This is a genomic window from Methanosarcinales archaeon Met12 (genome assembly GCA_002813105.2).
GTDB lineage: Archaea > Halobacteriota > UBA148 > UBA148 > JAJOKI01 > JAJOKI01.
In genome coordinates this window covers 1-55,167 of the sequence record CP017966.2, presented here as the reverse complement: position 1 = coordinate 55,167, position 55,167 = coordinate 1, and the positions used below count along the sequence as shown (strand labels likewise).

Sequence of the window (55,167 nt, the reverse complement as noted above, 5' to 3'; positions counted from 1 at the left end):
ATTAGCACGCCCTTGTCCGGCGTATCTGGAAAAGGCTCTCCTGGCTGGAGCTTTATGCCGACAAGAACCTTGGTGTCTCCAATTTTGACGTATGCAGACCCTTCAGCTGTATTCACAACTCCGTTTTCAATCGATATGTCCCTGTATTGGTCAGGGGCACGTCCATCTTCGCGCTCTCCTTTTTCCGATAGGGCGTAAATGTAATCTTTTTTTATTTCTGAAATGATATCTTCATCCATCGTTTTCACCTTTTATGTCATACCGTATATTTCGCGATCAACGCTTGTCGCTGCATCTCGTAGATCTCTTTGCAACCCTTCTTGGCCAGCTCAAGTGCTTGCTTAAATTCGTCTTGTGTTAAACGTCCATCCATCTGTAATAACGTGATTTTGTCGTTTTGAACGTCCATCGCGATCGGAATGTCTGCCTCTCCATGGTTATCTTCTTCTTTCTTCAAATCGAGGACGATATGTCCTCCAACTTTCCCAGCGGCGCAAGCCGACACCAACCCCCTCATTGGAATTCCTGCATCTGCCAGTGCGACCGATGCAGCGTTGATGCCAGCAGTTCTCGTTCCAGCATCTGCCTGCAATATCTCTATAAAGATGTCTATCACGGACCTTGAAAAATGTTCTTTGATGATAATTGGTTCGATTGCTTCTCTGCTTACTTTTGATATCTCGACCGATCTGCGGTCTGGCCCAGGTCTTTTTCGATCCTCTACCGAGAATGATGCCATATTATACCTGACTCTGATGATGGCCTTTGTAGCATCCTCGAGGCGGCGCGGATGAACTTCTCGCGGCCCATATACTGCGGCCATCACTTTGTTTCCACCAGCCTCCATATAACACGAGCCATCTGCCCTTTTCAAAACGCCTACTTCTATTTTAATAGGCCTGAGCTCGTCTAATTTTCTTCCATCGAGTCGCTGCCCCCCATTTTTTATAAATTCTATCGTTTTATCGCTCATTTTACTCCCTCTCTACTTTGTAGTTGGTTCTCTATCACTGATAAATTCATTAATCCGATCCGTCAATCCAGATGTGTGCGATTCGCACTCAATTTTCAACAGCGCCTTAATGGTATAGTCCACATCCTCTTCTCTACCTTCAATCCAGATTCGTCCGTTTTGACCAACGAATATATCACAATTCAGCTTGCTTTTCAACAGACTTATCATCGACCCTTTTCGTCCGATTACTCTTGGAATCTTGGCATGTGATATCTCAATCACCCTTCCACTATCAAGTTTTCTGAACGACTCTCCCACCATGGTCAATTCCACTTTCATGGTTACATCCACGTCTTTTACCCCCACAACGACCAAATCTCCAATCCCTAAGTATTGGCTCATCTGGTCGGCGTCTATTCGCTCAGGGTACTCTGAAACGTGTAAAAGCGCTTTATATGGTGAGCTAATATTCACCAACCAATTTGAAAAACGGATATCTACTATTTTACCGATGACGATATCGCCACTATGCGGCATGTATTTACCTGTGAGTGGAATTACCTGGATTCGATCTTTTTTATTCACAAAACCAAATATGGCAGCGAAGACATGTCCGTCTTTAACATAAGTGCCCTCTCCTGCCTGTTTAACGTCACTTGAGAGCAAATCTCCTGGAATCGCCAAATTTTTATTCATGTAATCATGACCTCTAATGTTCAATCAAGTATGCCTATATCTATCTTAATAGTTTGGTTTCAGCCTCTCCTTTTGTAAGGCGGTTCACAAGGTTATAGAAATTGTCTTGCATTCCTGCCGGAATCTTGACAACGGTGATCCACGACCCGTCGTCTTGCCATTCCTGCTTTTGTAACGATCCAAAACTCGCAATTTCACCGTATGATTTGGCAGCGTATTGTGAGGGAATCTTGACCGCGATGTTCACTTCCTCAAAGCGGATGGGGATTATAGGCCTAATCTTTTTCATGACCTCCTTTACCATTTCATCCACGCTCTTAAACGGATCGATGTGCACACCAGCCTCTTCCATCGCCTTTTCGATTCTAGCAGGTGGATGAGGTGCACCCGTCTGGGGATTGATGGCATTTTGAGCAATCACATCGATCACCCGTTTGCGCTTATCCTCCTGCATGCGCTTTCGCTGCTCGGACGTCAGCTGAAGGTCCCCATGGAGGATTATCTCCTTTGTGATGGCACGTATGTCGGTGGTGCCGAAGGCTTTTATCAGGTCTTCCTCAGAAGCTCGATCTCCTCTGCTCGCATCCTCGAATACGTCTTCTGCAGCCAGCATCATATTGATACTTATATCTCCCTCTTCTCCTCGTTTAAGGGCGATCGCCATCTCTGGATCGACTAAAATCTCAAAAGACACTCCATGTTTTTTATATCTGGCAGTTACGGCTTTATCGATGGCAACCATGGAGATCGCCTACTCTTTGGATTCTTTAACATCAGAACCATGTTGTTCAAGGACCTGCTGAACCTTGGCGTAAACATATTCGGGGGGCATCCTTTCAAACGTTCTTGTTTTCAGTTTGATAACACATACGTCTATGGTCTGAGCACTAAATTCTCTCTCTACCACCTTATGGAGCGCCTCAAGACCGAGCAGGACCGCTTCATCTATGCCCATGTCCTCCTTATACTTAGCCTCGAAAACTTCCATAACAGCGTTTCGTCCAGCGCCAATCCCAGTCGCCTTGTATTCGAGCAACGTTCCGCTTGGATCCATCTCAAAAAGGTAAATAGAATCGCCATTTACACCCGCGATTAGCAGCGCAGTCCCGTATGGACGGGCCCCGCCATATTGAGTATAACTCTGCATGTGGTCGCAGATCTTTTTGGACAGTTCCTCCACATGGATATCCTCGTTATATGTCATCCTGGCTATCTGTGCTTCTATTCGTGCCCGATCAATTAGCGCTCTGGCATCGGCGACCAGTCCAGAGGTAGCAGCGCCAATATGCTCATCTATTTTGAATATCTTCTCCACGGATTGAACCTCAAGCAAACGACTTGTAACTCGTTTGTCCACCAAGAGTACGACTCCATCCGTCGCCTTGATACCAATCGCGGTAGTTCCTCTTTTAACCGCCTCTCTAGCGTATTCTACTTGGAACAATCGCCCGTCTGGGCTGAAAACGGTTATAGTTCTGTCATATGCCATCTGGGATATCATTTGCACGTTGCTTCACCAACTCCTCTAAATCAAAAACCGTAACTCCGACTAAATTGACATTTGAACGCTTTACGATATTATCGTCGTCAGGTATTAAATCGATTTCGTTACCGTGTATCCTCTTGATAGTTCCAGATATACCACCCATAATCTGGACCCGATCGATTTTTACAGTATCTTTGGGTATGCTTCCTCGTTGTATAAACTTTTCCGTTGCACTCTTTATCGTCCCCGAAGTTCCGAGAACGGCGATTCCCACTCTAATCTTTCCAACTCTGTCGATGATTGCCAGTACTGCTCGTGCTGTAGCAGTTTTATCGCGAGCACATCTGAGAATACCGAATCTACCATCGAAATCGAGCAGCCACAGGTCGCATTGGCTTGTGCCGACATCCCCTATAAGTGACCTAGCAGCAGCCCACAGTTCATCTATCAGTTCTCTTCGATTCACTTCACCTGTGGATGTGACCTCGAATGCGAGATATCTCTTTCGCTCACGTAATGAGGAGGGTAGAATCTTCATCTAACCACCTCCACCCCATCGCATATATAACCTTGTCTCTTTTTCCTATTTTGCTCTATGATTCTGGCAGGGGTCGTACTGATGGCCCGAATCGCCTCCTCTTCGGTCATACCGAACAAACCAGCCAGCGCTATCATCTCCCTGGGTGCTCTCATGTCATAATGGGATTTGGCGTTGCTCGTGAGAACTACCGGTACGTCGAATTTCATAGCCAGTTTTAGATTGCGGCGAAAATCTGAAAGAGCGTGCACCCTTGTGCCGCCTCTCAGGCATATGAGTGCATCGAGATTGAACTCAATGGCGACATCGTTGTCGGCGGCAGATTTGGCGAGCACATGGTTAAATCCGTCATCCTTTCCAATCTCAGGATGTGCCAGTATATCGACGCATGCATTCTCGACCGCTGCCCGATTGATTTTGGGGTCGCCACCATGAACGAGAAGGACGTCTACTCTGGGTCGGAACTTTTCGATCTTTTTTCTTAACTCAGCAGGGTTGCTGGCTACGATTTCAATGCCGTTGATGATGCCATCACCGGTTACTTCATTCCAATAGTCAGAATGATTAGTGATCGCTATTTCTGCGTATCCATATTTCTTTGCCACCAGCTCCAACCTGCTGGGCGAATCAGCACATTCTGGAAGGGAATGCACATGAAGGTCATAATACATGGGCATCGCTTAACAAACTCCTCACAATTTTGATCGCGTTTTCGCGTTTTGCTGGATATGTCTTTATTTTTATTCGTATCAAAATCGCATCTTCTCTTTGAGCTAATCTGACAGCGCCGTCATATGCAGACTGTTTGTCGAGCTTGATATAAAAATTGTAACTATCGTCAACACGTTGATTTGCTTGATTTATCAACATCGTTAATTCAGATGCAGGTAGGCCGCTTTTTAAAGCGCCCATGAACGTCCTGCACTGCCGTTCTCCCTTCAATTTCACCGTGAAAATTGTAATGGGATTCCCAAAATGCCCCTCTGTCCTACATATCTCGATTGCATGGTCTTCTGGGATGAATAACCGCAATGCTTTTTCTACCCTGGACGGGTCTTCAGTCGCATGTACAAATGCCCTGATAGTGATTTGATGTATCACTTGCCCCTGCCCATCTTGGCTCGTATGCTCGGTCTCGTTTTTTCGGTGCCCTTTCCACGTTTGCGCATACCCCTGCCTTTCATGCCTGCACTTGTCTTGCCCCTGAAAACGCGCCCCTTCTGGGATGGTGCACACAACCAGTTGAGATTGGAATCCTTCTTGATTACGGGGTGCTCCGGGTCGACGAGTATGACTTCATACCATTTTTTCTTGCCATCTTCGCCAACCCAGTAGGAGTTTAAGACCTCCAGATTTGGATACCTGCGCGCAGCCCTTTCCTCGGCGATGCGCTGGATGCTTTTGCCTGCGGTAATCTTAGCCATGCCCATATGCGCAGTTCTGCGTCCGCGCACATATCTTGACTTTCTTCTGCCACCTCTCCGTACCCCGACTCTGACTACGATTATGCCCTGTTTGCCTTTGTATCCAAGCGCTCTCGCCCTGTCGAGGCGCGTTGGGCGCTCAATTCTGTTTACCACTGGCTCTCTGCGCCATTCCTGAAGGCGCTGCCACATCAATTCATCTACGTAGGTCTCATCTGGTTTTTTGTAAGCATCGCGTATATATCCATATAGTGATTTTGCCATTGATATCCCTCAAAGTTTTACGGTTCAGCTGTTGTCAGCCACATCCCAGCGGGATTTTCTCCCGCAACTGCGATATTTTTATCACTCTGCTTCTGCAGGTTGCTCAAGATTAATAAAGGTTTCTTGATTTAACTTCACCTTTCATTTGCCACCCTTCATATAAATGGTCCTGATTGGAAACGGTATCTCGATGTTCTCCTCTTCAAACCGTTCATTGATTCTGCAGTTTAGATAGTCCGTGGCCACAAGCTTCTTTTTTACATCGCCTATCCACGCAACCAAAAGCAGGTTTATCGAAAACTCTCCAAACTCCATGAAAAATGCTGCAGGAGGTGGGTCATTCAATACATCTGGCGACCCTTTTGCTATCTCCATTAAGATGCCCTTCACCTTGTTTATGTCCGACCCATACGCAACTCTTATCGGAATCCTCACTTTTAATCTAATATCTGGTTCAGAAATGTTGACTATCTTCATCTTCGAAAGCTCTGCGGTTGGTATGGTGATCAACGTATGGTCTATCTCGTTATATAATCTCGTACTTCTCAAACCGATATCCATGACCTCACAGACCTCTCCAGTGTCCAATGAGAGCCTATCCCCCATCTTGAATGGCTTGTCGACCATCAGGTAAAATCCAGAGAGCATGTTTGATAAAGTGTCTCTAAATGCCAGTGCGACGGCGAGACCTGCGATGCCCATGCCTGTCAGTATCAGCATTATGTCCACCCCCAACATGTCCAGAATTATCATGATACCCACAACCACGATAAGTATTCTCACCACTTTCAATGTGACAAGAATCATTGCTTCATCGACCCTGGACTTGGTTTTCTTCGCAAGGCGATGACTATACTCCTTTATCAGAGCAGGAATGATGCTATACGCAATCAGAGTGCCCATTATAGCGCCAATTACCATACTGCCTACTTGGAACTGATCTAACCACGGAAATTCCACATACCAGAGTGCCAGATAAAGGCCAAAAAGAAATGATATAGTGTATGTGGGGACCTTTATCGCTCCGATAATCAGGATGTATATGTTCGTCTTCTTCTTCGCTGCAAACGGCTCCAGATATCTTTCGAAGACGTAGAGAATCATCTTGGCTACGACCGGAGTTAGGAGGACTATTGTTACCGCTATTATGTAGTTGAAGTATTCCCATCCAGTTACCTGAGCTACATCGACCATATTACCTCATCTCGTCAGAATAATCTTAATACTACCCCTCTTCATTGGCATTACTTGGTTGAAACTATTTTGATGATATCTCCATCTTCAAGCACATGCTTTTCAGCCACTCTGCGCTTCGCCCTGGCATCCACTGCATATAGGAACCCCGCTCCTAAATCGGTGTGAATCATGTATGCCAGGTCATGTGCAGTATTCCCCTTCCGCACCAAAAACGCGTCTGGCAGCACATTACCGTTCTTATCCGTAAACTTGTTCTCGTCTTCCACAGGATATACGACGATATTGTCCAGCAATCCCAGGACTGCGCAGTTTATGCACTGCTGGACGCCTGTGCCACCATACTTCTTCAATAGCGCCCTTATGCGCTCCAGCCCTTCTCTCTGTGCATCTGTCAATTCTTCTGGCATTATGCTCTGAAAATCGGCATCTCCTGGCAGATATGATATCAGTCCTTTTTTCTCTGCCAGTCTGAGTGCAAGTTCACCCCCCGCACTCGTCTGCACTATGGTGCGTCCTTCCTTCTCCAGTGAACGAAGTTGTTGGATACATTCGTCAGGTGCTATATCGATCTTATTTGCCGCGATTATCATCGGTTTGCTGAGCTTTCTGATTTCATCAGCAAACTTCATCAGGTCTTCGTCTGACCAGTTTGTGGGCGTAAGCATCGTATTATGGAGTGCGACCTTTATCTGCGTTTCATCTGTGCCGACTCCTGCCAGCAACTCCGCAAGGACATGCTCCATTGGCCCTCGACTACTTTGTAGTTTTCGCGACAACCGTGCCCAGTGGCGCTTGATGATGCCATACAACCACATTGTAATTTCCTTCTCAAAGAACCGTACGTCATCAACGGGAGCGTGCGTCCCCACTTCTACTGGATTGCCCTCCGCATCCGTGCCACCGGAAGCATCTATTACATGTATGATGGCTTTGGCCTGACGCAGGTTATCCAGGAATTCGTTTCCAAGCCCTCTTCCTTTATGTGCGTCAGGGACTAGGCCAGCCACGTCTATCAACTCGATCGGGACGAATCTGTCCCCTTCTATGCAGTTTTTACAATCGACCTTGAGCTCTTTACAGGGACATTTCGTGCGCACGTGTGATATGCCATGGTTGGCATCTATGGTCGTAAAGGGGTAACTGGCGATTTCGACATCTATCATCGTCGCAGCTTTGAAAAACGATGATTTGCCGACATTCGGCTTACCTGCAAGTGCAATGGATATCATCATGCTCCAAATTTTTTCGTCCGATTGACCAAATCCATCAAAATGGGCATCAGATATATGGCACGGATGCGGTTTAACCCTCCTGTTGCGGCATTAATTTCATCATAAACACGAACGGCATCCACTCGTACACCAGGACCCATAATCGTTACTGGGACTGGGTCGGCGGAATGGTCTCTAACGGATACAGGCGTCGAATGGTCTGCCGTCACGACCACCAGCGTATCTTTGAGCTCGAGTATGGGCTTCAACGCTTTATCGACCCTGGTGATGAATTTTATCTTCTTCTCAACGTTTCCATCGTGAGAAGCTTCATCCGCACCTTTGACATTCAACAGCACAAACTCATGGTCTTTCAGCGCATCGATTGCACTCCTGACCTTTGCATCGATATCAGAATCGACGCCACCGACTTCACCGTGCTTCAGACCACATATCCGTCCAATGCCGATGACCACTCCCGTCTCAGCGATTATTGCGCCCTTTAATCCATATCTTTCTGAAAACGTCCTTATATTTGGCATCATGCCTGCGCCTCTGACCAATATGGTGTTCGCAGGGGCTTTGCCCACTTTTATACGTTCTGCATTAACGGGATGTTTTTTCAGTAAGTTGTCCGATTGTATGACAAACTCTTTCAGGATATCTGCGGTTTTTTGCGCTTCTGATTTTAGCGCCTCGATGGTTTTGGATGGCATACCCTCGTGTTTTGGATCCGAATCCGAGACGTATGGGCTCAAACCAGCCCCCCTCAAAACCAGCACCGCCCGATGCCCTGTTGACCTCTCGAAGATGAACTCTCCATCTAATTGAACTCCATCCTGAACAGCCCTTGTTAATTCCATCGTGTCCCGTATTCGTCCAGCGCGCCGGTCCACGATTATGCCGTCTTTCATCGTCGCAAAATTACATCTGAAGGCAATATCCCCCTCTTTCAGATGAATACCCACGCCTGCTGCCTCGAGGGGTCCCCTGCCTGTATAAACTTCGTATGGGTCATATCCCAACAATGCCAAATGCGCAACATCTGAGCCTGGTCGGATCCCAGGCGCGATGGGGTCCATGATTCCGTTGATGCCAAGACTCGCTATTCTGTCGAGATTGGGTGCATCGGCACTCTGTAATGGGGTTTTTCCTTCTGTTGGCCTATCTGAAATGCCATCTAAAACGACCAATAATATCTTCCTGGCGATGCTCATATGAATAGATGTTATCTCTGCTTTGTACTTAAAACTTCCAGAACTATGATTCGTCACATGGCTGTTTGCCATCTTATCATAAGGTTATCATTCTGCTGCAACCGCTTCTTCTTGTGGCTGGGCATCAATCGTCTTTGCAGTCATATCGGGCTCGAAGATCACTTCAGTTTTGCCGACTTCCGCCTTGCGTATGGGATAGATGTCCTTTGCTCCCTTATATATATCCGATGCCACCTTGCCGAGTACGATTTCGTGGACGAATTGACCAAAATCGAGTTTTTCTGCCCTGGATGTTACGACGTCGTGCATTCTCTGCCGAATTGTCCTGATTTGCGGATGAAGCACTCGTTTAATCGTGAAGCATGACGGCTTGACCTTTAACTTGTATCCATCCGTCGTGGTTGCGGTGATGTTAGCGTCGATCTTGGACGTCCCCCTCTTGATCAACGAGCGCATGTAATCTCGTGCCATCTCGTGCCTGATGAATTTTGTGTGCGCATTATCGGCGCCAACATCGCTTATTTTAAATATGATTTTTGTGTTTTGCTTGGACCAGTCATTGGTCAAATCGCTCAGCGACGTCTCGATAACCCGTCCGATGAGTTTTTCCGGCTCATCTGCAGGCGTTTTTCCAATGTTTGCCCTGTTGAACATATCTGGAGCGAGCACGTTATACCATCTCTTCGCTTTCCAGCCGTCTTTCCCTGATGATTTTTTTGCCATGGTATCTCAACTTCGATATGCGTGTGGATATATAAAGATAACTCTGCCCCTAATGAATCTGCCAACTTAAGGAAAAGGGGACAAAATGCGAATTTCGTATATAAGTAATTATATGAAATTCCGTCCAAAATTATAAGATACCTCTATAGTATAGTTAATGATGTAGAATGTCAAGGACTGGAAATTAGGGTTGACTAATCACTAGTTGATAGGTCTTATGATATTAAAAGATAATATCTTGAGGATAGAAGGGTGGTTTGATGAAGAAGTTTGGTCTTAAGGCATCGAAGCGGAAGATTGTTGAGTTTTGTAAGCGGAATCATATCCGAAGTTTGTCTTTGTTTGGCTCTATTTTGCGTAATGATTTTTCGCGGAATAGTGATATTGATGTGCTTGTTGAATTTGAAATTGGCTGTGTGCCGGGTTTTTTTGATTTGATTGAGATGGAAGAAGAACTTTCTTCTATGTTCGGTGGACGGAAGGTCGATTTGAGAACTCCCAATGACTTGAGTAGGTACTTTCGTGATGATGTGTTAGCGGAGGCGGAGGCGGTGTACATTGAAAGCTGATTTGGTTCATGTTCATCATATGCTGGATGCAACCCGTGAAGTATTGGTGTTTTCTGCTGATAAAACACGGCTTGATCTGGATATTGATAGGATGTTGTGCCTCTCGCTTGTCCATCTATTGGAGATTATTGGTGAGGCTACAGTCGGTGTATCTTCAGAGTTCAGAGAGACATATCCTCAAATTCCCTGGAGTGGCATTGTCGGGATGCGTAACCGGCTTATCCACGGCTACTATGACATAAACTTAGATATTGTCTGGAAGACCGTTAAAGAAGATATTCCTTCTCTAAACGCTGAACTCGAAAAGGTCATTGAGCACGAGGGATGTCTGTGAAGATGTTCTCTCATGAAACGATGAGCACAAAGTCCTTGACATTCAAGAGGGGCGTAACAGCAGATAACACAGCGTATCTGGCTCCGCTATAGCCCGAGAACGTTATACACAATTGCTTCACCACTATCTAGGGGTGTTAAGTTGACAGTCTCCCTACTACTTATCCAGTCTTGGCACCAACATGCCTCAATATATTCTTTCTAAAGCTCGCTGGTGACGTTAAAAGTTGGCTGTTTTGGTCTATTTAATCGAAACCGAAGAATATCAACCTTTCGAACCCTTTATGGTATTGAATTTAACCATAGTTTGTTCAGAATTTTCTGAAAGCCTTGCTTCGTCCTCTCCAGTCATTCCTAAAACTGAAAATTTAGAAACTTCAGACTTTTCTGAAAGCCTTGCTTCGATCCCTTCAATCCTTTTTAAAATTTCAGACTTTTCTGAAAGCCTTGCTTCGAGCCTTTCAATCCTTTCAATCCTTTCAAGCCTTTCTGCAATTTCAGACCTTCTTAAAAGCACGTTTTCAATATTTTCAAGCCTTTCGGAAAGTCTTGCATCCATACTTTCAAGCTTTATTGTAAGTATTTTTTCTATCTTTCCGAATTCACTAAGGTCTGATTTTAACATTTTAAGTGGAATTACTTTTCAACTATTTAAACTTTCTTTGTGTATCCCTTCCCCTCGGGTATACCGATTTACTTTTCAACTATTTAAACTTTCTTGCCATCAAAACCCATCTCAGAGAAACTTAAAGACATCTGGCAGCTCGCCCACAATCTTTCTGAACTTATTGGGCCAATCATCAGGGTCAAGCCCTTTTTGGGCGAAAAAAGCAGCGCCCCACCTTTCCAATCCTATCCCTGAGCACCCTGACCAGAATTCTCCTCTGCTTTGCGACTTCACGTTGAATCCCTTTGGATACTTATCACCATTGATGCTGACATTCTGGAATTCGAGCCATCCTTTTTTGTATGGCAGATATGCTTCATAATCCGTTGTCCCCACTCCTTCATTTTCGGCCTTGCCAGCCAGACCTTCATGCGCCATGAACCACGGGGTGACCTCTGCCATTCTCCACTGCAGGTCCAATATGTCATTGAATATCTGTGCATATGCATCGTGCAGTTTATTACCCTCCTCTATAACCTGCTCTGATGAACCCATCCACACAACCTCAATTCTGTGAAATTCGTCTAAGCGCTCGATGCCGTGTGTGCCGCCGCTTTCATACCTATGAGACGTCCCAGATCGATCAAAGAGCCGTATTGGAAACTCATCATCTGCGATGGTACCCCCCTTGAAAAACATCCACGCAGGCGGACACTGCGCATAACACAGCCCACCTATGGGGGCGCCTATCTTTTCCCGTATCATATCAAGTGGAATTTCGTTTGTGACTTTATAATAATCCATGACTTCTTCCCAGTATTCCGGGTCGCGCGTCTTTGGCGGGCAGATATAATACGTCTCCGGGTAAATCGTTTTGGCATGGCCAGATCTCTTCCACACGTCCCACGTCTCCACCTTGGGGAGTATCATCTCCTGATATCCAAGCGGATTCAGAATTTCTCTTTCAATGATATATTCGAATGCGCGGAAGACCTTTGTAATTTGCGGTCCGTAAATCCACTGTCCCTTGGCAAAGTGGCGTATCCATTTGCGATTTATCAGCTCCTGTGTCGGGTCGCCGGTGAACTTTGGAGTTTTCTCCATTGATGACCACAACAGTTTCCAGTGTTCACTTTTTCCGCCGTAACGTTGTGCTGATATCTTTTCCTGGATCAACGTAATAATGCGGTCCGGTATCTTATCTTCTATATGCGATTCCGTCACCTTGAGGGTAATTGAGATTTTTCCATCTTTATACTGCATACGCTCGACAAATGGTATCTTAAATTCCTTGAATGGTCTTTCCGTTGGCACCTGAATGGTAAATTTTTCAATCTCGACGCTCCTGATTCCGATACGGTGCTTGCCCAGCGCGTTTGTCAATGGCTTGCGCAGTCGCAACAGTGCATCGTGGGCTCTCACATGTCGATCGGATTTGATATCAACTGTTAGCGCATCATCATCAATATCCCATTTGACTATCTCGGCACCGCATCCTTTCGGAGCGCCCCTCTTTAAAAGCTCTATGTTTGCTTCTTTGATCACCGATGCAATCTCTTCTTTCATCTCCGTGATGCTACCGCTCGATTTAAAGCGCCCGATTATATGAAAACTGAATTCACTCTCTTTCTGCATCTTTTCCCGCCATCTCCTCTGCAATCTTGAGATTTAACAGGTAATCGTCAACTGTCGCTATCAGGGTTCCTATCTCCTCAAGCATAAACTCAGTGGTTATGCTCTCGTTTCCACACGCAGTGCTCATGTTTCTGGTGTTATCTGGCTTAATGGCATCTGCGATGACATATGGCTTTTTATGTGTCGTTATAATTCTGCCCATGCACCTGTATTTATTCATTTTCACCACGTAATTGCTTCATTATGATGCCGTCTACGATTTCGATAAATTTCGATTCCGCATCGGCAGGAATGGCTCCGCCAGATGCAATGCTGTGTCCTCCTCCATCTCCCCCGACCTGTGCCGCTCCTTCGCGCATCGCTACCGACAAGTCCAATCCCTCCTCGACGAGTTTTTTTGTCCCACGTGCAGAGATTTTTATTCTCTCACCCTCTTTAATGAGTACAAGTATTGGCTTATCTGGCGCCACATATCGAATGATCGTGCTCCCCAGTGCTCCTATGACCTCCTTATCGCCGGAGTGGACATATCGAATGCAGTCCGCATCTTTAATCTCCTGCTCGATCCGTTTTAGTTCTGATATGACTTTTTTCTGATACTCCAGATGGAGCTGTTCTGCTCTGTCGAGTACACTTTTATCTCTCAGGCACAAAGATAATGCCAGGGCCGTCTCCCCCACCTTGCCAGCGGCGTTGACTATATTGCTTAGATGAAGCGCATCCGATACGACCTCATGGTTCAATTTGTACCGTTCGCCGATTAGCGATTCGCTCACTTCAACGGAGTTACAACGCTCGAGACCCTTTTGGGATTTCAGTATATTCAAAATTAATACAGACGATAGACGTCGCAGTTCATCCTCGTTTAGGTCTTCTACCCTTCCATGAATCCCTAATTGATCCAATAGTGTCTTGACATCGCCGCTAATGTCCAGATATGGGTCAGTAGAATGCTCTAACAGCTTCGAGATGTCTCCCTCTCCGATTCTCAAACCGCGGTTAATGGTGATGATGCCGTGCTCGACCGCCTCTTCTAAAATGTCCTTATTTGCTCCGACCATCTCCTGCTGATCGCCCAATGCGCCAGCAATGGCGAGTCCGGCGAGATCGACATTATTTCCAAGATGCATGGCAACAGCGTAAGCAGTTCCTGACGCTGAAATATCAAATGCCCCATCGATGCCGACCAGATGTGGATTTACATGTAGGTATTCGGTATCAGTGACAGTCGGCTTGTGATGGTCTATAACGCAAATCTTCCCATCGATCTGAGATATCAATTCGGGCTGTCCGCTGCCCATATCGCAAAATACGACAGGTCCTTTTATGCCCTTTATAACCTTTTCATCCAGACGACTTAGTATGCTGGCATGAAATGGAATGTCGCACCGATACAATGCGTTGCAGATAATTCCTCCGGAGGTTATTCCATCTGCATCCTGGTGTGATATAACCCTCACGTGGTCACAATCTACAAGCAATTGGGCCGCAGATTCCGCTACTTCATCCAGTTTCTCGATCATACTCATCTCGAAATCAGCATCTCGGCAGTTTGTAGATCGTAAATCCAGTCTTCTGGGAGCACTCTTTCTCCTTTGTAATACTTGACGAGTCGTCTGATCTTGGATTCGGTAATTTGAAGTGCCCTCTTATTGTGCAAATCCTTTGGGTTTTGATCGAGATACTTCTTAAGTCCAACCGCTTTCTGAATCAAGTTTTGAACGTCCTCTGGCATCTTGGAAGCCATCTTGTTTTCATCGAGGGTTTGTGTGATTTTCTTACCGGTCACCAGTTTGGCATTGGGAATTCCATACTTATCTCGCAATATGATTCCAATCTCGCTGGATGACTTATCTTGCTCCCGTAATTTGACGATGACTTTTTCAGTATCTTTAGCACTCATATCCACCCATTCTGGTGCAGATGGTTGTCGTGTTTTCCTCTTTTTATTGGTTTGAACATTGACCATGTGACTCCTCCATATCTTGGGGATATAGCCACTGCCACCGTTAAATATCTTTTGTATTGAACCATTCTATGAACGTCTTCAGCGCCTTACATCTATGCGATACTTCGTTCTTCTCCTCGATGGTAAGTTCACCGAACGTCTTGCCATCGTGGATGAATATTGAATCATACCCAAAGCCACGTTCTCCTTTAATTTCCCGCGCGATCTCGCCCTCGACGACCCCAGTAAACGTGACCGTCTCTCTATTTGGCTCACAATATCCAACGGCGGACTTGAAGCACGCTTTGCGAGCTTTTATGCCCGCCATCAGTTTTAATATTCCTTCATTCCCTAATGTTCTAAACACATACGATGAATAGGGGCCTGGAAATCCATTTAGTGCAGAAATAAATAGCCCGGCATCCTCCACGATAACTCGTTTGCCCAGATGGTTGGCAGCGTCTCGAGCGCCATATCTTGCAATCTCTTCTATATCTTCACATTGAAGTTCTGGATAGGGATATTCGGCCTGCTTGACCTGGATGCCAGCTTCTTCGCACAGCTTCTTCGCCTCTTGCATTTTTCCAGCGTTGCCGGTAACAAAATGTATGGTTTTCACAGTCGTTCAGTCCTATATCTTCCTCTGCTCTCAATCTCTTTTACTCTCTGCAGAACCGCGTCCGCACCACTGAATGCCCTTCGATATCCTCTTGAGAACGCCTTTATCAAATCATCATGCCCTTTATGCGTACCTTCAAATGTCTGAAACAACACATGAACATCTACACCCTGTGCTTCTATACTTCGGTCAAAGTACGCCAGTCCGAAGTCTATCAGATATATGCGACATGTTGAAATAATCATATTTGACGTGGTCAAATCGCCGTGAACGATGCCTGAGGTATGAAGCCTTCCTACAAGCTCGCCAACCTTCTCGCTCAACTCAACATCGAGCACGTGTTTCAGCTGTGGTCCCTCTATATGTTCCATCACAATATCATAATCGGTGACATCATGGATGATGGGCGTGGGCACGCCGCACCTGCGAGCCTCGGAGATCAGTTTAGCCTCGGACTTCGTGCGCTCTCGTCGAAGCCGTTCATCCACTTCTCCGACCCTATAGCGCTTGAGTATTCGCTGTTTTACCACGTACCCGTCACGCAGTTCGATGATTGCCTCGGCGCCGCTCGTCTTTAGATTCATGTGATGCCTCTAAACAATGTCATTAAACACATATACACTAGAGTGGTGCACAATAAAATGTATCTGCGACAGTGCGAAAGTTTTTATAGAGTGTACATCCCTTTTCTCTATAAAAAGGAGATTACAAAATGGGCTGGTTATCAGAAAACGTAGAAGAGCCCAGTCCCGGCGAGCTGATGGTCTTAAAAGCAATAAGAGCGAGCGCTAATACAAAAAATAAAATCTACAAATCCTTTGGCATAGGCGCCACCAGAGAGCAAATCGACGACTTCATCGCAAGCGCCACCACCAGGAACTTCATCACAGAGTCTGGTGAACGTTATGCGCTAACTACGAGTGGACTAGAGACCATCCTGAGCTATGAACTGGAAAAACCAGAGATAACAACGCATCCGTTTGCGACCAAGGAGATCCTATTAGACAAGGGGATAGGTGGAGCCATCATGGCGCTCGGAATCTTCTTCATATATCAGGGATTTCAACTGGTGATGGAAATCTACAACAACCCTCCAAGCCTTTCTACACCCACTGTTGGGTCAGGGGGTGCACTTGGAGGTGCGATTGAGGACGTCGTCGGACAGGTTATAATGTCCACGATGGGTGCCATGCTTGAGCCCTTCATCGTCATGGGTGCGAAAGTCGGTGGAGCCTTCCTCATAATCTGGGGCGGGGGAATCTTACTGGGGAGAGGAATCCAACTCTTCAGAAGATAAAACTCCTTTCTCTCTACAAAAAGGAGATTACAAAATGGGGCTGGTTTGGTGAGAAGTTCGAAAAATTTAAGTCGAACGTGAACTATTTAAAAAGAAAGGAGGCAACAAATCATGGGGAATAACAAAACAGCTCTGGGTATAGATGAAAACATTGAAGGCCTGCTCTGCTATGTTTTGGGTTGGCTAACAGCTTCTGTTGATGTATAAGGCATTCAAGGGTGAAAGATTTAAGTTACCCATAGTAGGCGATTTCGCTGAGAAGCAGATTAATAAATAGAATGGTGGAGTTCGGAACTCTGCGGCGCTTCGTGCCTAGCCCTTCGGGTCGGATAACAGGAGAATATACGGTTCGCTGTGCTCGCCCAAATTGCCTTCGGCTTGATTCATATAACATGCACTATATCCACGTAACCTCAACATCATCCGGCCGGTAGTTCGGGCGCACCGCAGAATCCTCGATCGAGATGGTCGCTCCGTTGTTCAACATTAGCAGTCCGGTATAGGCAATCATGGCACCGTTGTCCTTCATGAATTTCTTGTCTGGGGCAAAGAATCTCGCACCTCTGTCCTGGCACATCGTGTTCAACATCTCGCACAGTCGCTGATTTGCACCCACTCCGCCTGTTAATAATAATTCATCCTTTCCAATGTGCGCCAGCGCCCGCTCGGATACCTCTGCGAGCATCGCAAATGCGGTCTCCTGAAAAGAATAGCACACGTCTTCTAGGGATGCGTGCGCCAAGGCATCCTTCGCCGCCGTAGTCAGCCCGGAAAATGAAAAATCCATTCCCTTGACCACATATGGTAAAGGAATGTACTTCTTCGCATTTTTAGCCATCTGCTCGATCTTCGGACCTCCAGGATGCTGGAGACCTGCGTGCCGCCCGAGCTTGTCAAGTGCATTGCCGATTCCAATATCCAGCGTTTCGCCGAATATCCTGTACCTGCCATCCCTATATGAGAGCACCTGGGAATTGGCACCGCTCACGTACAACACGACAGGACTATCAACACCACAAAGCCACCGACCGATCTCGATATGTGCTATGCAGTGATTCACTCCAATTAAAGGTATGTTGAATGTCAAAGAGAGCGCTCTGGCAGCAGTGGCAACGACTCTCAAACAGGGACCAAATCCAGGACCCTGGGAAAAAGCGACGGCAGATATGTCGGTGCCATGTTTATCCAAAACATAACTTATTACATCTTCAATTTTAGCTGCATGGTGTTGGGCAGCCATTCGGGGGTGTAACCCTCCCTTCAATGGCTGGTAAGATGATTCAGCTTCTGCTATGACACCTGCCTCATTGATGATAGCGGCACTTAGGTTCCAAGCCGTTCCTTCAATTCCTAAAATCGATTTATCCTTCTGAGACTTCATTGGAACTATCTTCAGGTTTTTGAGATTTGAAGAACTGAGTATAACTACACCTGCCACATGAAAGACGATCGCTGTGCTTGGCTAGAAAAACACCGTCGCCGCAACGTGGGCAGGACTGCCTTTTCCGTTTTAATGCATCACCTGTGATGTCGTATAATTTGCTGATCATGTTTTACCTTTCTCCTTGAGTATCCTTTTTTGGTTTTTTGGCAACTTCCTTGACCTTCTTTGGTTTCGCCCCTTCTTTAACTTCCTCAGCTTTGCCTTCGACTTTCTCCTCTTCTGCCTTTATTTCTTCTGGTGCCTTCTTACTCTCTTCTTTAACGGCTTCTTCTACTACTTTGGGGGCGTTCCGCTCGACGATATGAGGGCGCTCTATCCTTTTGAGATGTTCTCCAGATGCGTATATCTTCACATAGCCCAGCGTCTCTCTTTTACCAAATTCGCTTTTCATTCGTTCGATGACAACTAATTCTTGTTTTGCATTCAGCATAGCAGCCAATTTAGTCTTCACATCATTTCTCTTAGGGGTTTCAGTGTCATGATTTATCTTGAATTTTATCTCTCGTCTTTTCAATAACGGATTCTTTTTATCCTCTACAATCGTGATTTCCATGTGTTTCCCTCCATTCGACGAAGCAGTGCTCTCGCCTCTTCTTTCTTGGTACCAGTAACGGATACTGCTACCACTCCCATATCGGGCTGTCCGTATATGACGACAGATGAGATGGGGGACAAGATGACCGCTGGCAAAGTAGCCAGGTCCTCCTCTCCATTCACAAATATTCGTGTCGGTTTGTCATTCTCCAGCGATTCTCGCAGGGCGAGGATGAGTTCTTCGGTAATCTTGCCAGCAGGATTATCGATGGACACATTTCTAAATTCTGGAGCCATTGTGCCCTGGATCACCTCTTCAGGTGCAGGTTTTCGCATGATCATGCCATCGACGACGCCTATGTCGGGGATGGTCCCGGATTTGATCAGATAAAATGTGGCAAGGTCGCCAACGGAAATCATTTTCGTGGTATTTCTGAAATCATGTTTGATTGATTCTATGCACTCCAGCCCTCTCCCTTTATAAAGGGTGCCAAATGGCTTTTTTAGTTCAATTCTTAGTTCATCTGGCAGTCTCAACGTCATGCTATCGCACCTTTATCGCATATTTCCCAGTCAGGTCGATGTTCATTTTCTTCGCAATCTCTGATTTTTTTGGGTCTATTATGATGACGAATCCTGTCCAATCCTTGCTTGTCGAATTCGAGCCACATTTGGGACATGTTTGCCCCTCTATGATATTATGGCACTCTCTACAGGCAATTTCAGTCATTTTTCCTTCTCCTTTTTAGCCTCTTCTTTTTTACGTGCGTCTTCGAGCCACTCGAACTTGCCAAGTGCAGTCTGTCTCATGGTCAGCCCGATCTTGCTCTCCTTCGGCTCCACTTCGTTCAGGCTTACTGCCACGATTCTGGTTCTGACGTCGTCCCCTTCAGCAAGTGTATTGGCACCTTCCTTGCCGACCAGACGTGCATTTTTCTCATCATACGAAAAATAATCATCGGCTATCTGGCTGACATGGAGCAAGCCATCGACAGGACCCATGCTGACAAATGCTCCGAACTCGACGATCTCTACTATTTTTCCCTCGATTATTTCTTGCATCTCGGGTTTGTACACTATTGCATCAAACGTGGTTTTATAATATACTGCTCCATCACCCACTAAGATTCTTCCGTCTCCGACATCGACGACCCTGGTGATAGCAACGATGGCACCAAGCGTTTTGTCTATTCTCCCCTCTAATTTATCTTCCAGTGCTTCTGCTACGGCCCCTTTGACTTCGTCTCCCAGTTTTTCTGGCGGAATGCGTACGACATCGACAAGCCTCATTTTTCTATACATATTTATAAATCCTCCAATTATTGCAATACAGGTATTTATTTTTAACCTACAATTAGTCGTTTCTTTTGCCGTAGATATACAGTGGTTATCTTTTTCTCTTTTAATCGTCTTTTTAACTCGATGTCATTCGTGACGACTGCAGCACCTCGTTCTTCTGCTATTTTAATGATAACATCGTCGGGGTTACCCTCTGCCTCGACGATATCGCATCTATCCAGTAGCGACAGGGCAATCGATGCGGCAGTTTTATCTTTTCCTTTTGCATGGACGTACAGTTTATTCAATTCTTTGACGACCTCTTCTGGCACCAGGAATTTATTATAACCCATCTCCTTCAATTCAGAAAACACATCGACACCAAATTGACATGGAATCATCAGCGCATTGGTATCTATGATTACACTTCTCTGTTTAATATCGCGTGCGACCAAGGATCTCACAGGAGTTGATAACGTCTTTGACGTTATAACACCCCCACACCAATAAGACGCCACCTGGCACCGATCCTCCTGCTGACTGCGACCTTCGATCCAGCATATGCGCAGACAGGGCGCTTCAGTTTGACTTCGACTTCATCTTTCCTGGCACTGGATACAACGCCAACGGTTGTGGCAGTTCCAACACTGAGCATCAGTGGCTCGTTCGCTCTAATCGGCTCGACCTTCAGTTCGTCGGTAGAGCCGACCACCCGTTCCAGTAGCCGTACCTTCATAGTAAAGGAATCCCATACGGGCGGGAGCGAATCTGGATGGCTTGCCACCTGTCCCACCAGCGCATCACTTTTGGTCATCGCCGGGTCCAGAGTAGTCCCAATGCTCAATAACCCTCCTGGCGTACCCTCTTCTAAATTCTGCCCACCCTTTATTATCTTCGTGACCTTGGTGGTGATCGGTATCCACTTCGTCTTGCCCTCGAACTCGACCTTTCTGCCTGGTCGAATCTCAAATTCATCGCCGAGTTTTAATCGCCCCTGGCTCAAGGTTCCACCGACGACGCCGCCGACAATTCGGTCAGGTGAAGTGCCAGGTCTGTTGACATCAAATGAACGGGCGATGAACATTTGCATGCGCTCATCCATATCGCGATCTGGAGTGGGAATCGTTTTCTCGATTGTGTCAATCAATAAATCGATGTTTATATTTTGCTGTGCGGATATCGGTATAATCGGAGCTTTTTCCGCAATTGTGCCTCGCACGAAGTCTTTGATCTGTTGATAATGTTCAATAGCTTCCTCTTTTGAGACGAGGTCTATCTTATTCTGAACAATTACGATATTTTCGATGCCAATTATATCCAGTGCCATCAAATGCTCCTTGGTCTGGGGCTGTGGACAGGGCTCGGTTGCCGCAATTACGAGCATCGCGCCGTCCATGATCGCAGCACCTGAAAGCATCGTGGCCATCAACGTCTCATGCCCTGGAGCATCTACAAATGAAATCGCTCTGCACTCTTCCGTATCCGCTCCACAATGTGGACACTTGTCTTTAACCGAATAACAATCCGGTTCAGGGCATTTCGGACACTTTCGAAAGGTGGCATCCGCGTAACCCAGGCGTATGGAAATTCCCCTTTTAATCTCTTCGCTATGTCGATCGGTCCAGACGCCGGATAGGGCGCTTACCAACGTGGTTTTACCATGGTCCACGTGACCGACCATACCGATGTTGATACAGGGTTGTTTCAAAGTCCTGGCTCCTCCATTTTGTCGTGATGACATATCTTCTCATTCATCACATATAATAACTTGCGTGTGGGCTATAATTCAAAACTCATTCCATCGTATCCCAGCGGCCATTTCTTAGCTGCAATATCGTGTTGTCCAAAGGAGTGGCTCAGATGAGTTAAAACAACGCGACTGGCATTCAGTTCCCTGCCCAGTGCGATCGCCTGAACGGCGTTCATGTGCTTTCTGAGTACGAAGGTGGGGGCGAGTGCATCAGCGATCAATAAATCTGCGTTGGACATAATCTTCAGGCTTTCCTCTGGAATGTTTTTTGATGTATCACCCGTAATCACAAGCGTTTTATCATCATCCCGTACTCTAACCCCTATCGCATTATCCAATGGCGGATGTGACACTTTAAAGAGCATGAACTCCAAACCGATCAATGAAAATGGTTCGTACAATGTTACGTCGTGCCGCTGATAGCACATAAAATTGAAGGTCGTGAGTATCTGGTCCAGTGTTTCTTTTATCCCGTATATATCGACCTTTTTGTGTATTCTGTAGAACTCCCCAAATCCTGCGTAGTGGTCGTAGTGGGAATGCGTCCATATCACGCCATCGATATGAGAGACGCCTGCTTTGAGCAACTGGTGCCTCATATCTATGCTGGTGTCAATCAGCACAGTGCCTTCACCTTCGATCAATATCGAAAAACGGGATCTTTTGCTCCGCCCCCCATTGATGGCATCCATGCATGCCGAACAATCGCATCCGAGTGTCGGGGTGCCCACGGCATCACCAGTTCCTAATAACGTTATCTTCATCTAATCACTCGTAACCCTTTCATCGCTATTCATATAAGATGTGATACCAAATAAATAACATTGTGCTCCCTTTATTACGCTTGGCGCATTATTTGGACACTAATGGACTTAGAGGACTTTGAACCAATCTATCAGGAGATTCTAAGGGACTTTGGCTTTGACCGAAAGGAGGACGAGCGCTCAGCCATGGTTTTATCCAAATTACTGGAGAATCGCGTTCCTATTATTCAGAAGCTGGGCTCTTTGGTCAAAGGGAAGCGCATCATCATCTGCGGAAACGCGCCATCCCTCCGAGAAGAGCTTCAATACATCGACATATCCAACCATCTGATCATGGCGGCAGATGGTGCAACTTCGGTACTTTTGGACCGCGCCATCCTTCCCGATATAGTTGTGACTGATCTGGATGGAGAGATTGATGACATTATCAGCGCGGATCGGCTCGGCGCATTCATCATGGTGCATGCGCACGGCGATAACATTCCTGCCATAAGAGAATACGTACCACGGTTGAACAATGTCATTGGAAGTACACAGTCCAAGCCGATAAAGAATGTCTATAACTTCGGGGGATTCACTGATGGTGACCGATGTGTGTTTTTAGCGCACCATTTTGGCGCCAAAGGCGTCACTCTCATCGGTTTTGACTTTGAGGACGATGATGTCGACAAGGTCAAGAGAAAGAAACTCCAGTGGGCAAAGAGATTGATCAAGATGTGTGAGTTTTAGGGGGCTTTAAGAATCTTTTGACTATCCTTTTCTTACCACCTAAGACGTCTCACCTTTATTCGTTTATTATCTCTGTTATTTTCCTCTGTTTTTGTTTATCCAAGATTTCTTTAATCCGTTTTTCAGCTATCTTTACATACTCTTCTTCTACATCATAACCAACAAATTTACGATTTTCCATTAAAGATGCTACTGCAACTGTTCCGCTACCAATAAATGGGTCAAGCACTACATCATTTTCAAAGGTATAGAGTTTTATGCATCTTAACGGCAATTCAACAGGAAATGGTGCAGGATGCCCTACTTTTTTTGCAGATTCAGCTCCAAAAGTCCAGACGCTTTTTGTTAGTTCCAAAAATTCATCCCTTGTCATAGTTGCTTTTTCATTATTATGATTTTTTCTGGAGAAAGTGTCTTTAGAAAAAACTAAGATATACTCATGGATGTCTCTTAACACGGGATTCTTTGCTGACATCCAACTACCCCATGCTGTTGATGGGCTTGCAGATGACGCCTTGTTCCAGATTATTTCACCCCGCATCAAAAAACCTATTTTTAGCATATCCGCTATTATAAATGTATGGAGAGGAATGTATGGTTTTCTTCCCAAGTTTGCGATATTAATACAAACTCTTCCACCAGAAACAAGAACTCTGTGGACTTCTTTCCATACTCTTGATAAAAAGTTTCTATATTCCTGAAGAGAGAGATTTTCATCGTATTCTTTTCCAACATTGTATGGTGGCGAAGTTATCATTAAATGAACACTGTTGTCGGGTAACTCTTTCATTTTTTCGCTGGATTTACAAAATATTTTATTAATATTTTCTTCAGGTATCTTATTTTCCACTAATTTTACTTGTTTCTCTGTCGGCAATCCTTCGTATAAACGACTTCCATAAAATTTTGATGAATCATGGTTCATTCTACCTGGTGAACCAAAAGCGCTCGTTTTTGTTCCGTTATGTCTGCTTATCATTTTCTCAATCCCTCATTAAACTCAAGAGCTTCTCGGCTTTTCTCTCATAAGTTTCTTCTTTGTTGGCAATTTCAACAAATCTTCCTAACTCATGTTTAGTCCTCATTCCCGCAAAGAACATTTGCTCTTCTTTTAATAAAATCAAAAGATTATTTCTAAATTCAGAAAATGAATCAAATCTCAAAAACCCCTCTATTTTTGTAGATTTTATGTTTTCTCCATTATTATCCAGTGGAGAGGGATTCAATGACCAGAAACCTTGTATTATTCCATAATTTTTTAGGTTATCAACCTTTGTGTAATAGCTTTTTGTTACAGGCGTATTCCCCAAGATTATTATTGGGATTCTTGCAGAATTTAATGATGAAATTCTCACACTTATGCTTTTTCCTATTGCTTTAAGCATACTATCTGATCTCAGCAATCCAGGATTTCCCTGATGTGTTTGGTAATCTCCTAAACATTTCAAAGAATAATCTGAATTAGTTTTCAAGAGTTCCCAATTCCACACAATAGACATCTTAACTTCAAATATGGCGATTATATCCTCTGGCTTTTGAATCAAAGAATCCGTTTTACATATCGCAACATCCGCCGGAGAACCTTTTGTTAATTCTAATTCTTCACAAACAACATTCCTTACTGCATATACATTTAATTCTCTGGCAATATCTTTTAGAAGTTCAAGAGACCATTTTTCTGTGTATGCTCCGATAAACGCATTCCTACTCTGTAATGTTGTTTTAACGCCTTTGTATTTTTTTGGCCAATAAGCATAATATTTCTTATCTTCCGTTGTATAGAACAATTGTTCTGGCGAAGCAACTTCTAATGATTTTGTGAAAAAATCTATCTCCTGATACTTTGTCCAAAGTTTTTTATCTGCCATTCTTCTTACCTTCTTTTTTTAGTTGCTCAACCACGAAATTCTCAAATTGTTTTGATAATAGCCAACCCACATCCTAATATATTCTTTTATAATCTTCATAAGTTTTGCTATCAACGCTTAAAGTAATAGTTCGTTTTTCATTACTTATTATAACTGCCTCTCAACTCTTCCAGCATTTTTTCATGGCGCTCGCAAAACTCAGGAGAGCTTAGTTGCGCATCTAAAACTTCTTCCTGCCAGTGTGCATTATAAAGTCTGCAATATTTTTTCTCGCAAAAAGGCTCATGTGTAAGATGATAGGATATCGCCTGCATCGCGTATCCTTTCATGACCTCTGTCAATCTTTCATCATCATAGTCAATGAATCTGCCTTTGACCTTCTCTTTCAATACCTCTAAGGGAATTTGCATACCGAGCATTGCGTATTGTCGCTTGAGATAGTAGAATTCCTTGGGCTTCGCCGGTGCCTCAACGATACCTGTCGTGGAGATGATGGAAGGATGGCCACAGATGATCACTCGAGCGTGATACCTATGGTCGCTCTCATCCCACGTTCCAAACAATCTGTTTGTAAATAAGATGTGAAAGTGGCCGAATTCCCGCTTGGGTACCAGTTTTTGAATGAGCAAGTGTAATTTAAACCCATCATACAAGACACTACCGGATTCACAATAGGGGTCTTTAAGAGCTCTCCTTTCATATTCAACCTCACCATATAATGGCTCAAAACTCGTATCTGGACTGTCCAACTCTCTAACCCTTGCCCTCGCCAACTCCATAGCAAGACCATTTACATCATTTTTTAAATGGTGGGTTATAAACTTACCTCTCTTGTCGATTTTTAGCCCAGGAAGCTTTTTCCTCAAATACTTTGCTATCTCATCTATGTGAAGGGTTTTCGCCGACGGGTCATCATAAAGATGGACATGGGTTCTCATTTGCTCTTACTGAGTTTTTCATGAGCAATCTCAGCAGCTCTTTTTCCTGAAAGTAGCATGGCTCCAAATGTCGGCCCCATTCGAGGAAGCCCGTAAGTCGTTGATACTGCCATACCCGTAGTTATTAATCCTGGATGGACTTCGCCCGTGTGCTCGACTATAAGGCCCTCTGATTTTTCAACCCACATGGCGCCAAATCCTCTGGTTTTGAGCAAACCCCGTTCCTCCAATTTTTTAACCACGCAGGCATCGTGCCCTGTTGCATCGATTACGATCCTTGACTCGAGCGCAATCGGATCAACACACGTGATTTCCCTTGGCAAAGCAGAAACAGGAGTCCAGTTCACTACCACACCGCTTACCCTGTCTTCATGGAATACAACGTCATCGAATTTTACCATGTTCAGGATATTCACCCCTGCATCACATGCCGCAGCGACGAGCTTTGAGCATGCGTGAGGGCCGCTGGTGACATAAAGTCCCTTGCTGAACTCCTCGTATGGTATTCCTAATTCATCGAGAACCTTTTCTGCAGGGGCCCTAACGGTGATCTTGTTCATCAAAAAGCCGCCGATCCAAAAACCACCGCCGAGATAATTGTTTCGTTCAATTATGAGTATTTTAACTCCTTTATTTGCGAGCTCCTTGCCTGCCATCAACCCGGATGGACCGCCTCCAACTATGATTACCTCGCTCTCAGCATAATCCTGCAAGTCTTTCGCAAACCCCCTCACAATTGCCCTTGTTATATCCTTTTCTCCTACAATCTCAAACATCTGCTTCACCTTTTCGTTAGAATATCTTTATACTCTTATCTCTGTCGTCCTATTAATTTACTTATGCTATCGCTGGTCAATATTCCAATGACCTTTTGGTGCCCATCGACAACCGGTAAGGCTGAAATGTTATGCCTCTCCATCTTTTTGGCTGCTACTCCAATCGGCTCATCCAATTTAGACGTTATGACATCTTTCGTCATTATTTCATTCAATTGGCTGTATTTTAATGCAACTGCCTTGGATATATCCCACGCAGTTACAATACCTGTCAGTCGACCTCCCTCGGATATCACCGGTAAATGTGTAATTTTCCTCTTTATCATTATCTCCGATGCCTTTTTAATACTGGAACCTTCTCGTATTGTGGCAACATCTTGGGTCATCACATCCCTGACCAATGGGTGTGAAAGAAAATTGGCGATGACGTAATTCAACTGACCCGCCTCCACTAAAAAGGCGTCGTGACCATAATTCGATGTGATCTCATGATAGGTTACATCAATATCGTTTGCGCTTAGAGCCATCACGATTTCCTCTGATTGGTATGGGGGATAGAGCCAATCAGAGGTAATTGAAACGACCAAAAATTTGGATTTTACCTTCTTAAAACTTTCGGCCAAAGAACCGTTCTCTCCGAACTGCGACAAATCGAAGTAGTCTATTGCCTTTGTTATATACAAATAAGAATTGGCATCGAATCTCTTGACGAAAGTATCTCCTTGATGATGAAGATAACTTTCCACTTGAAAGTCCGTGGAGAAGTCGAAGCCATACTTCTCTTTATCTTGAAGTTTTCTGCCAAACTTTTGATACATGGACTCATCACTAAGGTATGTTATATGTCCGATCATTCGTGCCAAAGCTAGGCCATTCGTGGGTGGACATTTGGAATAATAATCGCCATTATTCCAATTTGGGTCTGAGGTGATTGCCCTTCTTCCAACTTCATTGAAGGCTATCTGTTGTGGAGAAGAACATGCCGCTGTTGCGATTGGGATGGCCAGACGGACCATCTCCGGGTATGAAACACACCATTGCAAGACCTGCATGCCCCCTGACGATCCGCCTATAACCGCGAAAAGTTGTTTGGCGCCCAAATGGTCAATTAATTTTTTCTGGGCATTCACCATGTCCAAGATCGTGATCATCGGAAAGTCCAATCCATATGGTCTGCCTGTTTTTGGATTAATCGAAGAAGGCCCAGTCGACCCTTTACAGCCACCAATACTATTGGAGCAGACGACAAAATACTTCGTCGTGTCAAACGCCTTTCCAGGACCAATCACGATGTCCCACCACCCAGGCTTTTTATCTCCTTTGTGCCAGCCGGCTGCATGGGCATCCCCGGACAGGGCGTGACAAACGAGAATGACATTACTTTTGTCTTTATTTAATTTACCATATGTCTCATAAGCTATCGTCACATGGCTGAGAGTACCCCCTCCCTCCAGAACCAAATCATCCGGCAGATGATAGTATTGTGTTTTCACAATGCCAACCGATTCCTTTTTCATCTTTTTTCTACACCCCAGCTAACGCCTGATCGATGTCCTCTATGATGTCTTCCACATCCTCTAAACCAATAGAAAGGCGGATATAATCCTCGGTTACCCCCGTCTCCTCTTGCTCCTCTCTGGTTAGCTGTTGATGAGTGGTTGATGCAGGATGAATAACCAGACTCTTCGCATCTCCTATATTAGCGAGGTGGGAGAGAAGTTTCACTGAATTAATGAATTTCTTGCCTGCTTCCAACTCCCCTTTAATCCCAAATCCAACTATGGCTCCATAGCTGCCTTTAAGATATTTTTTCGCTAATTTGTGGCTTGGGTGTTCTGGCAACCCGGGATAGTTAACCCAATTGACTAAAGGATGCCCCTTCAGAAATTTAGCGATTTCCAGAGCATTTTCCGAATGTTTCTTTACCCTTAAGGGCAGGGTCTCTAATCCCTGAAGGAAGAGAAATGAATTAAAGGGACTTAAAGCCGCTCCCAGATCACGTTGTAATTGCACCCTGACCTTAATAATAAAAGCCACGTTGCCTAATCCTGGGAAATTACCAAATACATCCCAATACTTTAGTCCGTGGTAACTAGGATCAGGCTCGGTAAATTCTGGGAATTTGCCATTACTCCAATTAAATTTACCCGAATCTACAATCACACCGCCGATAGATGTCCCGTGCCCACCTATGAACTTGGTTGCAGAATTAACAATTATATCTGCTCCATAATCTATAGGCCTGACTAATCCGATGCCTACGGTGTTATCCACAACAAATGGAATCCCCGCCTCATGAGCGATTTCAGCCAGTCTCTCAAAATCCGGGACATCCAGCTTGGGATTGCCTATCGTCTCGGCATATATCGCTCTTGTCTTTTCAGTGATTGCCTTTTTAAATTCCTCCGGTTTCGTAGACTCAACAAAAATCACCTTTCTGCCTAATTTAGGAAAGGTATAATGAAACTGCTGGTATGTCCCGCCATAGAGATTGTTGGCCGAGACAATCTCGTCACCCACCTGCGTAATAGCCAATAAGGCCAGTGCCTGGGCCGCTTGTCCCGAAGATACACCTAACGCACCTGAGCCTCCTTCAAGAGCAGCAACCCTTCTCTCGAAAACATCGTTCGTCGGGTTCATTATCCTGGTATAAATATTCCCGAATTCCTTGAGGGCAAAAAGATTTGCCGCATGCTCGGTGTCTTTGAAGACATAGGACGTCGTCTGGTAAATAGGTACTGCCCTTGCCCTAGTTGCCGGATCTGGTGTCTCCTGGCCAGCGTGTAATGCCAGCGTGTTTAATCTATATTCTTTCATTTTGGTGCCTCCATAATATCTTGATATCACTTTGTTATTCCAATATAAATAGATTGTTGCATAAAATATTCCAAAGAGAATATATACTAGACGTGCATACTAACAACTATGCTTCCGGATTTGGGGGAAATACAAAAAAGGAGAAGAAGTCTCGGTCTTTCGCAAAAACAACTGGCATCGTATGCAGGCGTGAGCCAATCATTGATAGCAAAGGTAGAGGGCGGAAAAATTGAACCCGCATATAGAAACGTCAAGAGAATATTCGAAGCGTTGGAACGGGTGATGAGTAAACAAAAAAGGACGGTATTGGCAAAGGAAATAAGCAACAAAAATATCATCAGTGTGGACAAAAAAGACGCAGTTCATGAGGCAATAGAACTCATGCGAAAATATGAGATATCACAGCTACCAGTATACGATAAAAATACGCCTGTTGGTAGCATTACTGAAAAAATCATAACCAACTATATAGCGCAAAAGAAAGACCTAAAAAAACTATCAGAGATGCCCGTGGAGAAGGTGATGGAAGAGGGACTACCCCAGATAAGCGAAGACGCGCCAGTAGAGATGATGATGCCACTTTTACAATATAGTCCGGCCGTATTGACGATAAAAAAAGGGGTGACGACGGGCATAATAACAAAAGCGGATTTGCTAAAGATCGTTCGAGTATAAGGACGCTTTTCATATCAGGGCACACCAAGTAGAACGCAGGAAGCGGGTATTATCTTCTTCACTTTGACTCACCAACGATCTTTATTTCGTCTCCGACCTTTGCCAGGCCGCTTCTGATTACTTTGGCAAACACTCCTTCTTGTGGCATTATACATTTCCCTACTTGATAATAGATAGCGCAGGGGGCAGGACAGTCTTTGCCGATTTGGGTTACCTCTAAGGTGATGTCTTTCCCTATGGATATTTGGGTGCCTATGGGCAAGGATATGATATCAATCCCTTCGGTCGTGAGGTTCTCTGCAAAATCCCCGGGATGAATGTCCAATCCAAGCTTGCACATCTTGTCAATGCTCTCGATCGCCAACAGACTCACCTGTCGGTGTGTGTTGCAATCGCTATGCGCGTCGCCAGCGAGCCCATAATTTTCTTCTATAAAACATTCTTCAACGTTCTTCTTGCTGATTCCTTTTTTGTCACTTTTGCAGACGGCCAATAGTTTCATCGTGTCACTTGTCTAATTTCATCACACATCGCCGCTATACTGCCCTTGCTTATTTGCTTTCACTGGCACGTCATATTTCTCAGCGATGTCGATGAACGCATGTCCAAGATACTTTATCTGGTCCCATGTGCGTCCATAGGTGTTCAACTTCCAGGTCCGTGTGGAGCCGGCAAACTCGCCAACGATACCTCTTTTTCTCAGCTCGTCGCTAAGGAAGAAGCCCCGTCTCTTATGCGTTTTTGCTATTTTGTCGAAACTTTCGGTGGTATTGACCTTTGTGAGTGTGTGTTTTCTTGGATATTCGCTTATGACCTTGCTCCCTTCTACTGCCAAAAACTCATCGAGGAATTGGTTCGACTTCTTCACCTCATCATCCCAGTGTTTTGTCCTTTCCACTACTTTTGGAAAAGATGCCATCATTGAAATCAATGTGCCGCCCATCAGTGTGCAACCCAACATCTCTACTTCTTTGATTCCAAACTTTCTACCAGTGATGTCCCCCACCATCTGAGTTGTTCTAAACACTTTGGATGCCCATTCATCGGTTGTGGCGAGGACGCCGGAAGGAGCTACTGACGCCATGCTCTTATGTCCGGAACCAACTACAAAATCGGCGCCTATCTTCTTCCCATCGACTGGCATTATCCCAACGGTATATGCTCCGTTGTATAAAAATGGAATATCGTATTCATTGGCTACCTTTGCAATACCATAGACATCATGTTCATTTCCGAACATATAGTCAAAGTGATCGAGCATTATTAATTTTGGCAGCTTTTTCGTGTTCTTTTTCACGTCTTCTATCTTCTGAACAGTAGCATCTGCGGTAACTATGTTTTTCTCGTTTAGGGGTATCTCTTTAACGGTCCCACCGCTGTCTTCTACCGCCAAAAACTCGGTGTAATGTGATATGGCTGAAAGAAGCACGCTATCGCCTTTCTCAATGAGCGATGATACAACTGCTTGAAAGCCACGTCTTGCTCCCGGGACTACTCTTGCTTGATCCATTCCTACAAACTCAGCTAGTTCACTGTGAAATTCATCTATTGGCGGCCTATGGATTTTATCTAACCTAAATGGTTTTCGGCACCAGTCGCAGGTAGAATAACCATCACCATAGGAAATTAATGCTTTTCTTGCTTCAAGTGTTAATCTTCCAGCTGCTTGAATTGGATGAATGTTTATAAAATCTTCTTCTCTCGTCCTTAATTCTATTCCATTTGTGATGTATTTAATCTTTAATTCAGTATACTTATTCGTTCTTAATTCTTCTACTATTTCACTAAGTTTTTTTAATTTTTCATTAAATTGTATTTTGTCGTCTTTTGAGAATGCGCTGTGAGGACTGGTTTTTCTAATGATTTCTCTCATATCTTCTAACAAAAATTCTGCTTCAAAAATTTTTTGGGTTTTGATACTCATTTTCAATCACATCTTATGGTTTTTGAAAGTTCAGATAATGGGTGACCTTTGCATCTCAATTCATGCATTTTATACCAACCGAATGGCACCCTCCAAGCTTCATATCCCTCTCTTTCCAGGATATATCCTATTTGTTTTATACAATCAAATGCAAACTCTGCAGGAGGCAAAGATTCTGGAAACAGATGGACATATGGAAATAAAACGACCCTTTTGATTTTAATTTGGTTCGCAACGTCTCCTATCGATTCCACTGCCTTCTGGCTCACCTCTTGAGGATTTTTCTGATCAAGCCCTTCAGAAGCCATGAAAACGACTAAAGCCTCGTCAACATAGCCCTCGTTGTTGCTGCCCAGTTCTTCAATTATTGAGGACTTCGCTTTTTTCTTTACTTTCCATTTTATATAATCACAGTGCTTGAATTGAAGTCTCATGCATCTCCTTTTCTAATAAAGCTGGGAGCCGGAGTCGAACCGGCCTAAACTGGTCTGCAGTCAGTTGCATAGCCACTCTGCCATCCCAGCATAACACAGTTAAATTTAAATGTATGACTTAACAATTGTTAAGTATAAGAGTTAAAAGTATTAAAACGTTACGGTGGTAAAATGAAAGTTTCTTGTGAATTAATAGTCTGGCATGTCCTGCCCATAATAAGAAGGAGGTAGAAGGGGGCTTGCCATGATTTATAGTAGATAAGTCTAATTTAACTCAAAGAACCAAAATTATTGATGGAATCGAGAAGTGAGAGAAACATCAAAATAGGGCTCACGACGCGAAACTGAATGGTTGTAAAGTATATATTGGGCGGAGATGGAGAATATAAATGAAACGGATATACTTAGATCATGCTGCTACAACATCGGTTGACCCTGTGGTAGTAGAGGCAATGCTCAATCATTTCACAAAAAAGTTTGGAAACGCATCATCTATCCACCAATTTGGACAAGAAGCAAAAGTGGCTTTGGAGAATTCGAGAGAAATCATTGCTAAAAAAATCAACGCCGATTCCAAAGAAATAGTCTTTACATCTGGCGGTACAGAGTCAAATAATTTAGCATTAAAAGGGGTTGCATTTGCTAACAGAAACAAAGGAAAACATATAATCACTTCACGAATAGAACATGAATGTATATTAAATTCATGTAAGTGGCTGGAGAAGCAGGGTTTCGAAGTCACACGTCTGCCGGTTGATCAGTATGGGTTTGTCAGGCTTGAAGATTTAGAAAAGGCGATAAGAAAGGATACAATTCTTGTTTCGGTTATACATGCTAATAACGAGGTTGGAACGATAGAACCAATCGAAAAAATTGGGAAAATTTGTAAAGAGCATGATGTTCACTTTCATACTGATGCCTGCCAATCATTTACAAAAGTTCCTTTAGACGTAAAAAAACGAAATTTGGATTTGGTTACGATAAACTCCCATAAAATTTATGGCCCCATGGGCGTTGGTGCTTTGTATATAAAAGAAGGCGTTAAAATCGAAACATGGCAACATGGCGGAGGACATGAAAAAGATATAAGATCAGGAACGGAAAATGTTCCCGGGATAGTGGGATTTGCAAAAGCAGTTGAAATCGCTAAAGAGCATGATATTCAACGTATGGCAAAACTTAGAGATGTATTGATTAAGGGTGTGTTAGAAGAGATCCCCAATACAAAATTAAATGGCCATCCAACTATGAGACTTTGTAACAATGCTAATTTTTCTTTCAAATATATAGAAGGTGAATCTCTGGTTTTGCGTTTAGATGCAAGAGGTATTGCATGCTCTACTGGTAGTGCCTGCTCCTCCCACACCTTAGGACCATCTCATGTTCTGTTGTCCATTGGTTTAACACCGGAAGATGCTCACAGTAGCTTAAGGATTACTGTTGGAAAAGGGAATACGGAGGAGGAAATGGAATACACGATAAATACATTAAGAGAAGAAATTAAGAATTTAAGAAAAATTAGTCCATTTGGTGATTAAAATGTACACTGAAGAAGTCATGAAGCAGTTTATGCACCCAAAAAATATGGGGGAAATAAAGAATGCAGATGGAATAGGAAAAGCCGGGAATTTTATTTGTGGCGATATAATGTGGATTTTTATTAAGGTAGAAAAAAATAAAAAAGAAGAAGTGATACTCAAAGATATCAAATTTAAAACACTGGGTTGTGCAGCTGCTATTGCTACTTCTTCTATGATAACAGAACTTGCTAAAGGAGAAACTTTGGAAGGAGCACTAAAGATAACAAAGCAGGATGTAGCTAATGCTTTGGGCGGTCTGCCGCCGATTAAAATTCATTGTTCCGTCCTTGCTGCAGACGCTTTAAGTGAGGCTGTTTATGATTATCTATCTAAGAACGATTTGCCAATATCTAGAGAGTTAGTTAAAACTCATGAAAGGATTGGAAAAGAATTGGAAACGACAGAAAAAAAAGCATAATTGATTCAGGAAATAAAAAGGTTGAAAAAGGGTGAAGTGCCGTGTATCGTGTATCTAAATTTGTGGGGGCGGTATCGTGTGGTGGATGATATATGCTAATCTAAGGAAAAGGAAAGCAAGAACCTTGTTAACAATAGTTGGGATTTCTATTGGTGTTGCCACTTTGTTTGCACTGTTGTCTATCAGTGCCGGAATTGAACTGACATTGGAACGAGAAATAGCGGGCCTGGGTGCTCATATCATTCTCCTCCCGGAGGGCTGTCCTCATATGCTCATCATCGCTCTGATGCAAGGCGTAGATACAATGGAATATATTCCGGAGGAGAAGCTCTCCCATATAAAGGGAGAGGATAACGTGAAACTTGCTGTGCCGGTGGTTGTCGGGAAGGCCACGGTCGCCGACAATTTAGTATCCATATACGGCACTACAGAAGAAATAAATGAATTAAAGCAATGGGACATTGAAGAGTTTAACGGCGCCGTGGTTGGGAGTGATGTAGCTGGTGACCTGAATCTTGCCCAGGGGCAGACCATCTATCTGAGAGGATTTAACGAATTAAACATAAAAATAATCAAAATTTTGGATGAAACGGGTGGGAGGGATGACACTTTTATATTCGTGCCGCTGGATGTTGCCCAAGAAATCTTTGACCTAGAGGGGAGTTTAAGCGCAATACTCGTAATAACAGAGGACGTTGGAAGGGCGCCTGAAACAAGAGAAGTGCTTGGCAGGTTAGGAAACATGCAAGCTGTTCCTCCGTCAGAGGTCTTTGATACACTCATGAGTTTGTTTGCCATGATAAAAGCAAATCTGCTGCTGATTACAGGGATAGCAATCGTGACAGGAATGTTCACCACAGTAAATACCATGATGATGGCAGCGTATGAGCGAAAAAAGGATATCGGGCTGTTTAGGGCTATAGGTGCAACTAAAAAAGATATATTCAAATTGTTTATGTTTGAATCACTGTTTCTTTCGGTGGTTGCAGGAATATTTGGAGTTTTGATGGGTTATGTCTTTATGAACCTTTTTCCCATAGCAGGTATTTTAGGTATCGAGTATAGCCCATATTTCTCACCACAATATGTGCTGATATGTTTGATCGTGGCATGTGGCGTGGGTACTATTTCAGGAATATATCCGGCGATGAGTGCTGCAAAAACAACACCAATTAACGCATTGAAGGAGTTATGATGATAGAACTCATAAATGTATCAAAATCGTATGAAGGAGGGGAGAACGAGTTTTGGGCACTGAGAAATATTAATTTGAAAATCGAGAAGGGTGATTTTACTTCCATTGTCGGTCCTTCGGGCTCTGGGAAGTCCACGCTCTTACACATATTGGGTTTTTTGGATAAGCCTACAAAAGGGGCTGTCTTGATCGATGGAAAGCATGCAGAAAGACTTAGTGACGATGAATTGACTATGGTAAGGCGGGATAGGGTAGGCTTTGTTTTTCAACAGTATTATTTGAATGACAGCATGAGCGCATTGCAAAATGTCATGTTGCCCTTGGAATTTAGCAGGGACAATAACAGGAAGGAAAAGGCAGTTAGGTTGTTGGGGTTGGTTGGACTGGCAGATAAGCTGGATAACTATCCTTCGGGACTGTCTGGTGGTGAGCAGCAGAGAGTTGCAATTGCCAGGGCATTGGCAAATAATCCTGAATTAATACTTGCTGACGAGCCGACAGGAAATTTAGATTCTGCATCTGGCAATAAAATATTGAATTTGTTAACGGAGTTAAATAAAGAAAAGGGAGTTGCCATGGTCATAATAACGCATGATGAAAAGATAGCAAACACAGCTAGAAAAAAGATAAAATTGTTTGATGGGATGATAATATGAAAACCAAATTAAGCCATATCTTAATTGTTTTAATGGTTATGGCGATAATGTTAGTCAGCGGATGCATAGACGATGAAACAGCCCCTACAGGAGACGATAGAACAGTTGAGTTGATATCCATTCGTGATTTGCTTGAAAACAGGGAGAAATACGATGGGGTAGAGGTTGCGATTAAAGGGACGATAATCAATCAATGCAGCAGGGGATGCAAGTTTAATATAAATGATGGTACTGGCGTTATGTTTGTGGAAATGATAGGGGAGGCGTGGGAAAAGCCGATACCACCAAGCATTGGAAAAATCGTGGAAGTAAGAGGCACTTTTTATCAAGCTCCACGACCACAGGTAATTGTGGTAAAGGTCGGAGACGTGATTGTGAGATGAAATCGCCCTGTGAACTAATAGTCTGGTATGTCCTGCCAAGCATAAGGTATGAATTGACCAAGGAACTCCTCAAGCTGGGGCTATCTCAAAAAGAAGTGTCTGAAAGACTTGGGATTACGCAGGCAGCGGTTTCGCAGTATGTGAAGGAAAAGAGAGGAAAAACCATGAAATTCAAAGAAGAGGCCAAAGATGCCATAAGGAGACTGACAAATGATATCGCCGAGGATGGTGCCTTTGATGATTTGATCCCCCGACTCTGTAGAATCTGTACGCAAATCAGGATAAGCGGGGAGCTCTGCGAATTGCATAAAGGACAGGAGGTGGTCCAGGAAGACTGCGATGTGTGTTTGAGGACACTATAATGAAACTCGTATCACTAATTTCGGGCGGAATAGACTCACCAGTTGCGACATATCTTATGATGAAGAAGGGCGTGGAAGTAATTGCGCTTCATCTCGATAATCGCCCATTCACTGATGAAAAACAGCTTGACAAGTCATTGAAATTGGTAAAACACCTTGAAAATCTCTTCGATAAGGGCATAAAAACGTTCGTCGTCCCGCATGGAGACAATCAGGCCGCATTTGCGAGAAACTGCATTGAGAAGTTACAATGTGTGTTATGTAGAAGGATGATGTTGAGAATTGCGGCGAATATTGTAGAAAGAGAGGGCGCCGATGGAATACTCACCGGGGAGTCGCTCGGACAAGTCGCATCCCAGACGCTACAAAATATCTATGTGACAAATCAGGCAGTTAAAACGCCAATAATGAGGCCTTTGATCGGAATGGATAAGGTCGATATCATTGACATCGCCAGGAAGATCGGTACTTATGACCTTTCAATTTTGCCTGGTTTATGTTGTACGATCGTTCCAGAAAAACCCTCGACTGCTGCAAAATTGGAGATTGTGTTAAGGGAAGAGGAGAAGGTTAACATAGAATCATTGATTGAAGAATCGATGGAGAGTGCTCGTGTTGTATCTTGTTAAGCCGTGTAAGACCTCTGCCGCGTATGAGGCAATTCCCGATAAGGACCTTTGTTTTGACATTGACGAATCTGCCGAAAGATTGAAACAAGACTACGATATCGTGGCGAATGCTAAAATCATGTTGATCGTTAAAGGTGCGTGCGAAATATCAATACACCGGACTGGGAAGCTCATCATAAAAACAGATTCGGAAGAGAAAGCAAAAGAGGCGGCGGATAAAATATATGAACTGCTCAGATAAACTCAAAAAGCTAAAAGAGAATATCGCCGATAAAAAAAAGGTATTGGTTGCATTCTCCGGGGGCGTTGATAGCGGACTTCTTCTGAAAGTGGCATATGATGCACTCGGTGATGATGCCTTCTGTGTCATTTTGGATACCGAAACGCTGCCGAGAATCGAACTGAAACATGCAAAAGAGTTCGTAGAAGGTCTTGGATGTCGATACGAGATAATAAAACACTCCGAACTGGAGAATGAAGATTTCATTAAAAACCCACCAGATAGATGTTATTATTGTAAGAATGAATTTGCAAAGGTTTTAAAGAAAGCGGCGTCAGATAGGGGGATAAAATGCATAGCAGATGGCGTTAATCTGTCGGATTTTGATGAACACCGCCCCGGAATAAAAGCATGTGATGAAGCCGGGATATGGCACCCTTTTGTCGATGTTGGAATAACGAAATCTGACATTCGCGAGATGTCAAAAGAACTTGGGTTATCATTTTGGGGTAAACCATCTTCTGCATGTTTATCCTCGAGGATACCTTATGGTGAGGCGATCACGAAAGATAAACTTTTGATGGTCGAAAGGGCCGAAGAGATGTTAATAAAGGAGGGTTTTGCACAGGTCAGGGTCAGGATGCATGGAGAGATTGCGAGAGTGGAGCTATTGGAAGATGAACTGGAAAGGGCATTGGATTTGAGAGATATAATCGTAAAGAAATTGAAGGCGATTGGATTTAAGTATGTAACGCTCGACCTTGAGGGATACAGGAGCGGGAGTATGGACGAGGTTTTATAATCAGTATACAAATAGCATCGTTATGCCAATGCACGCTGCCACTGTAAGCGTTATAATGAAGAGCATTCGAAGTCCATACTTCCATACATTCTCGCCGCTTATCTTTGCAAGATAGATGCTCAACGATATCAATGTGACATAGGATATGACCAATGATGATTCAAACGCACCTATCCTAAATATCTCATCTATTGGCAGGATGAAAGTCGATATGAAAAATGGCAACAACACGATTGACCCTACTATCAATGGAGTTGCTCCATTAACCGCTGCCGTATAGATCGATGCAAACTTTGATGCCTGTTCATGTTTCGTGTCGTTGAGATCGACCAGCATAGCGCTCCCTAAATGCTTGAGTTCCATAGCTCTTTCCGCCTGCTCGGTCATATAAGCACTGCTAGCACCCGAGATGCTCAATGCAATGCTCGCTGCAATGCCTGTACTCAGGATCGTCTCAGGCTCTCTTATGCCAGCTATATATGCGCCTATGATGAGTCCCATCACCGTCAAGACACCATCAAAAGAATTCATGACGAAGTATCGCCTTGCAATCTTTGATACGCCTGAGATATCAAGATAAGTCTCGATAGTTTCTTTCAATTTGTTCTCTCCATTTCAATTACTTGCGTTCACATAATACATGTGTGTCCAAATAAATAAATCTTTAGTGAGAACTAAGGTGATATCATGAACTCGCTGAAAACCTACGCGACAATTCTGATTGCCATGATGCTATGGTCGGCAACGTTCGTCCTCGTCAAGATAGGGCTGGAAGAGGTAACGCCGATTTATCTGGCAGCGTTGCGATTTTCCATTGCCACGATGATACTTGTAGGTTTTGCGCTGGTCCAATTCGAAATACGAGAAATCGAACAATTCACGAAGAATAATTTCGTAACATTGCTTGCGCTTGGCATCGTTGGTATCCCCATCCCAAATATACTGCAGAACTTGGGGATGCTTTACGTGAGCGCCTCCATGGCGAGCATTTTGCAAAACAGTAGCCCTGCGTTCACGTTAATCCTGGCGGCGATATTTTTGCGCGAGTCGCTTGGATACAAAAAACTGTCTGGTTTGTTCATCTCCTCCATAGGCGTCGTCATCATATCGACCAATGGAGATTTTTCAACCATCGGCAATGGCTCTCCTCTTTTTTATGGCAATTTGATGCTCATATCCTCGGCGATATGCTATTCCATTTATGCCATCATCGGCAAGAAGCTCCTGGAGAACAACAGCCCCCTGCTAATTTTGACGGTCAGCACGCTCATGGGAACGGTATTATTGAACATAATCTCGATATTGACGGAACCTGTCAACTTCTTATATTCGGCGGTAACCTGGTCTGCTATCCTTGTGTTGGCAGTCATTTGTACGGTGATAGGAACATTATTATATTTCGAGGCGCTCAAAGAACTGGAAGCATCGAAGACGGGCTTCTTCGCACTTCTAATACCGGTATTTGCTATCATCCAGGCGTCCGTGCTCCTCGCCGAGACGATTCACCCATATCAAATCGCATGCGGCGCTTTGGTCTTGCTGGGCATCTGGATTGCGCAGATGGAGTAGTTATTCCACTTTGATAATATCATATTTCATCGAGCCGAGCTGAAGTTTTTCTGCCGCTTCCAATTGATATTTAGCGCGAGTCCATTCAAAGATGCTGTGGAACTTGTCCTCATCGTGAAACTCCTTTGGAGTTGCCATTGAGTTTGGGAGCATTGGGGCCTCATTTACCATGTCCACCGATGCCTTATCTATCGCAAGTATATCCTCTGAGGCAAGGATGCCCAGATCTGGGACGATTGCATTATCTGAGAAAGGACAGCAATCGCAGTGCGGCGTGATGTCGAGCAGAAAGTTCACGTATCTAACGTTCTCCCTTCCAACTAACTCTAAAACTGCTCTGGCACAATCAACGAATCGCTCAGAAAGGTCTTTCGAAGATGTCCATTTGGCCAGTATAGCATCTTCTTCACATACTTCAGCACATCCCTGACATCTGATGCATTTTTCATGGTCGACCTTCCAGTCTTTTATGGCATCAACTGGGCATATCCCAACACACTCACCACATTTTGTACAGCGTCCCTGGTCGATTACAGGTGGATCATACATATGCACATCATATTTTGACGTCTTGGTGGTGCAGCCAACGCCTATGTTTTTGAGCGCCCCGCCAAATCCAGAGTTCATATGTCCCTTAAAATGAGCTAAGGAGATGATTTTGTCCGCTTCTGCAATGTGCTTTGCTACATATACGCTTTTGAGCTGAAGACCATCAATTTGAACCTCGACGCCATCAAAGCCCTTTAATCCATCGGCGATTATGATCGGTGCGGACAGCGTCTGGTGAGTATATCCATTTTCCTCTGCAGTCTCGATTTTTCCAACCGCGAAGCACCTATCACGGGTCATTCCAAGTCCAGTGGTCTCGGTCACGAAGGGCTTTCCACCTTTTTCCCTGACCATCTGGGCGACCTTACGGATGAACACAGAGCGCAGCGGTTTTGTCGTTCCGTGGACGCCGAAGTGCGTCTTGATGGCGACTTGGTCTCCTTTTTCGATGTCATCCAAAATGCCACTTTTTTCCAAAAGACGCTCCAGCTTGCTGACAGTGCTCAACTTTGGCTGATACCATTTTTCGGGCTGACCGACCTGCGCCCTTGAATCTACGAAATATACCCGAGTAGCGCTCATTATGGTACAATATGTAGAAGGGATACAAAACGTTAACTGGTGAAACAATCGATATAGGACGTCTAACGACTTCTGCAAACGTCTAAAAAATTCTTAAACAGGTCGATGCCATGAACAGTATGCGACACCTCTGGATGCCACTGCACGCCGTATAGGGGGCGCTCTACATGTTTCATGGCTTCGTTTTCGCAGATGTCTGAACGCGCCAATCGAATGAAATTTTCAGGCAGAACGCTGACCTCGTCTGCATGGGATGCCCAGGTATACGTCGTCGGACTTAGTCCTTTGAGTATGTCATCTTCATCGAGGATTTCAACTAATACCTCTGCATACCCTCCGTGTTTGCCTTTGCGCACCTCACCGCCAAATGCCTTTGCCATCAATTGATGCCCCAAGCAGATGCCAAGAATGGGCACATCGAGCTCATGCACGTATTTCATGCAGTTTCCTATTTGCCCCATGGCCGGTCCACCACTCAGAATCAGTCCGTCCGGCTCCTTTTCTAAGATTTCTTCTGCGGATAATGTGTTTTTTACCAGCTGGTTATCGATACCCAGGTCTCTTATCGCTCTGTGTATCAGATGACAGAACTGTCCGTAGTTGTTTATGATGAGGATTCTTGGACTGCTCATTACTTTCACCCTGCTATCGTTAGTTTTATTTATTGTGGTAATGATTTGTTATTGTAGCAATGACTTATATATGCTTCAGTAAAATGATAAACAAGCGGTTTGAGGTGTGAACATGATAAAAGAAATAGCTAAACAGCTAAAGACTCGTTTTTCTGAGATGGGCATAGAAGCCCCTCTGGAAGAGATCGAATCCAAACTGGGCGCTTTAATCAACGAATATCGCGTTCCAGTTGATGAAGCGAAGCGTAGCGTTGTTAACCAATATTTAAGAAAGTCGGACATACCCAGGAATGAATTTTATGTCCGGTCAGAGTCCGATTTTGTCAAGATTAGAGATATTCAATCCGAAGGACGATGGGTCAGTCTGAAGGCTAAAGTAGTTCAACTATGGTCCTCTGAGAGCGAATCAATAGCACAGGTCGGGCTGATAGGAGATGACACGGGCACGATCAAATTCGTCAATTGGGCGAAATCAAACTGCACCATGGTTGAAGAAGATAGAAACTATGTATTCAAGAACGTGGTGACCGATTCATGGCAGGGCAGATTCCAGGTGAACTTCAACAAGAACACCGAGATACAGGGAATAGAAGAGGAGATAGAGGTAGGCTCTCTTGTGGAAGAGATTATGGGAGTGATAATAGATATTCAGTCTGGTTCTGGTCTGATCAAACGGTGTGAATCTTGTAACCGGGCCCTTGTCAAAGGTTCCTGCGGCGAGCATGGAAAGGTCGAGGGTAAATATGACTTGCGAGTGAAAGCAATTATAGACGATGGCAAAATCGTGCAGGACGCTCTTTTGAACAGGGATGCTATCGAGACATTGACCGGCATAACTCTGGACCGGGCAAGGAAGATGGCGGCAGAGGCATTGGACTCTTCAGTGGTTTTAGATGCGCTTGCAGACAAACTGATCGGGCGATACTTCAAAGTACAGGGTCCAAAAATCGGTCGCTATATGTTGGTGGAAGAGATTCAAAAAATGTCCATGGCATCGAACGATGATGTCAAGGAGTTAATCGCGCAAGTGGAGGCGATATAATGCAGGATGATGAATTTCCGAAGGGATTCGCACCGCGGCATGCTCAAATCTCTGAGGACACGGAACACTCCATAAGTCGAAGGTCTGGAAGTTTACGACAAAGAGAAGTAGCCAAGCGGATTTTCGCCAAGGAATACAGAGAATCCAATCTGACATTCAAGGAGAGTGATGATCAATATGCGCCGCTCTATTTATTGACTCCAACTGGCGCGAAATGCAATAGGGTGTTCGTCGTGGGCACGCTGACCGAGAAAGAGGACATAGGGGCTGGTGTAGAATTTTGGCGCGCGCGCGTTGCAGACCCTACTGGCGTCTTCACAGTATATGCCGGACAGTATCAACCAGAAGCTTCCCAGGCGCTCGGAGAAATCGAGCCGCCGCAATTCGTGGCGGTTGCGGGAAAGGTCAACGTATATGATCCCGGCGATGGTAAAATTACTTCCATCCGCCCCGAGTCCATATCCGTGGTCGATGCCGAGACCAGAGACGTGTGGATTATGGAGACTGCCAGGCATACATTGGAACGCCTATCCTCACTGACACGTTCTGAAGATCCCGACGTTAAAAAAGCGGTAGAACACTATTCGCCTGACAGACGGCATTACAAGCAAATGGTGCTGATGGCACTTATGTCCATGACCGACGAACCAACCGAAGAGGAGAATTCCGACAAGGGCGGATTTGATGTGATCGATATGAGCCAGATATAGGTTATAATATCATGGTCAAAGTAAAGTTTTTTGCGACGTTCAGGGAAGCGACAAATGAAAAAGAGGTGGAGATGGAGGCACATGACATAGCGGAGCTTTTGCGCAAGCTCGTGGACAAGTACGGTAAAAAATTTGAGAAACTCATTTTTGAGGATGTTGAAGTCTCTCGGAGACTGCAACTCCGTCAGATCTCTGATCTGGCGCACGTTGAACTCCATGATTATGTCAAAATCTTGGTCAATGGAAAAAGTATAGAACTCCTCGATAAGCTAAAGACCCGACTGGACGACAACGATACGGTCGCCATATTTCCGCCGGTTGGAGGAGGATGACACTTACAGATAATGACATGGAAAGGTATAGTAGGCAAATCCTGCTGGACAACATTGGTAGAGGCGGGCAGGAAAAACTGAAGAATGCCACGGTTGGACTCCTTGGTGCAGGCGGTCTTGGAACTACAGCATCCTTATATATAGTAGCCGCCGGCGTAGGAAAGCTGATTATAGCAGATTGTGATGTTCCTGATTTGAGTAATTTGAATCGACAAATGCTCCACTGGGAAAAAGATATTGGCAGAACTAACAAAGCAGAGTCCTTTGCCGAAAAGTTATCGTCACAGAATTCCGACATTGAAATAGAGACCATAACTGAGAGGATAACGAATCAAAACATATCGATGTTCGATGATGTCGATGTCATGGTGGACTGTCTGGACAACTTCAGCACGAGATACCTTCTAAATGAATTCTGCGTGAAAAATCGAAAACCACTCATACATGCGGCAGTGGAGGGCTTTTATGGACAACTAACGACGATTATTCCATCGAAGACTCCGTGCCTGAACTGCATATTCTCCGGCATGGCAGATAAAAAAATATTTCCGATAATCGGCGTCACAGCAGGATTGTTTGGCATTTTAGAGGCAAACGAGACCATAAAGCTCATCACAGGTGCGGGTGAAGTGCTGGCAGGAAAATTGCTTTCCTATGACCTTTTATCCTACAACTTCGACATCATTGAAATCAAAAAGAGCGAAAAATGCGAAGTCTGTGCTGATGTGCGTCATATCATGTCCAGAAAGAAGTGATGTAATCTCATATCTCGAGTCAATTCTGGATGGAACGCGAGTGCCAATAGTTTATCCTGTTTCGCTGCAACGATGCATCCATCATACGTCGCAAGTATCTCGACGTTCTTTTCAACCTTTGTGATGATTGGCGCTCTGATAAACACGGCATTGAACGGCTCGTCGCCTATGGCGCCGATCTTCAGCGGAAACTCAAACGAATCCCTCTGATGGCCAAACGTATTTCTCGTCACGCGAATGCCCATGAGCCCCAGTTTTGACAGCAGGATAAGGCCTGCACAAGTACCGAGAATCGGCGTGCCCTGTTTTGCAGCAATCTTTATTTCAGAGGCGATGCCCTCCTGCTCCATCAGCAGATTCATGGTCGTACTCTCACCACCAGGCATGACGATGGCATCACATGAGGGGACGATTCCGCTGTGTTTAATGGCGACAACCTCGCCACTGCGCTCGGATAGCGCCAGCTCCATGGCCTTTATATGTTCTTCGATATCTCCCTGTAGTGCGATGATTCCGATTTTAATCATTGCTTCAAACTTACCAACCGCGCGTCTGAAGGACTTCGCCTTCGGGCAGGGTGTGAGTGTCAATCCCCTTCATTGCACTGCCCAGTCCTTTAGAAATCTCTGCGAGTACCTCAGGACGGTCATAATTGCTCACCGCATCCACGATTGCCCTGGCCATTTTCTCCTGGCATTCTGCCTTGAAAATACCCGAGCCCACAAAAACTCCGTCCGCTCCCAATTTCATCATTAAAGCCGCATCTGCAGGTGTGGCAATTCCGCCAGCTGCAAAGTTGACGACCGGCAGTCGCTGCATTTTCATCGTCTCTTTCACGAGCTCAAATGGTGCTTCGATTTCCCGTGCAACGCGTTGCAGTTCCTCATCGCTTTTGCCTTTCAACTCCCTGATTGTGCCCATGATCGCTCTCATGTGTCTAACCGCCTCTTTAACGTCGCCAGTTCCTGCCTCGCCCTTTGTTCGTATCATCGCCGCCCCTTCGTCGATGCGACGCAGGGCTTCCCCAAGGTCCCGTGCACCACATACGAATGGGATTATGAACTTTCTCTTGTCGATGTGATATTTTTCGTCAGCAGGCGTCAATACCTCTGATTCATCGGCCATATCGACGCCCAGCGCCTCGAGTATCTCCGCCTCGACAAAGTGTCCTATCCGCACCTTTGCCATCACTGGAATCGTGACCGCATCCATTATCTCCGTTATGACAAGTGGGTCCGCCATCCTTGCCACTCCGCCGACTTTTCGAATATCTGCCGGTACGGCATGGAGAGCCATCACGGCTACGGCGCCAGCCTTTTCCGCTATCACTGCCTGCTCTTTACTGGTGACATCCATGATGACGCCGCCTTTTTGCATTTTGGCAAAACCGCGCTTGAGCAACTCAGTGCCATGTCGTAGTTCCTCTAATTTCATCGTCTTTCTCCTTTTATACTCGCCCTTCTTTTTGGCATCTTCAATGATAAAGCTAACGATACTACTGTCGAGCCTATCGGACTGGGTGAACTTTTTTGCCCCTCACCCGAACCAGCGGCTTTGAAATATGTCGTCTTGCAGATGGAGGTACTTCATATAGCCCTATCTCAAGATCTCTTTTTATCGAGATGTGCTCTGGTTTATCAGCAGCCGTTCCGCACTTTTTACACCTATATCCTTGATGCCTGCCAGCCGATTTCATTCTTTTCCCGCATGTACATACTGGATTTTGCTTGATGAACTGGTCGGCGAGCGATACGATTTCTATTTTCTCTAAGTTGATGGTCCGGTTCTTCATGATGTCACAGATGGAACATCTGTGAGATGCATCAGATGGGACATCTGGTGGAGTCGTAATCTCTTTGAGATTTCGACAGTTGTATTTCCTTCGGAAATTCAACGCACCATAAACTACCACTTCGTCACCAACGCATAATCTCCGCACCACATCTCTGAATCCCTTTGTCGGCTCGTAAGCTGCACAGTCGATATTGTGACCGTTTTCTGCAACGGTGAAGAAGACATGTCCCCCCCGGATCGAATGTGGCTGTTTGACCACAACACCACTTAGGATATATGAGCGCTCGTTTTTTACAGAGGAAATCTTTTCGTGCATTAAGTGTGCATCAGTGCCATGATTGGTTTTGAAAAGGATGTGGCGCTCCAATGGCTCTGATTTGATGATTTCAAATGCATTCTGGATTGCATTGATATCGTCGCCCCTGATACCAAATAATACAGGACACGACGAGCTCGGCGCGAATACGATTATATCGTTGGAAACGTCTACCGTATCCCATGTCAACGGATATGTTGTCTGATCTGCTTTTAATACAGATTCTTTGTCGATATTTCGTGGAGTGCCGTATCGCCCTTTTTGACGATAAGCTATCAGCTCGTATGTAAAATCTTCCTCGAGTGTTGCCCCGATGGCAGCCAGTGCACCGATGACGCCCCGCCCATTTTTGAAACTATATACTTTACCATATCTTTTAGCGAGTTCCATCGCCTCTGGGATGGTAACGACATCCTGTATCACACGTCTGGAGAATTCTGTGATTTCAGGGGGAACTTCCGCATCCAAAAATACAATCCCTGGGTTTGTGTTTGGGTCATCAAGTTCTGCCATTTCTTTTACTGTACCGACGACGATATCCTCAATTTGAGACTCCTGCCCTTCGTTGACATGAATTTGAATGGCGATTGCACCGTTTCCTCTTGTCTTGTACCTGACGTTCGGATTAAGCCTGATCAATTTGGGATGGTCGACTATAACTCCATAGTTCTGCAACCGTTCCACTAACACTGCCGCCAGATAAGTGGTGCACATTCTCATTTTTGAGTCCGTATCATCAATTCCGATGAACATCGACATAAATTGAATATCGTATCAAATATCTGCTATTTATAGTAGTATTTATTATATAGGAGCATTGGATGAGTAAATGATGTACCAAGATTTGCACATGGCTAAGGTTTTAGATATCTTAGAGTACGCTGGATTTACTACACAGTAGTTCTGAAAGTGTCAAATTCTGGCAACCAAGTCGGTGATTGAGTAGTAAAACGAGCATCAGAACCGATTTCCAAAAAGGTTATATAGGAATACAAACAGTTATATCTCGTTAACTCAATTAGTGGAGGGTATAGTATGACAGGACAACTAAGTGGTCAACCAATATTGATTTTAAGAGAAGGTAGTCAGAGAACGAAGGGCAGGGAAGCCCAGAGCATGAATATTATGGCAGCGAAGACCGTTGCAAATGCCGTAAGAACTACTTTGGGTCCAAAGGGCATGGACAAGATGCTCGTGGATTCGTTGGGGGATGTCGTCATCACAAATGACGGCGTAACCATCCTGAAAGAGATGGATATCGAGCATCCAGCCGCAAAGATGATGGTGGAGATCGCAAAGACCCAAGACGACGAGGTCGGCGATGGTACCACTACTACTGTCGTTCTTGCAGGAGAACTGTTGAAGAGGGCAGAAGCTCTTTTAGAGCAAGATATCCACCCGACGATTATCACGTCAGGGTATCAAATGGCAGCCCAAAAAGCAGTAGATATTCTGGACAACATTGCGATACCAGTGTCTGAAGATGACGAAGAAATGCTTCGGAAAGTCGCAGCTACTGCGATGACGGGAAAGGGCATGGCATTAGGAAAGGATATATTCCCACTACTCTGCGTAAGAGCAGTCACGGCTGTTCTCGAAGACGGGGTAGCTGATATAGATGATATCAAAGTTGAGAAGATAGTGGGAGGGACCGTCGGAGATTCTGAGCTCATTGAAGGCATGGTAATCGACAAAGAGAGAGTTCACCCAAGCATGCCCAAGTGCGTCGAGAATGCAAAGATCTTGCTCTCTGATGCAGCTATTGAGTACAAAAAGACATCAGTTGATGCAGAGATATCTATAACCTCTCCAGATCAATTGCAAGCCTTCTTGAATGAAGAGGAGCGCATGCTGAAAGACATGGTAGACAAAATCAAAGATACTGGTGCAAATGTCTTATTCTGCCAGAAGGGCATCGATGACCTGGCGCAGCACTATCTCGCCAAGCATGGCATCTTGGCTGCACGACGTGTTAAGAAGTCCGATATGGAGAAATTGGCTCGTGCAACTGGCGGGTCCATAGTGACGAGCCTTGACGATGTCGAGGAGGGTGATCTTGGCAGCGCTGGATTGGTCGAGGAAAAGAAGATCGCAGAGGAAGATATGATGTTCATCACTGGGTGCGAGAATCCGAAATCGGTATCGTTGATCATACACGGCGGAAGCGAACACGTCGTCGATGAGGTCGAACGTGCTGTGCATGACGCGCTGCGTGTAGTAGGGGTTGCGATGGAAGATAAGAAAGTTGTGGCAGGAGGCGCATCTCCCGAGATGGAGGTCGCGCTTGGACTCAGGAGATACGCGGCCACGGTTGGTGGGCGTGAACAGTTAGCTATCGAAGCATTTGCGGATACGATGGACATCATTCCCAGGACGTTAGCTGAAAACGCAGGTCTTGACCCAATCGATGCGCTGGTCTCACTGCGTGCTCAACACGAAAAGGGCAAAAAGACTGCGGGGCTGGATGTGAACACCGGCGACGTCATCGACATGCAGAAAGCTGGCGTCATCGAGCCATTGAGACTCAAGACACATGCAGTTAAATCTGCAGCCGAATCTGCCACCATGATTCTGAGAATCGACGATGTGATTGCAGCCAGCACTCCGAAAGGCGGAAGAGGAGCTCCAGACATGCCACCAGGCATGGGCGGAATGGGCGACATGGAAATGTAACTTAGTGTCTAACGCCCCCTCAATGAAGGGCCTGCATTCTCGATATGAATTCAGGTCCTCTGTCACTTTTTTATTTTTTCCATGAGTATGAATAAGGCACAAAAAATCGTAGACAGACTGCTTGAGATATATAGATATCCTATTTGGGAGGACGATGATCCGTTCCGCACGTTGATAAAGACGGTCCTGTCGCAACATACCAATTCTAAAAATACCGACATCGCATTTCAAAACCTGTTTTCCAGATTCAAGACGATAGAAGAAATTGCCAACGCGGACATCGATGAACTCACGGATTTGATAAGGCCTGCAGGATTGCACAATATAAAAGCCAGACGAATTAAGGACATATCAAAGTTGATCATGACGAGATATGGTGGGGATATAAATCGCGTGATTCAAAAGGGCATGGACGAAGCCCGAAAGGAACTTCTGGATATAGATGGAATAGGTCCTAAGACTGCGGACTGCGTACTTCTTTTTGCTGGAGGGTATGCTGTTCTGCCGGTGGATACGCACATATTCCGTGTGACAAAGCGGCTTGGACTTGTACCAATTCACGTCGACCACGAGGAAGTAAAGAAGGTCTTAGAACGTCAGATTTCTCCAGATAAAATCGGCCCAGCCCATATAGCACTGATATCCTTTGGCAGAGAATTTTGTAGAGCAAGGACTCCCAGATGTGGGAAATGTCCATTGGATGATTTGTGTGAGTCTAAGGATTCATTTTAATATGATGATGAACTGCCTGATCAAATTTGCGTAACGCAACTGCCACAGTATATAAGGTTTCATAACTGTTAAATACGATTGGATGACATTGTAGTAGCATAAAATGAGAGGATGACGTGCAAAAGGGAGCGAAAATTTCTGAACGATAGAACGATGAAATTTATATACCTTACTATCTAATAGACAAATACAAGTTAGCAAGGGGCGTAATTATAGTTGGGCAAATATAAAAGGCAGACATTGGAGGACGTAGTTAAGGCAGCTGTGGAACGTCTATCGGAGGATAAACTTGCCGAGGTCTTTGATTTCGTAAGTTATCTTTTAGCAAAAGAGAAGAGAGAAGAAGGAGAGGAAGAAATGGAATTGGACCCCCAAAAAGACCCCATTCTGAAATATTATATAGGGGGTGTATCGGTTGAACCCTTTGCTCACAAGATAGACGAAATACTCTACGGTGAAGAAGATTGAAACACTTCATTGACACATGGGGGTGGATTGTATTGGGAAATAAGCGTGAGTCAAGGCATACAGAGCTTTATTCGTCATGGAAAAAACAAAAGAGTATGAGCTACACGACAGATTATGTCCTGGACGAAACATTTACTCTTCTTTTTAGACAGTTATCCTTTAAGGAAGCTAAGAGACAGCTGGATGTAATAGACCTTGCTATCAAAGAAGGTTATCTACGTTTAGAGCGTATTACCGCAGAGCGATTTGAGAAAGCAAAAATCTTAAGAATAAAGTTTCAGGACAAGCCAAGAGTATCATTTACCGATTTGACCTCAATGGTGGTCATGGCTGAGATAGGAATCACCAATATTCTTACGCAAGATGACCATTTCGCTCAAGTAGGAATGGGATTTCAGAAAATTCCTCAGGCATGAAGGAGTTTTCACGTGGGATGGTAGTTCGTTTAGCATTCTCAACTGCGATTCAAACCGAGCCGGAGATATTGCTGCTCGATGAAGTGCTGGCGGTAGGTGACATGGAATTTCAGCAGAAATGCACCGAGAATGCCGATTCCAATAGTCAATCCGCACGTGGTCATATAAACCGTATCGTCTCCAGGTTCATCGGCGCTCTCGTCTCTATTCCATATTTCGTATATATCGAACCTGCCAGGTCTATGCACTTGCCCTCATCGCCGTGATTGGTCAGAATCCGCTCCGGTCGCGGCTTCATGCGCCTGATATAGCTCATCAACTGTTGCCTGTCCGAGTGACCGGAAAATCCATCTACGGTCTCTACTCGCATATTGACCTTGACCGTCTCCGTCTTGCCATCGCTCGAGAATGGAATTTCGCTCCAGCCTTTCTGGATACGTCGTCCGAGGGTCCCTTCCCCCTGGTAACCTACGAATACTAGCGTGTTTTTGCTGTCCGAAGCAAACGCCCTGAGATACTCCATCACAGGTCCGCCGTTCAACATGCCAGATGTTGCGAGCACCACTCCAGGTTCTCCTTCGAGAATCTTCTGGCGATTCGCCGGCTCAACTCGGATGAAACAATCTGAGATGAATGGATTCAGTCCTTTGTGGAAAATAAGGTCTCGAAGTTCATTGTTCAGATATTCGGGATATGTTGTATGAATGGCAGTAGCCTCCCAGATCATGCCATCCAAGTATATGGGTATCTTATCGATGAGGCCTGTTCTGATCGCCTCCTCCAGTACGATCATGACCTCTTGACTTCTCCCAACAGCGAATGCCGGGATCAATACTTTTCCGCCCTTGGCAATCGTTTGCTTTATGATAGAATACAGCTTTTGTTCTGCTTCACGTCTGGATGGTTGGCCATCTTGACTCCCCCCGTAAGTTGCCTCCATCACGATGGTTTCCAGTCTTGGAAACTCGTTAACGGCTGGGTCGAATAATCTGGTCAATTCATATTTGAAGTCGCCCGTAAACGCCACATTGTATAATCCATTTCCGACATGGAAGTGTGCTATGGCAGACCCAAGTATATGTCCGGCGTTATGAAACGTCAATCTAACATCAGGGGCTATGTCCGTCACATCTCCATAATCCAGCGCAATGGTGTGTTTTAACCATTTTCGTATCATAGATGAGTCATATGGCGCTTTCTTCGCTTCTCTGGCGGCGACCTCTATGTAATCTAGCTGTAGCAAAGACATCAAGTCTATAGTAGGAGGGGTTAGATATATTGGCCCTTCGTACCCATATTTGAATAATAGCGGCACCAGTCCTGCATGGTCGAGATGGGCATGCGTGATGACTACTGCATCGAACTGGCTTATTGGGCTTGCCTCTGGCACGTATAAATATGGCGTACCATTATCCACTGACCCAACGTTGACGCCACAATCGATTAACACTCGCGTCTCTGGCGTTGATAATATGAACGAGCTCCTTCCGACCTCTCTACAGCCACCTAAACTCGTCATACGCACCCACGAATCTTTGTAAGTTATATCACGGTGGATTTTTCTGCCGATTTGTTTTAAAATGGCTTTTCTATCATCGCATTCAGACCGCATGTACTGGCGTATGTTTTTCACGATAGAGGACTCTATTGGTGGCGTTCGGATTACCTTGGGAGTCCATCCAATGCTTTTCGTAATTTCTCGAAGTGTGACGCCATGTCGTCCTATTACCAATCCTGGCTTTTGCGCCTCGATGACGACTTCACCCGTATCTGCCTCAAAGTAGTGGTCGGTAATCCCTGCTTCTACCGGGACGATTTCTTCGATACTTTTGATAGCATCCCCTGGGTCAACAAGTACCTTGGGATCCGGTCGCACGACGACTCGTTTACGTAGCTCCTTGGCGAGTGCTCGAATTATGTCACCATTATCTGCGAATTTTCGCGGCTCCTCTGTATATATCACCAGCATTGGACCTTCAAAATCAAGGTCGGATATGGTCACACCAGCAGGTAGGCTATTTTTGGTCTTTGTTCTAAGCTCATCAAGAACTTCTTCTACTGACATCGTGCTTTTGTTCTCCTGACGCTAGTAGCGCTAGAGTGGATATAAAATATGAATCGAAAACGATTATGCCTATAATTTGTCGACTATTTTGGAGATCTCCGTTGAATCTAATGTTTTATACTCTTCTGGCGTAATAGTTACCACTTCGATTCCGTTACCTGAAGCGGAATCCCTCTTGATGGCCGCGTATACTGCACGTATGGCAAGGGTGACTCCATCTCGCAGTGGCATGTTCTCTTTGTATCTATCTTCCAGGACGCCATATGCGATTGGCGATCCTGAACCGGTAGCGACTGCTTTTTTCTCCTCGATCTGTCCGCCCAGTGCATCCAATGAATATAAACCAGGGCCTTTTTTATCTATTCCGCCCACGATCAGATGAACTAGATATGGAAAATACCTTCGAGTGAACAGAATGTTGGACAGCAAGGTTGCCATCGCACCGACCGTCATCGGTTCCTCTCTTCGTATTTTGTAGAGTTTTGTCTCTGCTGAGATTATTCTTACAAGGGTCTGCGCATCACCAATTGCACCTGCCGTGGCCATACTCAGCCTGTCGTCGATTTGATATATCTTCTTGGCATCTTTGCTTGCGATAAAATTGCCCATTGTAGCTCGTTTTTCGCTTGCTAGTACAACGCCGTTCTCACAGGTTAATCCAACTGTAGTAGTGCCTTTGTATTGATTACCGTCAGCCATTGTCATACCTCTGATTAAAAGTAGAAAGTCAGTTATGCAAAGTCAAATTAGTTATCTATGTATTTAAGTCTTGCCATCCCTCGCAGTGAATTTTTTTCCTTGGTTGCTAGTTATATAACTCGCCATCCCAAGTCTTAAGAAACATTCTTAGAGATGCTGCATCGAAACTGTTTTATACAAGTTTATACCACTTTATACATCATGATGAAAATGAGAGTAAGCGCTGCGACAAAACAAGCACATCGTTATGTTTATCCTGTAGACCTGAAGGACGTAAATGAATCGCTTGATATAATCGTGGAAAAAGTGGGTTGCTCAAAGGCTGATGCGATACGGGATGCGATACGGCATTATGCGGAATACGTGCATGGTTTGGAGGTTGCGACGTACAGAAGCATAAGCAATGAGCAGGCTAAAAAAGATGTCCAAGATTACATAAAGGGAAAGGAAAGGATTGCTGCAGACGATATAAGCGATGCCCTCAGAATCGATATGGGCATGGTGAATGAAGCTTTACTAGAGCTATGGCAGGAAGGATGGGTAGAACCAGAATGAATGATGTGATCAAGGGCGAGAAGATAAGATGTGTTGGCAGAAGGATATCCAGTCCCAGACTGATTCAGCAGACCGGCAGACACAGGGCGATCGAGCTCTTTGTCGAGGGGAGACCTGCTATTGCAGAGATCGTGAGAACATGGAGGGTGTTATAATTCAAAGAATTATAACTACCTTGAACTACAGTTCAAGGGTGTTGAAGAAGAAGGAAAATAGGTAGACCTGTTAAAACACGGCGCATCCTGAATCTGTGCTCTTACTATTTTATACAACCAACTGTTATTTTTGAGTATTCGTATAACTGTTTGCGGATAAAAGAAGTTTACAAAGCAAATTTGGGTGGAGTGCCGAAGGCGAAGCCATATACCTGCTATTAGGCGATA

The 55,167-nt window shown here is 44.7% G+C and carries 69 protein-coding genes and 2 pseudogenes (1 of these 71 only partly in view); 25 read left to right on the top strand and 46 right to left on the bottom strand.

Going from position 1 to position 55,167, the window contains the following annotated elements; genetic code table 11:
- From rrp42 to BME93_00295, 13 genes are all read right to left on the bottom strand, one after another.
- On the bottom strand, positions 1 to 248 hold the start of the coding sequence (gene rrp42 / locus BME93_00355) for an exosome complex protein Rrp42 (GenBank protein ATZ60646.2). Its footprint begins 538 nt before the window's first position; only the first 248 of its 786 coding nucleotides appear in the window; the start codon lies at positions 246 to 248; the stop codon falls past the left edge of the window.
- Between the two features lie 8 nt (positions 249 to 256).
- A complete protein-coding gene (gene rrp41, locus BME93_00350) occupies positions 257 to 973 on the bottom strand; it encodes an exosome complex exonuclease Rrp41 (protein ID ATZ60645.1) in 717 nt (238 codons plus the stop codon).
- A gap of 12 nt (positions 974 to 985) precedes the next feature.
- Positions 986 to 1,651 carry an exosome complex RNA-binding protein Rrp4 gene (rrp4, locus tag BME93_00345; protein ATZ60644.1) on the bottom strand — a complete coding sequence of 222 codons (666 nt, stop codon included), beginning with the start codon at positions 1,649 to 1,651 and terminating at the stop codon, positions 986 to 988.
- 40 nt (positions 1,652 to 1,691) lie between these two features.
- Entirely contained in the window at positions 1,692 to 2,393 is a 702-nt protein-coding gene (locus BME93_00340) for a ribosome assembly factor SBDS (GenBank protein ID ATZ60643.1), read from the bottom strand.
- A 9-nt stretch (positions 2,394 to 2,402) separates the two neighbouring features.
- Complete coding sequence (gene psmA, locus BME93_00335) at positions 2,403 to 3,158, bottom strand: archaeal proteasome endopeptidase complex subunit alpha (GenBank protein ID ATZ60642.1); 756 nt, start codon at positions 3,156 to 3,158, stop codon at positions 2,403 to 2,405.
- On the bottom strand, positions 3,130 to 3,675 hold the full coding sequence (locus tag BME93_00330) for an Rpp14/Pop5 family protein (protein ATZ60641.1): 546 nt from the start codon (positions 3,673 to 3,675) through the stop codon (positions 3,130 to 3,132). The genes psmA and BME93_00330 overlap by 29 nt, the downstream gene beginning before the upstream one ends.
- Entirely contained in the window at positions 3,672 to 4,352 is a 681-nt protein-coding gene (locus BME93_00325) for an RNase P subunit p30 family protein (GenBank protein ATZ60640.1), read from the bottom strand. The genes BME93_00330 and BME93_00325 overlap by 4 nt, the downstream gene beginning before the upstream one ends.
- Positions 4,336 to 4,776, bottom strand: a complete 441-nt coding sequence (locus BME93_00320) for an RNA-binding domain-containing protein (GenBank protein ATZ60639.1) — start codon at positions 4,774 to 4,776, stop codon at positions 4,336 to 4,338. The genes BME93_00325 and BME93_00320 overlap by 17 nt, the downstream gene beginning before the upstream one ends.
- On the bottom strand, positions 4,773 to 5,363 hold the full coding sequence (locus BME93_00315) for a 50S ribosomal protein L15e (GenBank protein ATZ60638.1): 591 nt from the start codon (positions 5,361 to 5,363) through the stop codon (positions 4,773 to 4,775). Before BME93_00315 ends, BME93_00320 begins: the two co-directional genes overlap by 4 nt.
- A gap of 141 nt (positions 5,364 to 5,504) precedes the next feature.
- Entirely contained in the window at positions 5,505 to 6,557 is a 1,053-nt protein-coding gene (locus BME93_00310; GenBank protein ATZ60637.1) for a mechanosensitive ion channel, read from the bottom strand.
- A gap of 50 nt (positions 6,558 to 6,607) precedes the next feature.
- Positions 6,608 to 7,792 (bottom strand): redox-regulated ATPase YchF, encoded by a 1,185-nt coding sequence (locus BME93_00305; protein ID ATZ60636.1) that lies wholly within the window; start codon positions 7,790 to 7,792, stop codon positions 6,608 to 6,610.
- The gene (locus tag BME93_00300; protein ATZ61699.1) at positions 7,789 to 8,988 is read right to left on the bottom strand and encodes a 2,3-bisphosphoglycerate-independent phosphoglycerate mutase; all 1,200 of its coding nucleotides are present in this window, start codon (positions 8,986 to 8,988) and stop codon (positions 7,789 to 7,791) included. Before BME93_00300 ends, BME93_00305 begins: the two co-directional genes overlap by 4 nt.
- Positions 8,989 to 9,075: 87 nt before the next feature.
- Positions 9,076 to 9,711 carry a 30S ribosomal protein S3ae gene (locus tag BME93_00295; GenBank protein ID ATZ60635.1) on the bottom strand — a complete coding sequence of 212 codons (636 nt, stop codon included), beginning with the start codon at positions 9,709 to 9,711 and terminating at the stop codon, positions 9,076 to 9,078.
- A 260-nt stretch (positions 9,712 to 9,971) separates the two neighbouring features.
- Here BME93_00295 and BME93_00290 point away from each other — a divergent pair, with 260 nt between their 5' ends.
- Entirely contained in the window at positions 9,972 to 10,280 is a 309-nt protein-coding gene (locus tag BME93_00290) for a nucleotidyltransferase family protein (GenBank protein ID ATZ60634.1), read from the top strand.
- A complete protein-coding gene (locus BME93_00285) occupies positions 10,270 to 10,614 on the top strand; it encodes a DUF86 domain-containing protein (protein ID ATZ61698.2) in 345 nt (114 codons plus the stop codon). The genes BME93_00290 and BME93_00285 overlap by 11 nt, the downstream gene beginning before the upstream one ends.
- Before the next feature lie 264 nt (positions 10,615 to 10,878).
- Here the strand turns inward: BME93_00285 and BME93_00280 are convergent, their stop codons facing one another.
- The 7 genes from BME93_00280 to BME93_00250 form a co-directional block, all read right to left on the bottom strand.
- A complete protein-coding gene (locus BME93_00280; protein ID ATZ60633.1) occupies positions 10,879 to 11,238 on the bottom strand; it encodes a hypothetical protein in 360 nt (119 codons plus the stop codon).
- 111 nt (positions 11,239 to 11,349) lie between these two features.
- A complete protein-coding gene (locus BME93_00275) occupies positions 11,350 to 12,855 on the bottom strand; it encodes a serine--tRNA ligase (GenBank protein ATZ61697.2) in 1,506 nt (501 codons plus the stop codon).
- The gene (locus tag BME93_00270; protein ATZ61696.2) at positions 12,839 to 13,075 is read right to left on the bottom strand and encodes a KEOPS complex subunit Pcc1; all 237 of its coding nucleotides are present in this window, start codon (positions 13,073 to 13,075) and stop codon (positions 12,839 to 12,841) included. The genes BME93_00275 and BME93_00270 overlap by 17 nt, the downstream gene beginning before the upstream one ends.
- Complete coding sequence (locus tag BME93_00265; GenBank protein ATZ60632.1) at positions 13,068 to 14,384, bottom strand: DHH family phosphoesterase; 1,317 nt, start codon at positions 14,382 to 14,384, stop codon at positions 13,068 to 13,070. The genes BME93_00270 and BME93_00265 overlap by 8 nt, the downstream gene beginning before the upstream one ends.
- On the bottom strand, positions 14,381 to 14,824 hold the full coding sequence (locus BME93_00260; GenBank protein ATZ60631.1) for a 30S ribosomal protein S15: 444 nt from the start codon (positions 14,822 to 14,824) through the stop codon (positions 14,381 to 14,383). Before BME93_00260 ends, BME93_00265 begins: the two co-directional genes overlap by 4 nt.
- 40 nt (positions 14,825 to 14,864) lie before the next feature.
- Entirely contained in the window at positions 14,865 to 15,422 is a 558-nt protein-coding gene (locus BME93_00255) for an XTP/dITP diphosphatase (protein ATZ61695.2), read from the bottom strand.
- Entirely contained in the window at positions 15,419 to 16,006 is a 588-nt protein-coding gene (locus tag BME93_00250; protein ATZ60630.1) for a Kae1-associated kinase Bud32, read from the bottom strand. The genes BME93_00255 and BME93_00250 overlap by 4 nt, the downstream gene beginning before the upstream one ends.
- Before the next feature lie 128 nt (positions 16,007 to 16,134).
- On the opposite strand from BME93_00250, the gene BME93_00245 reads away from it, so the two are divergent.
- On the top strand, positions 16,135 to 16,719 hold the full coding sequence (locus BME93_00245; protein ID ATZ60629.1) for a hypothetical protein: 585 nt from the start codon (positions 16,135 to 16,137) through the stop codon (positions 16,717 to 16,719).
- 397 nt (positions 16,720 to 17,116) lie between these two features.
- Here the strand turns inward: BME93_00245 and BME93_00240 are convergent, their stop codons facing one another.
- The 9 genes and pseudogenes from BME93_00240 to BME93_00200 form a co-directional block, all read right to left on the bottom strand.
- A complete protein-coding gene (locus tag BME93_00240; GenBank protein ID ATZ60628.2) occupies positions 17,117 to 18,157 on the bottom strand; it encodes a bifunctional N(6)-L-threonylcarbamoyladenine synthase/serine/threonine protein kinase in 1,041 nt (346 codons plus the stop codon).
- A pseudogene (locus BME93_00235) lies at positions 18,126 to 18,269 on the bottom strand (30S ribosomal protein S27ae). Before BME93_00235 ends, BME93_00240 begins: the two are co-directional and overlap by 32 nt.
- 156 nt (positions 18,270 to 18,425) lie before the next feature.
- Positions 18,426 to 18,716 (bottom strand): annotated as a pseudogene (locus BME93_00230) (30S ribosomal protein S24e).
- On the bottom strand, positions 18,698 to 19,240 hold the full coding sequence (locus BME93_00225; protein ID ATZ60625.2) for a DUF359 domain-containing protein: 543 nt from the start codon (positions 19,238 to 19,240) through the stop codon (positions 18,698 to 18,700). Before BME93_00225 ends, BME93_00230 begins: the two are co-directional and overlap by 19 nt.
- 1 nt (position 19,241) lies before the next feature.
- On the bottom strand, positions 19,242 to 19,427 hold the full coding sequence (locus BME93_00220) for a DNA-directed RNA polymerase, subunit E'' (GenBank protein ATZ60624.2): 186 nt from the start codon (positions 19,425 to 19,427) through the stop codon (positions 19,242 to 19,244).
- Positions 19,424 to 19,999: a DNA-directed RNA polymerase gene (locus tag BME93_00215; protein ATZ61694.2), complete on the bottom strand. Its 576-nt coding sequence runs from the start codon at positions 19,997 to 19,999 to the stop codon at positions 19,424 to 19,426. The genes BME93_00220 and BME93_00215 overlap by 4 nt, the downstream gene beginning before the upstream one ends.
- 41 nt (positions 20,000 to 20,040) lie before the next feature.
- Complete coding sequence (locus BME93_00210; GenBank protein ATZ61693.2) at positions 20,041 to 20,439, bottom strand: DNA-binding protein; 399 nt, start codon at positions 20,437 to 20,439, stop codon at positions 20,041 to 20,043.
- 23 nt (positions 20,440 to 20,462) lie between these two features.
- Positions 20,463 to 21,683: a translation initiation factor IF-2 subunit gamma gene (locus tag BME93_00205; protein ID ATZ60623.2), complete on the bottom strand. Its 1,221-nt coding sequence runs from the start codon at positions 21,681 to 21,683 to the stop codon at positions 20,463 to 20,465.
- A 71-nt stretch (positions 21,684 to 21,754) separates the two neighbouring features.
- Positions 21,755 to 22,489, bottom strand: coding sequence for an MBL fold metallo-hydrolase (locus tag BME93_00200; GenBank protein ID ATZ60622.2), 735 nt, complete (start codon positions 22,487 to 22,489; stop codon positions 21,755 to 21,757).
- Positions 22,490 to 22,591: 102 nt separating this feature from the next.
- Between BME93_00200 and BME93_00195 the strand changes: the two genes are divergently transcribed.
- Positions 22,592 to 23,218, top strand: coding sequence for a DUF115 domain-containing protein (locus BME93_00195; GenBank protein ATZ60621.2), 627 nt, complete (start codon positions 22,592 to 22,594; stop codon positions 23,216 to 23,218).
- A gap of 55 nt (positions 23,219 to 23,273) precedes the next feature.
- On the opposite strand, the gene BME93_00190 is transcribed toward BME93_00195, so the two are convergent.
- The 6 genes from BME93_00190 to BME93_00165 all read right to left on the bottom strand — a co-directional run bounded on the left by BME93_00190 (position 23,274) and on the right by BME93_00165 (position 29,617).
- Positions 23,274 to 24,197, bottom strand: coding sequence for a site-specific DNA-methyltransferase (locus BME93_00190; protein ID ATZ60620.2), 924 nt, complete (start codon positions 24,195 to 24,197; stop codon positions 23,274 to 23,276).
- Positions 24,198 to 24,201: 4 nt separating this feature from the next.
- Positions 24,202 to 25,086, bottom strand: coding sequence for a hypothetical protein (locus BME93_00185; GenBank protein ATZ60619.2), 885 nt, complete (start codon positions 25,084 to 25,086; stop codon positions 24,202 to 24,204).
- 140 nt (positions 25,087 to 25,226) lie between these two features.
- Positions 25,227 to 26,024: a hypothetical protein gene (locus BME93_00180; protein ID ATZ60618.2), complete on the bottom strand. Its 798-nt coding sequence runs from the start codon at positions 26,022 to 26,024 to the stop codon at positions 25,227 to 25,229.
- Entirely contained in the window at positions 26,021 to 26,800 is a 780-nt protein-coding gene (locus tag BME93_00175) for a sulfide-dependent adenosine diphosphate thiazole synthase (protein ATZ60617.2), read from the bottom strand. The genes BME93_00180 and BME93_00175 overlap by 4 nt, the downstream gene beginning before the upstream one ends.
- 35 nt (positions 26,801 to 26,835) lie before the next feature.
- Positions 26,836 to 28,317: a homoserine O-acetyltransferase gene (locus tag BME93_00170; protein ID ATZ60616.2), complete on the bottom strand. Its 1,482-nt coding sequence runs from the start codon at positions 28,315 to 28,317 to the stop codon at positions 26,836 to 26,838.
- Positions 28,318 to 28,324: 7 nt separating this feature from the next.
- Positions 28,325 to 29,617: an O-acetylhomoserine aminocarboxypropyltransferase/cysteine synthase gene (locus BME93_00165; protein ATZ60615.2), complete on the bottom strand. Its 1,293-nt coding sequence runs from the start codon at positions 29,615 to 29,617 to the stop codon at positions 28,325 to 28,327.
- A 108-nt stretch (positions 29,618 to 29,725) separates the two neighbouring features.
- Between BME93_00165 and BME93_00160 the strand changes: the two genes are divergently transcribed.
- On the top strand, positions 29,726 to 30,292 hold the full coding sequence (locus BME93_00160; GenBank protein ATZ60614.2) for a CBS domain-containing protein: 567 nt from the start codon (positions 29,726 to 29,728) through the stop codon (positions 30,290 to 30,292).
- 58 nt (positions 30,293 to 30,350) lie between these two features.
- Here BME93_00160 and BME93_00155 read toward each other — a convergent pair whose 3' ends face one another.
- From BME93_00155 to BME93_00145, 3 genes are read right to left on the bottom strand one after another with little or no spacing between them, the layout of a single operon-like run.
- Positions 30,351 to 30,794, bottom strand: a complete 444-nt coding sequence (locus BME93_00155) for a hypothetical protein (GenBank protein ID ATZ60613.2) — start codon at positions 30,792 to 30,794, stop codon at positions 30,351 to 30,353.
- 21 nt (positions 30,795 to 30,815) lie between these two features.
- The gene (gene pscS, locus BME93_00150; protein ATZ60612.2) at positions 30,816 to 32,216 is read right to left on the bottom strand and encodes an O-phospho-L-seryl-tRNA:Cys-tRNA synthase; all 1,401 of its coding nucleotides are present in this window, start codon (positions 32,214 to 32,216) and stop codon (positions 30,816 to 30,818) included.
- Between the two features lie 2 nt (positions 32,217 to 32,218).
- Entirely contained in the window at positions 32,219 to 32,650 is a 432-nt protein-coding gene (locus BME93_00145) for a threonyl-tRNA synthetase editing domain-containing protein (GenBank protein WRQ72947.1), read from the bottom strand.
- Between the two features lie 389 nt (positions 32,651 to 33,039).
- Between BME93_00145 and BME93_00140 the strand changes: the two genes are divergently transcribed.
- The 9 genes from BME93_00140 (at position 33,040) to larE (ending at position 38,895) form a co-directional block, all read left to right on the top strand.
- A complete protein-coding gene (locus BME93_00140) occupies positions 33,040 to 34,188 on the top strand; it encodes a cysteine desulfurase family protein (protein ID ATZ60611.1) in 1,149 nt (382 codons plus the stop codon).
- 1 nt (position 34,189) lies between these two features.
- Positions 34,190 to 34,648 carry an iron-sulfur cluster assembly scaffold protein gene (locus tag BME93_00135; GenBank protein ATZ60610.1) on the top strand — a complete coding sequence of 153 codons (459 nt, stop codon included), beginning with the start codon at positions 34,190 to 34,192 and terminating at the stop codon, positions 34,646 to 34,648.
- A gap of 85 nt (positions 34,649 to 34,733) precedes the next feature.
- The gene (locus BME93_00130; GenBank protein ID ATZ60609.1) at positions 34,734 to 35,843 is read left to right on the top strand and encodes an ABC transporter permease; all 1,110 of its coding nucleotides are present in this window, start codon (positions 34,734 to 34,736) and stop codon (positions 35,841 to 35,843) included.
- Complete coding sequence (locus BME93_00125) at positions 35,840 to 36,499, top strand: ABC transporter ATP-binding protein (protein ID ATZ60608.2); 660 nt, start codon at positions 35,840 to 35,842, stop codon at positions 36,497 to 36,499. The genes BME93_00130 and BME93_00125 overlap by 4 nt, the downstream gene beginning before the upstream one ends.
- The gene (locus BME93_00120) at positions 36,496 to 36,882 is read left to right on the top strand and encodes a hypothetical protein (GenBank protein ID ATZ60607.1); all 387 of its coding nucleotides are present in this window, start codon (positions 36,496 to 36,498) and stop codon (positions 36,880 to 36,882) included. The genes BME93_00125 and BME93_00120 overlap by 4 nt, the downstream gene beginning before the upstream one ends.
- On the top strand, positions 36,879 to 37,244 hold the full coding sequence (locus BME93_00115; protein ID ATZ60606.1) for a helix-turn-helix domain-containing protein: 366 nt from the start codon (positions 36,879 to 36,881) through the stop codon (positions 37,242 to 37,244). The genes BME93_00120 and BME93_00115 overlap by 4 nt, the downstream gene beginning before the upstream one ends.
- On the top strand, positions 37,244 to 37,873 hold the full coding sequence (locus BME93_00110; GenBank protein ATZ60605.1) for a 7-cyano-7-deazaguanine synthase: 630 nt from the start codon (positions 37,244 to 37,246) through the stop codon (positions 37,871 to 37,873). The genes BME93_00115 and BME93_00110 overlap by 1 nt, the downstream gene beginning before the upstream one ends.
- Positions 37,860 to 38,114, top strand: coding sequence for a hypothetical protein (locus tag BME93_00105; protein ID ATZ60604.1), 255 nt, complete (start codon positions 37,860 to 37,862; stop codon positions 38,112 to 38,114). The genes BME93_00110 and BME93_00105 overlap by 14 nt, the downstream gene beginning before the upstream one ends.
- Positions 38,098 to 38,895, top strand: a complete 798-nt coding sequence (gene larE, locus BME93_00100; protein ATZ60603.1) for an ATP-dependent sacrificial sulfur transferase LarE — start codon at positions 38,098 to 38,100, stop codon at positions 38,893 to 38,895. The genes BME93_00105 and larE overlap by 17 nt, the downstream gene beginning before the upstream one ends.
- Here the strand turns inward: larE and BME93_00095 are convergent, their stop codons facing one another.
- A complete protein-coding gene (locus BME93_00095; protein ID ATZ60602.1) occupies positions 38,896 to 39,495 on the bottom strand; it encodes a hypothetical protein in 600 nt (199 codons plus the stop codon).
- An 87-nt stretch (positions 39,496 to 39,582) separates the two neighbouring features.
- Here BME93_00095 and BME93_00090 point away from each other — a divergent pair, with 87 nt between their 5' ends.
- Positions 39,583 to 40,464, top strand: coding sequence for a DMT family transporter (locus BME93_00090; protein ID ATZ60601.1), 882 nt, complete (start codon positions 39,583 to 39,585; stop codon positions 40,462 to 40,464).
- Here BME93_00090 and BME93_00085 read toward each other — a convergent pair whose 3' ends face one another.
- Positions 40,465 to 41,595: a DUF362 domain-containing protein gene (locus tag BME93_00085; GenBank protein ATZ60600.1), complete on the bottom strand. Its 1,131-nt coding sequence runs from the start codon at positions 41,593 to 41,595 to the stop codon at positions 40,465 to 40,467.
- A 62-nt stretch (positions 41,596 to 41,657) separates the two neighbouring features.
- On the bottom strand, positions 41,658 to 42,227 hold the full coding sequence (locus BME93_00080) for a GMP synthase subunit A (GenBank protein ATZ60599.1): 570 nt from the start codon (positions 42,225 to 42,227) through the stop codon (positions 41,658 to 41,660).
- A 112-nt stretch (positions 42,228 to 42,339) separates the two neighbouring features.
- On the opposite strand from BME93_00080, the gene BME93_00075 reads away from it, so the two are divergent.
- The 4 genes from BME93_00075 to BME93_00060 are packed head-to-tail and all read left to right on the top strand — an operon-like array spanning position 42,340 to position 45,066.
- Positions 42,340 to 43,269, top strand: coding sequence for a replication factor A (locus BME93_00075; GenBank protein ATZ60598.2), 930 nt, complete (start codon positions 42,340 to 42,342; stop codon positions 43,267 to 43,269).
- Entirely contained in the window at positions 43,269 to 43,979 is a 711-nt protein-coding gene (locus BME93_00070; protein ID ATZ60597.1) for a DNA-binding protein, read from the top strand. The genes BME93_00075 and BME93_00070 overlap by 1 nt, the downstream gene beginning before the upstream one ends.
- 11 nt (positions 43,980 to 43,990) lie before the next feature.
- On the top strand, positions 43,991 to 44,311 hold the full coding sequence (locus BME93_00065; protein ATZ60596.1) for a MoaD/ThiS family protein: 321 nt from the start codon (positions 43,991 to 43,993) through the stop codon (positions 44,309 to 44,311).
- Positions 44,308 to 45,066, top strand: a complete 759-nt coding sequence (locus BME93_00060; protein ATZ60595.1) for a HesA/MoeB/ThiF family protein — start codon at positions 44,308 to 44,310, stop codon at positions 45,064 to 45,066. The genes BME93_00065 and BME93_00060 overlap by 4 nt, the downstream gene beginning before the upstream one ends.
- Here the strand turns inward: BME93_00060 and pdxT are convergent.
- From pdxT to BME93_00045, 3 genes are all read right to left on the bottom strand, one after another.
- On the bottom strand, positions 45,042 to 45,590 hold the full coding sequence (gene pdxT, locus BME93_00055) for a pyridoxal 5'-phosphate synthase glutaminase subunit PdxT (protein ID ATZ61692.1): 549 nt from the start codon (positions 45,588 to 45,590) through the stop codon (positions 45,042 to 45,044). The genes BME93_00060 and pdxT overlap by 25 nt on opposite strands.
- Before the next feature lie 13 nt (positions 45,591 to 45,603).
- Entirely contained in the window at positions 45,604 to 46,500 is an 897-nt protein-coding gene (gene pdxS / locus BME93_00050) for a pyridoxal 5'-phosphate synthase lyase subunit PdxS (protein ID ATZ60594.1), read from the bottom strand.
- A gap of 73 nt (positions 46,501 to 46,573) precedes the next feature.
- Complete coding sequence (locus tag BME93_00045; GenBank protein ID ATZ60593.2) at positions 46,574 to 47,929, bottom strand: tRNA(Ile)(2)-agmatinylcytidine synthase; 1,356 nt, start codon at positions 47,927 to 47,929, stop codon at positions 46,574 to 46,576.
- Positions 47,930 to 48,211: 282 nt separating this feature from the next.
- Here BME93_00045 and thsA point away from each other — a divergent pair, with 282 nt between their 5' ends.
- The 4 genes from thsA (at position 48,212) to BME93_00025 (ending at position 51,465) form a co-directional block, all read left to right on the top strand.
- Positions 48,212 to 49,849, top strand: coding sequence for a thermosome subunit alpha (thsA, locus tag BME93_00040; GenBank protein WRQ72946.1), 1,638 nt, complete (start codon positions 48,212 to 48,214; stop codon positions 49,847 to 49,849).
- 87 nt (positions 49,850 to 49,936) lie between these two features.
- Positions 49,937 to 50,581, top strand: coding sequence for an endonuclease III (locus BME93_00035; GenBank protein ATZ60592.2), 645 nt, complete (start codon positions 49,937 to 49,939; stop codon positions 50,579 to 50,581).
- Between the two features lie 216 nt (positions 50,582 to 50,797).
- Positions 50,798 to 51,049, top strand: coding sequence for a hypothetical protein (locus BME93_00030; GenBank protein ATZ60591.2), 252 nt, complete (start codon positions 50,798 to 50,800; stop codon positions 51,047 to 51,049).
- Positions 51,046 to 51,465, top strand: a complete 420-nt coding sequence (locus tag BME93_00025; protein ID ATZ60590.2) for a PIN domain-containing protein — start codon at positions 51,046 to 51,048, stop codon at positions 51,463 to 51,465. Before BME93_00030 ends, BME93_00025 begins: the two co-directional genes overlap by 4 nt.
- Before the next feature lie 160 nt (positions 51,466 to 51,625).
- Here the strand turns inward: BME93_00025 and BME93_00020 are convergent, their stop codons facing one another.
- Entirely contained in the window at positions 51,626 to 53,530 is a 1,905-nt protein-coding gene (locus BME93_00020) for a beta-CASP ribonuclease aCPSF1 (protein ID ATZ60589.2), read from the bottom strand.
- A 69-nt stretch (positions 53,531 to 53,599) separates the two neighbouring features.
- Entirely contained in the window at positions 53,600 to 54,229 is a 630-nt protein-coding gene (gene psmB / locus BME93_00015) for an archaeal proteasome endopeptidase complex subunit beta (protein ID ATZ60588.2), read from the bottom strand.
- 201 nt (positions 54,230 to 54,430) lie between these two features.
- Between psmB and BME93_00010 the strand changes: the two genes are divergently transcribed.
- Both BME93_00010 and BME93_00005 read left to right on the top strand, forming a co-directional pair.
- On the top strand, positions 54,431 to 54,784 hold the full coding sequence (locus BME93_00010) for a hypothetical protein (GenBank protein ATZ60587.2): 354 nt from the start codon (positions 54,431 to 54,433) through the stop codon (positions 54,782 to 54,784).
- Positions 54,766 to 54,939 carry a hypothetical protein gene (locus tag BME93_00005; protein ATZ60586.2) on the top strand — a complete coding sequence of 58 codons (174 nt, stop codon included), beginning with the start codon at positions 54,766 to 54,768 and terminating at the stop codon, positions 54,937 to 54,939. The genes BME93_00010 and BME93_00005 overlap by 19 nt, the downstream gene beginning before the upstream one ends.
- Positions 54,940 to 55,167 lie beyond the last annotated feature (228 nt).

Bases quoted from the DNA above. Each gene is read 5' to 3' on its own strand.
- thsA (WRQ72946.1), top strand. From the start codon at position 48,212: ATGACAGGACAACTAAGTGGTCAACCAATATTGATTTTAAGAGAAGGT.
- BME93_00060 (ATZ60595.1), top strand. From the start codon at position 44,308: ATGACACTTACAGATAATGACATGGAAAGGTATAGTAGGCAAATCCTG.
- BME93_00215 (ATZ61694.2), bottom strand. From the start codon at position 19,999: ATGTATAGAAAAATGAGGCTTGTCGATGTCGTACGCATTCCGCCAGAA.
- psmB (ATZ60588.2), bottom strand. From the start codon at position 54,229: ATGGCTGACGGTAATCAATACAAAGGCACTACTACAGTTGGATTAACC.
- BME93_00130 (ATZ60609.1), top strand. From the start codon at position 34,734: ATGATATATGCTAATCTAAGGAAAAGGAAAGCAAGAACCTTGTTAACA.
- BME93_00265 (ATZ60632.1), bottom strand. From the start codon at position 14,384: ATGAGTATGATCGAGAAACTGGATGAAGTAGCGGAATCTGCGGCCCAA.
- BME93_00045 (ATZ60593.2), bottom strand. From the start codon at position 47,929: ATGTTCATCGGAATTGATGATACGGACTCAAAAATGAGAATGTGCACC.
- BME93_00080 (ATZ60599.1), bottom strand. From the start codon at position 42,227: ATGAGCAGTCCAAGAATCCTCATCATAAACAACTACGGACAGTTCTGT.
- BME93_00065 (ATZ60596.1), top strand. From the start codon at position 43,991: ATGGTCAAAGTAAAGTTTTTTGCGACGTTCAGGGAAGCGACAAATGAA.
- BME93_00005 (ATZ60586.2), top strand. From the start codon at position 54,766: ATGGGTAGAACCAGAATGAATGATGTGATCAAGGGCGAGAAGATAAGA.
- larE (ATZ60603.1), top strand. From the start codon at position 38,098: ATGAACTGCTCAGATAAACTCAAAAAGCTAAAAGAGAATATCGCCGAT.
- BME93_00185 (ATZ60619.2), bottom strand. From the start codon at position 25,086: ATGGCAGATAAAAAACTTTGGACAAAGTATCAGGAGATAGATTTTTTC.
- BME93_00220 (ATZ60624.2), bottom strand. From the start codon at position 19,427: ATGACTGAAATTGCCTGTAGAGAGTGCCATAATATCATAGAGGGGCAA.
- BME93_00090 (ATZ60601.1), top strand. From the start codon at position 39,583: ATGAACTCGCTGAAAACCTACGCGACAATTCTGATTGCCATGATGCTA.
- BME93_00070 (ATZ60597.1), top strand. From the start codon at position 43,269: ATGCAGGATGATGAATTTCCGAAGGGATTCGCACCGCGGCATGCTCAA.
- BME93_00330 (ATZ60641.1), bottom strand. From the start codon at position 3,675: ATGAAGATTCTACCCTCCTCATTACGTGAGCGAAAGAGATATCTCGCA.
- pdxS (ATZ60594.1), bottom strand. From the start codon at position 46,500: ATGAAATTAGAGGAACTACGACATGGCACTGAGTTGCTCAAGCGCGGT.
- BME93_00020 (ATZ60589.2), bottom strand. From the start codon at position 53,530: ATGTCAGTAGAAGAAGTTCTTGATGAGCTTAGAACAAAGACCAAAAAT.
- BME93_00195 (ATZ60621.2), top strand. From the start codon at position 22,592: ATGGACTTAGAGGACTTTGAACCAATCTATCAGGAGATTCTAAGGGAC.
- BME93_00340 (ATZ60643.1), bottom strand. From the start codon at position 2,393: ATGGTTGCCATCGATAAAGCCGTAACTGCCAGATATAAAAAACATGGA.
- BME93_00125 (ATZ60608.2), top strand. From the start codon at position 35,840: ATGATGATAGAACTCATAAATGTATCAAAATCGTATGAAGGAGGGGAG.
- BME93_00300 (ATZ61699.1), bottom strand. From the start codon at position 8,988: ATGAGCATCGCCAGGAAGATATTATTGGTCGTTTTAGATGGCATTTCA.
- BME93_00085 (ATZ60600.1), bottom strand. From the start codon at position 41,595: ATGAGCGCTACTCGGGTATATTTCGTAGATTCAAGGGCGCAGGTCGGT.
- BME93_00160 (ATZ60614.2), top strand. From the start codon at position 29,726: ATGCTTCCGGATTTGGGGGAAATACAAAAAAGGAGAAGAAGTCTCGGT.
- BME93_00305 (ATZ60636.1), bottom strand. From the start codon at position 7,792: ATGATGATATCCATTGCACTTGCAGGTAAGCCGAATGTCGGCAAATCA.
- BME93_00170 (ATZ60616.2), bottom strand. From the start codon at position 28,317: ATGAAAAAGGAATCGGTTGGCATTGTGAAAACACAATACTATCATCTG.
- BME93_00190 (ATZ60620.2), bottom strand. From the start codon at position 24,197: ATGATAAGCAGACATAACGGAACAAAAACGAGCGCTTTTGGTTCACCA.
- BME93_00290 (ATZ60634.1), top strand. From the start codon at position 9,972: ATGAAGAAGTTTGGTCTTAAGGCATCGAAGCGGAAGATTGTTGAGTTT.
- BME93_00145 (WRQ72947.1), bottom strand. From the start codon at position 32,650: ATGAGACTTCAATTCAAGCACTGTGATTATATAAAATGGAAAGTAAAG.
- BME93_00135 (ATZ60610.1), top strand. From the start codon at position 34,190: ATGTACACTGAAGAAGTCATGAAGCAGTTTATGCACCCAAAAAATATG.
- BME93_00325 (ATZ60640.1), bottom strand. From the start codon at position 4,352: ATGCCCATGTATTATGACCTTCATGTGCATTCCCTTCCAGAATGTGCT.
- BME93_00260 (ATZ60631.1), bottom strand. From the start codon at position 14,824: ATGGTCAATGTTCAAACCAATAAAAAGAGGAAAACACGACAACCATCT.
- BME93_00075 (ATZ60598.2), top strand. From the start codon at position 42,340: ATGATAAAAGAAATAGCTAAACAGCTAAAGACTCGTTTTTCTGAGATG.
- BME93_00275 (ATZ61697.2), bottom strand. From the start codon at position 12,855: ATGCAGAAAGAGAGTGAATTCAGTTTTCATATAATCGGGCGCTTTAAA.
- pscS (ATZ60612.2), bottom strand. From the start codon at position 32,216: ATGAGTATCAAAACCCAAAAAATTTTTGAAGCAGAATTTTTGTTAGAA.
- BME93_00295 (ATZ60635.1), bottom strand. From the start codon at position 9,711: ATGGCAAAAAAATCATCAGGGAAAGACGGCTGGAAAGCGAAGAGATGG.
- BME93_00120 (ATZ60607.1), top strand. From the start codon at position 36,496: ATGAAAACCAAATTAAGCCATATCTTAATTGTTTTAATGGTTATGGCG.
- BME93_00250 (ATZ60630.1), bottom strand. From the start codon at position 16,006: ATGAATCTAAAGACGAGCGGCGCCGAGGCAATCATCGAACTGCGTGAC.
- BME93_00110 (ATZ60605.1), top strand. From the start codon at position 37,244: ATGAAACTCGTATCACTAATTTCGGGCGGAATAGACTCACCAGTTGCG.
- BME93_00180 (ATZ60618.2), bottom strand. From the start codon at position 26,024: ATGAGAACCCATGTCCATCTTTATGATGACCCGTCGGCGAAAACCCTT.
- rrp4 (ATZ60644.1), bottom strand. From the start codon at position 1,651: ATGAATAAAAATTTGGCGATTCCAGGAGATTTGCTCTCAAGTGACGTT.
- BME93_00010 (ATZ60587.2), top strand. From the start codon at position 54,431: ATGATGAAAATGAGAGTAAGCGCTGCGACAAAACAAGCACATCGTTAT.
- BME93_00225 (ATZ60625.2), bottom strand. From the start codon at position 19,240: ATGACGTTGAGACTGCCAGATGAACTAAGAATTGAACTAAAAAAGCCA.
- BME93_00200 (ATZ60622.2), bottom strand. From the start codon at position 22,489: ATGAAGATAACGTTATTAGGAACTGGTGATGCCGTGGGCACCCCGACA.
- BME93_00245 (ATZ60629.1), top strand. From the start codon at position 16,135: ATGGGCTGGTTATCAGAAAACGTAGAAGAGCCCAGTCCCGGCGAGCTG.
- BME93_00140 (ATZ60611.1), top strand. From the start codon at position 33,040: ATGAAACGGATATACTTAGATCATGCTGCTACAACATCGGTTGACCCT.
- BME93_00310 (ATZ60637.1), bottom strand. From the start codon at position 6,557: ATGGTCGATGTAGCTCAGGTAACTGGATGGGAATACTTCAACTACATA.
- BME93_00315 (ATZ60638.1), bottom strand. From the start codon at position 5,363: ATGGCAAAATCACTATATGGATATATACGCGATGCTTACAAAAAACCA.
- rrp41 (ATZ60645.1), bottom strand. From the start codon at position 973: ATGAGCGATAAAACGATAGAATTTATAAAAAATGGGGGGCAGCGACTC.
- BME93_00165 (ATZ60615.2), bottom strand. From the start codon at position 29,617: ATGAAAGAATATAGATTAAACACGCTGGCATTACACGCTGGCCAGGAG.
- BME93_00155 (ATZ60613.2), bottom strand. From the start codon at position 30,794: ATGAAACTATTGGCCGTCTGCAAAAGTGACAAAAAAGGAATCAGCAAG.
- BME93_00175 (ATZ60617.2), bottom strand. From the start codon at position 26,800: ATGTTTGAGATTGTAGGAGAAAAGGATATAACAAGGGCAATTGTGAGG.
- BME93_00035 (ATZ60592.2), top strand. From the start codon at position 49,937: ATGAATAAGGCACAAAAAATCGTAGACAGACTGCTTGAGATATATAGA.
- BME93_00280 (ATZ60633.1), bottom strand. From the start codon at position 11,238: ATGTTAAAATCAGACCTTAGTGAATTCGGAAAGATAGAAAAAATACTT.
- BME93_00270 (ATZ61696.2), bottom strand. From the start codon at position 13,075: ATGAATAAATACAGGTGCATGGGCAGAATTATAACGACACATAAAAAG.
- BME93_00115 (ATZ60606.1), top strand. From the start codon at position 36,879: ATGAAATCGCCCTGTGAACTAATAGTCTGGTATGTCCTGCCAAGCATA.